Here is a 57,671-nt window from a genome sequence, read left to right on the forward strand (position 1 = left end):
ACGTGAGGAGAGGAACGAAATGAACAAAACAACAAAAATACTATCAACTTTAGCACTTGCAGCTGGAATGACTGCTGCTTCTACAGGGGGCGCAAACACGATCCATGCACAACAGCCAGAAACAACGGTAAGCATTGATGATTTATACAGTTATCCGATTGATTCTTATTTGGTGTCAGCAGAGGCGTTACATGTCAGAACGAAGGCTTCCGCATCAAGCCAGAAAGCCGATACGCTGCACTTGGGCGACAGCTTAAAACTGATTTCCTTCGCAAACGCTGACTGGGCAAAGGTTCATTATAAAAACGGCAAAACAGGCTTTGTCTCCACTCATTACATTGTAAAAGCAGCTACAACAGTAAAAACCAAAACAAAAACGAAAGTATATACATCCGCTGAAGGAAAAAGCATCAAGACTCTTCCAGCAGAGACAAGCGTTTCTTTTTTAGGCTGGAGTAAAACGAAAAAAGGCGGTTTTGATTTTGATCGGGTATTCGTTGATTACGGCGGTGCGACAGGTTATATGAAAACAAAGGACTTACACATGACAAAATAACTGAAAGGGATTCCGTGTTTATGCGGAATCCCTTTTATCGTGGATTGAATTGTCACATCCCCGCGATATTTCTCAGGAAATATTGTCGTATGCCGTGTCGAAACCATACATGATCATCGACATTTTTGTTCACGTTAAAAATGGAGGTGTAAATATGGATCAATTCGAAGCAGCATATGAATCGTATAAAGCCAGGCAAACAACTGCCGATCAGGAGGATGTTCCATCTGGAAAAGAAGAAATTATTGCAGTCAGAAGAAATGAGGAAGACAATATTATCGCAGTAAAAACGAACACAGGAAGAGAGCTCGACTATCCCACTGCGCTGTCAGAAGCAAAAGCAGGAAAGCTCGCTCATGTTGATGTCTTCCATAAATACGGGCGTGACATTTTACGAAGTGAACCGGACGGTTTAAAGGAAAATAACCTGTCCGAGCTGCCGGACTTTTAATCATGAAAAAGCCCTGCCGCATGCCGGACAGGGCTTTCTTTTAAGCGAAAGGCTTCTGGATGTATTCGGCTAACCGTTTTGCACTGAGAGAGATATCCTCTGCAGTTGCATCATTCACGCCATAGAACACATATGGTGGCAGGTATTTCATGCCGATCAGATTACTCGTGGCCTGAAATGGTTTCAAAAGCTCACTGATCGAGTAATGATTTGCTCCGCCCGCCTGATATTTTTCCGCTTCGCTCCCTGTTGATACAGCCAGCATCAGCTCCTTGCCGTGCAAGGCGTTTCCTTCTGAACCAAAGGCCCAGCCGTAAGTCAGCACAAGATCCTGCCATTTTTTTAAGAGCGGCGGAGAGCTGTACCAATAAAACGGAAATTGGAAGACAATCCGGTCGTATTGCTCGCACAGCTGCTGCTCCTTCGCAACATCTATCGCTTCATTCGGGTATTCTTTATAAAGCTCCCGTACTGTGATATTGTCATGTTGACTCAATTCCTCTGTCCATGCCTTATTCACAACTGAGGTTTCCATATGAGGATGAACTGCCAAAACCAATATTTTCATCAGACCACACCTTTACCCTTTTGACGTTATTTTATCTAAAATCAGGAAAAGAGCCAAATAAAAAGAAAGCCCTGCACAAAAGGGCTTTCTTTTGTTCTTTATTCAGGGCTTCCTTCAGTTGTTTCGATATCTTTAGCAAAATCAGGATTATCCAAATTCGCATTAAAGAAATCCGCTGTATTCGGAAGTCTGAGATTCATGTTCATTTTTTGAGAAATCGTAACCGTGCAATCCTCAAGCACATAGTCAAAAACGTGTCCGCCTGAATTGCGTCCTTCGTCAATAAAGTGCAGGTGATAACCAGAAACGGCGATTCCGTTTGCATAAGCTGGTGTTAAGAAACCTACGATCGTTCCTCTCACGTTGTCGAAGTTGAAAATCGGCTGCGTTTTGACCGCTTCAACCATCGGCACGTAAGGTTTTTCTTGCAGTTCTACCGTTCTTGTCTGCACTTTTTTAAACAATCCGTCAATGCGGATAGCGTAAAATAAGTTTTTGCTTGGCAGAATGCTGTTGATCTCTTTTTCAAACTCTTCACGTGTCATTTTCGCATCAATTTTGTGCGTCATGTCCGGTGTAAAGAATGTAAATGAACAGAACGGAGAAAGGTCCCCGTTTTGGACCGGTGTCGCAGTTCCATCTGAACGAAGACGGTAAAATTCGCCGTCAAACCCAATCAGCTCTCCGTCAAGCTTGTTAAAGGTTCCGATACCGAAGTCTCCGTATTTTGGGATCTCTGACAGTTCAAAATCCCCGTCATATACCCCGTCTAATAGAGAAGTCATTGTTGATACTTGATAAATCTGGCTCACAGGCTGATCTTTTTGGCCGCGGCTGAGCACTTGAATGTTGCTTTCGCGTTTCATAATTCCCTTCACTCCTTTTGTTTAGTGCTGTTCATCAAACAGTGTCGTGATGCGCAGAGTGCTAGAGAGCTTTCGTTTTCATAAGTTCCCCGAATTCTTTCGGAAGCTTGTCACTTGCTAAATTAACGTTATCACTGTAGTCAACCGGGACATCAATGATGACAGGCCCCTCAGCGTTCATGCCTTGACGCAGAACATCTGCCAGCTGGTCTGGTGATTCTACGCGTAAGCCAGTTGCTCCGAAGCTTTCCGCGTATTTCACGATATCGATATTTCCGAAATCGACCGCAGATGTACGATTATATTTTTTCAATTGCTGGAATGCAACCATGTCATATGTGCTGTCGTTCCATACAATGTGTACAATTGGTGCTTTTAAACGAACTGCTGTCTCTAATTCCATAGCTGAGAATAAGAAACCGCCATCACCGGAGACTGATACTACTTTTTCTCCCGGTTTCACCAATGAAGCGCCGATTGCCCAAGGAAGCGCAACGCCGAGTGTTTGCATACCGTTACTAATCATTAATGTTAACGGCTCGTAGCTGCGGAAATAACGTGACATCCAAATCGCGTGTGAACCGATATCGCAAGTCACTGTAACATGATCATCGACTGCGTTTCGCAATTCTTTAACGATTTCAAGAGGATGCACTCTGTCTGATTTCCAATCTGCAGGCACCTGCTCACCCTCATGCATATATTGTTTTAAATCAGAAAGGATCTTCTGCTCACGTTCCGCAAAGTCTACTTTCACAGCATCGTGTTCGATATGATTGATCGTAGATGGAATATCACCGATCAGTTCAAGATCCGGCTGGTAAGCATGATCAATGTCAGCCAGAATCTCGTCTAAATGGATGATCGTCCGGTCTCCATTGACATTCCAGAATTTCGGATCATATTCAATTGGGTCATAGCCGATTGTCAGAACAACATCAGCCTGCTCAAGCAGCAGATCGCCAGGCTGGTTGCGGAATAAACCGATCCGGCCAAAATACTGATCCTCTAAATCTCTCGTAAGAGTACCGGCAGCTTGATATGTTTCAACGAATGGAAGCTGCACTTTTTTCAATAGCTTGCGAACCGCTTTAATCGCTTCCGGTCTTCCGCCCTTCATGCCGACTAAAACGACAGGAAGTTTTGCTGTTTGAATTTTTGCAATGGCCATACTGATTGCGTCATCTGCTGCGGGACCAAGTTTTGGCGCTGCGACAGCACGTACGTTTTTTGTATTTGTGACTTCATTCACAACATCTTGCGGAAAACTCACAAAAGCGGCCCCAGCCTGCCCTGCTGACGCTATCCTAAACGCATTTGTAACAGCTTCCGGTATATTTTTTACATCTTGAACTTCTACACTGTATTTTGTAATCGGCTGGAATAGCGCCGCATTATCCAAAGATTGATGTGTCCGTTTTAAACGATCTGCACGGATCACGTTCCCAGCAAGCGCAACGACAGGGTCACCTTCAGTGTTTGCTGTCAGCAGTCCTGTTGCCAAGTTCGAAGCACCTGGTCCTGATGTGACTAACACGACTCCCGGTTTTCCAGTTAAACGGCCGACTGCTTGCGCCATAAATGCTGCATTTTGTTCATGCCGGGCAACGATAATTTCAGGCCCTTTATCTTGTAAAGCGTCAAATACCGCATCAATTTTTGCACCTGGAATGCCAAATACATGTGTGACACCTTGCTCCGCTAAGCAATCAACAACAAGCTCCGCCCCTCTGCTTTTCACAAGGGATTTTTGTTCTTTTGTTGCTTTTGTCAACACCCTCACTCCTTATTATGCATTTTAAACATAAAATTTTAAATATTTCTTGTGATATGTTTCACTATACACTCTTTGGAAATTGACCTCCAATATCGATTCGCCTTATGATTAATATGTATTACGAATTATTAACCTATGGAAAGGAATGCATATTGAATGGAGCTTCGCCATCTTCAATACTTTATCGCAGTAGCCGAAGAGCTTCATTTCGGAAAAGCTGCGCGGCGGCTGAACATGACACAGCCTCCTCTCAGCCAGCAGATCAAACAGCTGGAAGAAGAAGTCGGGGTGACGCTTCTGAAGAGGACAAAACGATTTGTCGAGCTAACGGCGGCCGGCGAAATCTTTTTAAATCACTGCCGATCAGCTTTGATGCAAATTGGCCAAGGAATTGAACTCGCCCAGCGGACGGCTCGCGGCGAACATGGCCATCTTGTTATAGGTTTTGTCGGATCAGCTACATATGAATTTCTGCCGCCGATCATCCGGGAATACCGTAAAAAATTCCCCTCTGTGAAAATTGAACTGAAAGAAATCGCTTCTTACCGGCAGCAGGAGGAATTGCTCAAGGGAAATATCGATATCGGCATTCTCCATCCGCCGTTAGAGCATCCAGAGCTGCAAATAGAGACAACCCAGAGCAGTCCATGCATCCTCGCATTGCCGAAACAGCATCCGCTTGCCTTAAAAGAATCTATTGACATTACAGATTTGGAAAAGGAACCGATCATCACCCTATCCAAAGAAGCGTGGCCTACGCTATATACCGACTTTATTCAACTCTGTGAAGACGCAGGTTTTGTGCCGAATATCGTTCAAGAAGCGACAGAATATCAAATGGTGATCGGGCTGGTGACAGCGGGCATCGGCATTACCATTGTCCCATCCTCTGCAAGACGGCTGTTTAACCTGGATGTCACATATCGCAGCGTTGATCATTTTCAACTCAAAGCAGAATGGATCATCGCATATCGAAAAGACAGCCAAAACCCTGTACTGAGGCAATTTGTGGATATATCCAAATCGTTAAATGAACGGAAATAAAAAAGGCGCTCCGTTCTCCGGAATCCGCCCGTTTATCGTCAGGATAAAAGATAAAGCTCACTTTTGAGGTAATCAGCTCTTTTTATTATATATTCGCAAATCACATCCGGCTCACGGTCAAAACGCTCAATATCGTTCTTTTTATATGGGTCCATCAGGACAAACGGTCTAATCTGCTCATATATCGCCATTATTTTCGGTTTCATATATTCTATTGTAAAAAGAGATTGGAGCGTTTTTTCTAACAGTTGCTTGTAAGACTTGCGAAAATCGGGTTCATCCAAAATCCGGGCGGTTAGTGTATTAAATCCTTGAATTCTTACATAATCGGCAGCCATCCGCTCCCCATGGATATCCCTGCCCCAAGTCGCATCATAATCCCAAGGAATCACCTCAAATAATCCGGTTTCACTGCTTCTGTACAACGAGTAGTTGTGGACAAATCCGTCATAGTTTGAGGTGAATACAATGCCGGCGAGCCAGCGCAAATACTTATCGACATCCACATGCTTTGTCACTTCAGATTTAAACTGGGCTTTAGGGACAGTATTAATTTTAAAAATCATATCCTGTAAATAAAAATCGTCTTCCTCAGTCCCAGTCTTCTTTTCATATCCAAGCTCAAGCGACGTCTTCGTTTCCCTTTCCAAATCGCTCATCAGAGAGAAATTAGCATCATCATCAACCGCGTAAAAAACCGCCCCGTCCGCCAACTTCTTTTTCGCTAAATAAAATTCATCGACGGATTCAAGTTCAAGATAAACCCCTTCATTCTTCCCATTCACCTTTAAAAACACAAACTCTGCCTTTGGAGACAGCGTCCCAAGCTCTGAGAAAAAATCCAATGACAATTTGTTTCTCATCATGGAAGGATCTTTATATTCTGCATTCAGGTGAACCTCGCGGGCGCCGCGGAATGTTTTCGGCTGATAAAAGGAAATATGGTATGACTTCTTTTTGAAGTCTCTAATATGTGATCCCCGGTAAGCAATATCAATATCCAGCCTTTTTTGATTTACCTTCATGACAGCCGGCACCGGATCATCGTCCCATATATCTTTTTTTAATTCACGCAAATCTTTTGGATGAACAAACAGCTGATAAAGCGGCAAATTGGATTGATTCTTCATCCATATTCCCCCTCACAAATTTTAGGCTTTTATTTTTGTGTGATCTCAGCGGAACACTTATACACTTTTTAAAACTGCGCGTACTATGAGGGTAATAAGGATCTTCGTCCTTAAAATCACTTTTAAAAGGAGGATTTCAAATTGGGCCACTATTCCCATTCTGACATCAAAGAAGCGGTGAAATCCGCAAAAAAAGAAGGTTTAAAAGATTATTTATACCAAGAGCCTCATGGAAAAAAACGCAGCCATAAAAAGTCGCACCGCTCTCACAAAAAATCTCGCAGCCACAAAAAATCATACTGCTCTCACAAAAAATCTCGCAGCCACAAAAAATCATACTGCTCTCACAAAAAATCTCGCAGCTACAAAAAGTCATACTGCTCTCACAAAAAATCTCGCAGCTACAAAAAATCATATTGCTCTCACAAGAAATCTCGCAGCTACAAAAAGTCATACTGTTCTCACAAAAAATCTCGCAGCTACAAAAAATCATACTGTTCTCACAAAAAATCTCGCAGCTACAAAAAATCTTACCGTTCTTACAAAAAATATCGCAGCTATAAGAAATCATGCCGCACACACAAAAAATCATATTGTTCCCATAAGAAAAAATCCCATAAAAAGTACTACAAAAAACCGCATCACCACCATCACTACAAAAAAGAGGATGATTATCACAGCAAAAAAGAATTCTGGAAAGACGGCAATTGCTGGGTAGTCAAAAAGAAATACAAATAATCTAAGATTTCATTTTCAATAGGCTGCCGGCAGATGTACGGAAGCCTATTTTTACATTTCCCCTGTATTAGATATATGTCATGACATAACATATGCAACCCACATCATTTGGTTTCCTTGAAACCATTTCGTTATAATCAAGGTATCCTACGATAAAGGCGGTTGTTGCTATGTACATATTTCAAGCGGATCAGCTTAGTGCCAAGGACACATACAAGCTATTGTCGGGTGCTGTCATCCCCCGTCCCATTGCATTTGTAACCACCCTTTCGTCAAGCGGAGCGGTAAATGCAGCGCCTTTCAGTTTTTATAACGTTGTCAGCTCAGATCCTCCGCTTCTCAGTGTTTCTGTTAACAGGGCTGGAGGACGCCAAAAAGATACAGCCCGAAACGCAGTGGAGAACGGAGAATTTGTCGTTCATGTCAGTGATGAAGCCATCATTGAAGACATCAATGAAACGGCGGCAAGCTTAGATCCTGACGAAAGCGAGCTCACACGTACCTCGCTTCATCCCATCGAAAGCAAAACTGTTTCAGTTCCCGGCATTAAAGAAGCACGCATCCGCTTTGAATGTACATTAGAGCGGCATATGACGTTCGACAATGACCAAGGCGTCACTACAGCGGATCTGCTTATCGGGAGAGTCGTCTGCTTCCACCTCGATGAAAAGGTGTATGATGCAGAAAAAGGCTATGTTTTGACAGATGAATTAAAGCCTGCCTCAAGATTGGCGGGTAACCACTATGCGAAGCTCGGTGAAGAATTTACGCTGATTCGTCCCAGCTGAACAGAAGGACTATTTAAATAGAAGAAACTAGTCAAAAAGACCTTATAATCACAAAAAATCATGAAGAAAAATATAGTTAAAAGAACACCCGGAGAAAACCCGGGTGTTCTTTTATGAAACATTTTTCCTTTTCCCGCCGTATATAGATTAGGAGGGATTGGAATGACAAACTTTTGGATATTAATGCTGGTCGCTATTACCATCAGCACTGCTTCTCAATTTTATATAAAGAAAAAATTTGGTATTGATAAATCCGGCTGGCGGTATAAGCATGTCAGCAATACACACAAATGGACCGAAATCATTTTACTTATTGTATTTGTGTTTTCACTCTCCTTTTTCCCAGTTGAATATATGCTTCTATTATTTTTTATTGTGATTGACTTACTTCGTATTTTTATGGAATGGAATTATAGACCTGAAGATAAACAGTATATGTACCATATGATAGAGGTCTCCCTCATGTCTGCCCTTTTGATTTATATTTGTCTCCTCTAGTTATTCAAACCCCCACTGCCGCTCCGTCTCCCCGCGGGTCGGCTCCGCCTTGGAGAAAGCCTTCCTCATCAACTTTGATTGCTGCTGCGTGTCCCATCAGCGGATCATAGTCACCGACAACCTCCACGAGATGTCCGCTGTCTTTCAGCTTTTCAATGGTTTCCTTTGTGAATCTGCCCTCGACTCTAAGACCTTCATATTCCTCTCCCCACGTTCTGCCCCATACCCAGCGCGGTTCACTGATTGCTTGCTGAGGATGCATTCCGTAGTCCAGCATTCGGGTAATCATGGCCGTCTGGGTCTGCGGCTGGCCTTCGCCGCCTTGTGTGCCGTAGAGGACTTTCGGTTTTCCGTCTTTGCAGGCCATAGCCGGCATCAGCGTATGGAAGCTGCGCTTTCTCGGTTCAAGCGTATTGACATGATTTTTATCCAATGAGAAAAATGACCCCCGGTTTTGCAGTAATATGCCTGTATCACCAGCAGTGACTGCCGAGCCAAATTCAAAGTACAGGCTTTGAATGAAAGAAACTGCGTTGCCATCCGCATCGATGACGGCCGCATATGCAGTATCACTTCCTACTGGCCTGCTTTCCGCCGGTTCTGCCAAATAGCCGATTTCTTCCGCCAATTGTTTCGCATAACTTTTGTCCAAAAGCCTTTCAAGCGGGATGTCCGCAAATGCCGGATCAGTCAGGACGGCATTCCGATCTAGGAAACTCTTTTTCAATGCCTCCACAAGTACGTGATAATACTCAAATGAACCGTGTTCGATTTGGGTGAAATCATAGTTTTCCAGAATGTTCAATGTTAATAAACCAGTAAATCCCTGAGAATTTGGCGGCGCCTGGTACACACTGTACCCTCGGTAATCACTTGAGACAGGCTCCGCCCACTCGCCCCGATGTGCTTTAAAATCATCGAGTGTCATGTAGCTGCCGTTATGCTGTAAATACGAGACAATCCGCTGAGCAATATCTCCTTCATAGAATGCACTTCTTCCTTTTTCGGCAATCATGTTCAAACTCTCTGCAAGCTCTTTTTGCACAAACCGCTCGCCCGGGACAGGCGCTTTTCCGCATCTCGTGAAGATGTCGGCCGTGTAAGGCGTGGAGGCCAGCAGTTCAAGGTTCGTTTCTGTGTGACGGCACTGATCAGCTGATACTGGAAAACCATTTTCGGCATAGTCGCGAGCGGGCTCCAACACGTCTGCAAGGGACATACGTCCGTACTTCTTCAGTACCGCATCCCAGCTATCAACCATCCCCGGAACGGTAATGGCACTGTCGATTCCCCTTAGCGGAATCGCGCTTTTTCCCTTATATACATCTCTCGTTACATTTTTTCCTGAACGGCCGCTGCCATTGTAGACTCTTACCGACTTTGTTTCCTGATGAAAGGTCAGCCAAAAGGAATCCCCGCCAAGCCCCGTCATATGCGGATACACAACTGCCAGACAAGCACTCACAGCAACGGCGGCGTCAAACGCGTTTCCTCCCTTGTCCAGTATTCGGTTTCCGGCTTGAGAAGCAAGATAATGCGGACTGACGACCATTTGTTTTGTACCGATGATAGATTTGTTCATTACAAGTCCCCTTTATCAAGAGATTTTCTTCAGTATAGAGAGCTTGATTTTTCACATCTACTCACTCGACAGAAAAGCTGACGAACTTTCTCCATTTCGCAAACAGAAAAACACTTTTTTATTCATTTTGAAAGCAACTGAAAAAATTATCATTCGAAACGTAACTTTTATGATAAAATGAAGTCTAAAAGGCTTACGAAAGCAGGTGGAGCAAATGAGCAACGAATACCAAATCCCCAACCTTGTACTTGATGAGATCGACAAACAAATCCTCACCATTTTGCATGAAGAAGGAAGAATTTCTTATACGGATCTTGGCAAGAGAGTCGATTTATCAAGGGTTGCCGTCCAAGCTCGGATCAATCAGCTCATTGAAGCAGGCGTCATTGAAAAATTCACAGCGGTCATCAATCCCGCTAAAATCGGCAACCATGTATCCGTGTTTTTCAATGTCGAGGTAGAGCCGCAATTTTTAGAAGAGGTCGCTCTCAAGCTTGAGGAAGAGGCTGCGGTCACCAGCCTTTATCACATGACAGGCCCGAGCAAGCTGCATATGCATGGGATCTTTGCCAACGATCAAGAAATGGAAGAGTTTTTAACAAAACGGCTGTATCCGCTTCGAGGCGTCGTCAGTGTTGATTGCCAGATGCTGATCAAACGATACAAAAGCCGTATGGGAATGAAGCTGTAAAGGAGAGAAACGAATGAAAAACCATCCTTATCGGGATATGACGGCTGCAATGGTGCGCACCGGCATACTAGGGTTCGGCGGCGGACCTTCCGTGATTCCGCTGATCCGCCATGAAGCGGTCAATAAATATAAATGGATTGATGATGATGAATTCGGAGAAATATTAGCGATCGCTAATGCGCTTCCCGGACCGATTGCTACAAAAATGGCTGCGTATCTAGGCTTCAAGCTAAAAGGCACGTTAGGCGCAATCGTGGCGACACTCGCCCATATTCTGCCTACATGTCTTGCGATGGTGGGCTTGTTTGCGGCTGTAAATGTCTTAAGCCATTCAGCAGTTGTTGCCGGGATGATTGGTGCCGTAACGCCAGTGATTGCGGTAATGCTTGGCATTATGGCGTACGAGTTTGGCCAAAAAGCACTTAAAGGTTTCGGCTGGGTCACCGGTATCCTGTTTTTTATTATCGCTTTTATCGGCCTGCAAACGTTACAGATCAATCCCGGGCTTGTCATTATCATTTTCTTAGCGTACGGCGCGTTTCATTTTAAACTGAAAGACAAAATCACAAATAAACATTCAAAAGATAAAGGAATGTCAGCCTCATGATATCGATCTATTTATTTATGGCGTTTTTTATCGCAAACCTACTCGGATATGGCGGCGGACCTGCGTCTATCCCGCTGATGTTTGAAGAAGTCGTAAACAGATACAACTGGCTCTCAAACGACCAATTCTCAAACATGCTCGCACTTGCGAACGCATTGCCGGGCCCGATCGCAACCAAAATCGCCGCGTATGTCGGCTACAGCGCAGGCGGGTGGCCCGGCTTCCTGATAGCGCTGATCGCAACCGTCGTACCATCGGCGCTTGCATTGATCGTTCTGCTGCGCATCATTCAGCGCTTCCGCCAATCACCCGTCATCAAAGGCATGACGTTGTCCGTTCAGCCTGTCATCGCTGTCATGATGCTCATTCTTACCTGGCAAATCGGCGCAGACGGCATCAATGCCATCGGGTGGGTCCAATCTATAGTGATTGCGGGGATTTCACTCCTAGCCATGACTAAATTCAAGATGCATCCGGCATTTCTGATTATCGCGGCATTTTTATATGGCGGCCTTGTCATTCCTCATTTATAGAAAAAAGCACCTGGACAGGTGCTTTTTTATTTTGGACCCGAAATACCGTTCGATATGGCCATTGTTTCTTTGCCTGCATCATCCTTGATGATGTGCTTGATTTGCAGCGTACTTCCTGCCATTCTTACAGATTGCTTAACCTGAGGCGAATTCGTTTCAATCTGTAGCCAATCAGAAGGCTGGACCTTCCAAAATAAAAAGAATGCAAGAATCAACATGCCAGCAATGACCGACAGCAAAAACTTCATATAACATTGCTTCTTTTCAGTAAGCGGCTCGCAGCGGACAGCGCCTGATGATCACGAAGAATATCGCCGGGACGATTGCCTTCTCCCAGCACATAGCCTTTAAAGGGCAGTCCCATAAAATCAAAAATATGTTCAAATTGCTGAATTAGCGGCAGCCCCTTTATTTTTGGATTATCTCCGCCCACTGCTGTCACATATGCCTGCTTCGCTGAGATTTGCTGTTTAAAATTAGGAAAACGGGGATCTCTCAACGTCTGTGACCAGCGATCAATAAATAGCTTTAACGTTCCTGACATGCCGAACCAATAAATTGGAGTAGCGAATAGGAGAATATCGCAGGGCAATATCCGCTCAATGATAGAATCGTAGTCATCATGAACAGGGCTGAAGCCGTCTTGAGTGTGACGATGATCTTCAATTGGCTGGATCTGATATTTACGCAAATGAATGTGTTCCGCATCGAATCCCTGAACAGCCTTCTCCGCGATAATATCCGTATTTCCGCCAGACCGCGTTCCGCCGTTAATAACCACAATTTTCATAATACATCTGCTCCTTTGTTTACGAATGATTTTCTTCATCATATAATGGATTCACCAATCAATACAGATGATTATTTCGATTAATTCTATCGGTAAAACCGATTTAGAAAGGAAGAGAACAGGTGGAATTGAAGCAGCTGATCACCTTTATTACGGCGGCAGAACATGTAAACTTCACCCTTACCGCCAAGATTCTTAATTATGCACAATCAAGCGTTACCTCCCAGATCAAATCACTTGAAGAAGAAATCGGGACTCCTTTATTTGAACGGCTCGGCAAGCGGCTTTTCCTGACAGAAGCCGGCAAAACATTCAAATCCTATGCAGAGAAGATTATTATTTTAACAGAAGAGGCAAAAATGGCCACAAATCAAGTAAGAGAAACAACAGGAACTTTGAAAATCGGGGCGACGGAAAGCCAGTGCACCTACCGACTTCCGCCTATCATAAAAGAATTTAAACAGGCTTTTCCCCAAGTAAAGCTCATATTCAAACCGTATATCTCAAACGAGCAAGCGAAAGAACAGCTCTTACAGGGCCAGCTTGATATCACCTTCATCTTGGATGTAAACCGGCCGGACGACGCTTTGCACGTTGAATCGTTGATTCAGGATGAGATCAAAATGGTGGCTGCTAAAGACCATCCTTTTCCGGCAGATTTACCAGTAACATTGAAGGATCTTCAAAACGAAACCCTTCTGCTGACAGAAGACGGTTGCTCGTACCGCACGCTCTTTGAGAACACTTTACATGACTCCGGTGTCTATCCTAACAAATTAGAATTTGTCAGCATAGAAGCCATCAAACAATGCGTGATGGCCGGACTTGGTATTGGAATCTTGCCTGACATGACAGTAAAAGATGATATTGCAGCAGGCCGGATGAAAGAACTCAATTGGCAGAACGGTTGCCCCGTTTTTACTCAATTAGCATGGCATAAGGACAAGTGGATGTCTGCGCCATTAAAGGCTTTTATCGATTTGACGCGAAAAACATTCAAATAAAAAACTTGCGGCCCATGGGTCGCAAGTTTTTGAGTGAACAAACAATGCATATCGATGCATTCAATGTAAAACCATTTTTTCCTTAATCATCCTTACCCCAAACACTCCGCCGGCTGCTGTTCCCTCACTGGATTTGAACGTGACAGTTACTCTCTCTTTTCCTTTCGTATATGCAACTGGAATGTCATAACATACATCAAAAAGCCTTCCTGGGTGATGTGCCTTTAGCTGCTGTCTGGCCAGTAGTTGATCATCTATCATGATCTCAAAATTTCTTTCGTACGTTTGTTCCTCCGATTGAAAGGTATCATCACTTCCAAAATAAGTGACCAGCAAATACATGGGTTGGCTCGGCTCTGTTTTCATCTCATAACTGAAAAAACCATCTCCTCTGCTGTCTCGCCAGCCTCTATGAACGATACTTGCGTAACCGGAGTAAGAGTTTTCTTTTTTCAGGTGATGTTCTATCTCCTGCTGTTGTTCATTCGGCTGAACGGCATCAACGGTTATTCGCCTGATAATTTCCTGCTTTTCTTTTTCTTCATCTGTAAAATCAAGATATTCCTTTTCAGTCATCACATACCAGTAAACGGAATACCGCTGATGATGCACATTGTAGAACGGCATGAATGTGATTTCTTTATTCCCAGGCTGGCCAATCGGTTTCGTTTGAAAAACGAGTGATGTTTTATCTATACACTTCACCCACTGATCCAACTGACCCTGATCCGCAACCAACACAGGGACATCAATTAACGGATGGTTATTAAGGGCGAGATGATCAGCAAGTATATCTGTTTCAGGGAAGTCCTCTCTCCCTAGTGCTCCTGCCAATACAACCGGCCCATACATCAGAACGCTTTTTTTAGGATCATCCTTCGCTTGATAGATGTGGAGTTTCATCGGCAGATCAATCTCAATACAATCTCCTGTGTTCCAATGTTTGTGAATAGCAAGGTACCCATTTTTCTCAACCGATTGAACTCGTTTTCCATTAACCACAGCTTTAAGGCTGCCATTCGTCCAATAAGGAATACGAATTTGGAGTGTCATAGGCACGCCGTCTGCTTTTTTCACAACCAGTTTGGTTTTATTCGCTGCTGGAAAAGAGGTTTCCTGTGTGATGATCATTTGTTTTTCGCGTACGTTTATTTGTGAAGGAATAAATAAATTCACATACAGATCGTCTTGGTCTAAATGGTAAATATTCTGCGTATAGCGCGCGGGGTTTTCCATTCCGGTGCCGGTACAGCACCAAAAAGAATCTTCCGGTGAACAATACACCTTGAAATGCCCCGGCTGTGTGGAAACAAAATAGGTTTTCATGCCTGATTCGGGATCTTGGGAAGAAAGAATGTGATTATAAAGCGCATTCTCATAGTAATCCGTAAATCTCGCTTCGTGAAACCACCGGAATAAATGCCCAGTCAACTTCAGCATGTTATACGTATTGCACGTTTCTGCGGTCGTCACCCCTAACTCCTCGCTGCCTTCCGCTCCGAAATGCTCTCCAATACTGTTGCCGCCAATTGCGTAGGAACGCTGATATACAACCTGTTCCCAAAAGAAGAGCGCGGGATTTCTATATGCTTCATTACCAGTAATATCGTACAGCTTGGCGGCTCCGATCACCTTTGGAATTTGGGTATTGGCATGCTTTCCTTCAAGCTCATCCTTCCCCTCTGCCAGAGGCTGAAGAATGGCACGATGACAGAAACGTTCTGCAAGGTCAAGGTATGATTTGTTTTTCGTCAATATATAAAGATCGGCCATCGCCTCATTCATTCCGCCATGTTCACATATCAGCATACGCTGAAATTGCTCGTCCGTCAGACGATCCAGTCCCTTTTTTGCCCAATCAGCCAGCTTGACGACGACTCGTAAAGCCGTCTGATTGCCGGTTAGCCGATACGTATCTATTAATCCCGCAAACAGTTTATGGAGGCTGTACCACGGCACCCAAGAACCTCCCAGACTAAAGTGGTCCACCCGAAAATCACCGCTGAACACCTCATCAAAACACGCCCTGGAGAAACCGCTTATATATCCCTCTTCATCAAATTGTTGGATATGACTCAGCTCATTCACTGCGTACTCTGCTTTCCTTTTCAGCTTTTCATCTCCGGAAGCCTGGTACATGGCTGATGCAGCGGACAGCCAATGACCGATCGAATGCCCGGCAATCTCCTTTGCCTCCCACCCGCCGTAGCGTGGTTTTTTAGGCGTCTGTGATACAGCCTCATAACAAGGAGCCAAAAGACGGTCTACATCCAAAAAAAGCAAATATTCCTTCCCTTTCATCTGAGAATCATAAAACATGCCTTTTAATAATGTTACATCTTTCATTTTTTGATCTCCCCCTATCACGTTTCATCATTCGTGGTGATGCTTTCATTATCCAAATGATGATATGGGATGTGAATTCAATATTTATCAAAAACATATCCTTTTTTTAGATTGAACCGTTACACTGGAGATAAGAATAGCGAAAGATGGTGAAGCCATGTATAAAGTAAAACTCCAAGCCAATCATCTCCCTAAGATCCGTGAGGCCGGACATATGAAGGATACAAAAGGGACTTTACGTCATCCTGACAGGACGATGGATAGAATCAGCGTATTTTTTTACGTAAAACAAGGTGCAATCCATGTATTTGAGAACGAAAACGAGTACCGCATTCAGGCGGGGGGATATCTTTTTCTTAAGAACAATACACCGCATTGGGGAGGCGATTTTTATACACCCGGCACCGAATGGTACTATATTCATTTTTATGCCGAACCTTCCTTGAATGAGGAGGAGGAGTTTTCTCCATTTCACAATTCACCAATCCTTCTCGACAGTATCTATTCATCGCAATTAACCTTTCCGAAAAGCGGTTCTGTCTCTCAGCGTGAGTACACAGAAAAACAGCTGAGCAGCATTATTCATGCCTTTGAATCACCAAGTGCTTTCAGGGCGCTCCAAGCGTGTTCTCTCACCTATCAATTCTTCATTGATCTGTATAGCAATGCGATAAACAGTCAGGCCGGCACAAGCTCGTCAAGGGTTATCAGCCGAATCATTGAATTTCTGCACCGTAACAAGCATGCAAAGCTGGTCAGCAGAGATTTTGAGGATGCTTTAGAAATGAATTATGCCTACCTTTCCTCCCTCTTCAAAAAGCAAACCGGGAAAAGCATAACAGCTTATAAAAATGAACTGCTGATTGCACAGGCAATTGATCTATTCAAAACTAGCAACTTAAACGTAACCGAAGTCAGCAGCGCATTAGGCTTTTCTAATCCTTATTATTTCAGCAGAGTGTTCAAACGAGTGACCGGAGTGTCCCCGTCTGTATATATAAGTGAAATATACAGGAATCAATAAAAAAACACTTGCAGTTCCGGGCCTGCAAGTGTTATGCGTGATTTTTCTGATAGAACGTTCGCAAGACATGTGTTTCTAGGTCAGCAAGACGGACAGGGATCGGCAGCCTGCTTTCTTGATTGATCAGGCTCATCGTAATCTGATAGCTGCTTTCTAAATCAATATGATTTCCGCAAGACAAGAAGATAGGCTTCACGTCCCGCCGCGTCCGCAGTGCCCGTCCATATACCTCGCCGTCAATGATAATATCGGTATATGCTCCAACTTTATTTTCAGGCATCACGAAATCACAGCCTTTGATTTTGAGATAGGTTTTCGCAATCCCAATTGTCGGCTTACCGAGAAAAAAAGCCGCATGGGTGGCAACGCCCATATGGTTGTAATGCAGATACCCGTTGCCATCAAACAAAAACAGATCCGGCTCCGTTTCCAGCTTTTTGGCCGCCTCAATGATCAGCGGCAACTCACGAAACGCAAGGAATCCGGCCACATACGGCACGCTGATTTTCCCCATGCTGTGCACTTTTTCAATGACTTGTTTCGTATCGGCGTCAATCACGATAATGCTGCACACCCCATACGGCTCGCCGTCCTGCTCCCAATAAGCGAGGTCGACGCCTGCGCAGGTGTTGATGGAGTCTGGAGTGATGGAGGGTGATAGGTTGATTTTATGTTTAAGGGATTGTTGTGTTTGAACAAAATCCGATTCATCTTTTAGATGAAAATCGTGAATTTGATGTACTTTCATTTCACTAGTTTTCCTCTCTTTACTTCCTAAAATAGTTTTCTCTGTTCAGATGTTCTTTATGGCTTTGAATCTATTTTCAAGGCGATAAAACTTCCATTAGGATAATCTCCATACCATCCACATGGAAAATAGCCCGCTTTATAAATTTCAAAAAGCTTTTCAAAAAAATTGTGTGTGTTCCCATTTACCGCTCTATTGATTGCACAATTATTCAGGTCTGCTACAACATCTTCATAATAAATATTAAATTCAACGGAAACCCTTCTGACATTTACAGAAAAAACTTCTAGTAATACGTCTAAGTCTTGTGGTTTTTGATCATCGTTTAATTCGTAAATTTCGCCCCATACTTCACTCATTTCATTTTCTTTTATATCTTTCCACGTATATTCATCTTCACCAAATACTTCTTCATATGCATGGTATTTAGCTTTTTCTTTGTCATTAATTATTTTAGTAAAATAACAGATATCATTTGATGTTATAGGTTTAAATGTTTTTGAAAAATCAATAACTTCTTCTACTAAATGATAATTCCGAAGTTTCATTACTTATGATACGCCCTTCCCAAAAGATTAACTGTAACTCATACTGGCTATTTCTACTGTACTTCACTTGTTAAATGTGCTTTCATCATTCTAAAAAACCTATCGATGACAACAAGGTAAGGTTAAACTATAGCAATTCTAATACATCAGTAAACAAGGTATCTCCTAATGTTAATCTTCTGTTGAAAGGCAAGTATTACTACCTGCAGTTATTAGTATTCATTTTTCATTTCTCTCATAAAAATATGATCCAATTGTGCAATTAATTCTTTAAGCTCCGTACACATAATTTCTTCTAATGGATTTTCCCAATCTTCGTTTTTTATAAGTTCAATGCCATAATTACCGGTTGGATCCCCTTCTGGGTACCACCCTACATCAAGCAACAAGTTTTTAGCCTTATGAGAAATTTGCAGGAGATCCTGATTAAAGTCAAATAACCAAGCATCATCACTTGCCTCTAATGTTTTAGGGTCAGTATCTTTTAATGTAATATAATCGACAGTCCAACCAGCCGGTATCTTTAGCCTTAAGAAATCGGGAACCTGTTGGGTTAGCGGCTGCAAATCTTCTAAAACCCCGCTTCCCACACTCCAGATTTGATATTCTAACTCTTCTAATACATGTTCTATTTTATCAAAAGATTCTACGTCATAAATCTTATCTATTTTTAAGCCAACCACTTTGATATGGTATTGATCATCTTGATGTAGTACCTTAATAATGGCATTACGTTTTTCATTTTGCAGTATTAGTAGTTCATATTCTTCCTCCGTTCTTTTTTCTGAATTTAAATTGTTCAGTACTACAGACCAGCCATCACAGATTTTTAATGGCTGCAATTGAGAAATATGATCTCTGCTCATCTCGCTTCTCCTTGTACTCCACATTGTTATCCTATCTATAAAAAAACTTGCCGATGACAACACGGCAAGTTTCTAACTATAGCAATTCTAATACATCAGTAAACAAGGCATCTCCTAATGTTAATCTTCTGTTGAAAGGCTGTATATGTGGCAATTCACTCCACTCATACACAGTATCGTAGTAATCATACAAATAACTGAGTTCGATAAACCCTTTCTCTTGCATTATTTTATTGATATAGTTCGTTCCCTGAATGAATTCTAAAGATTCAGCGGTCCCTACAATATCATAAGCGCCATCAATTAAATCGTGTCTTAGGGAATAACTATAATCTAGTACATAAACAGGAACCAATTTAGATACTTTCATATTGATTTGTTGTTCTAAATGAAATCCATTTTCTCCAGAAAGATCAAGTAGTTGAATAGTTATGTCCCCAGATGGATTATTCAAATCTCTAACTTCAATTTTTTTCAGGTGTTTTATTTGATTAAATTCTCGAGGAACTTGTATTTTTTCCGCACTTTTGTTTTTGTACCATTCGTCTAATTCCCTCTTCACTAAAAGACGATGCAGCAATTCACCTATCTCCAGGTTTTCAACAGTAAATCTTATTCCATGTTCCATGATTTAACCACAATCCGTTCCTATCAAAGGCCTTTTCAACATCTGTACATTGATCGAATGCGATATTCTCTTGCTTTCGCAAATTATAATAGAACTATAAAAGCAGATAGTTTACCGCACCTGCTTTTACGATTAAATTTTATGATCACAGTTAATTTCTATTACTAGGATAGCTTCGTTTCCGTACTCTTCTTCAATATCCTCCTTTAGGAAATTTCTCATTTAAATGATGCTCCCAGCCATCCATAACCTGAGGACGTAAATTAAAATCTCTTCATCGGACAAATCACTGTAGTCTAAATAATCGTTTATGCAGAGCTTATTACAGGATGCTTCATCCCCTGTTTTGTCACCATACATTTTCAAAGTTCTATTCCAATTTATAGTTGGACTATCAGTTAACTCATACTCTAGGTCCAGAATTAAGCAATCGTCTACTTTAACTATATTGGGAGAAATAACATCCGTTAAATTAGATATGTCGACCTTTTGTATTGGTCAGATCTATAAGTCGTTCTTTTAGTCTTCATTTTAAAGGGGCCTTTAACAGGCATCAGCCTATAAAGGTAATAATTCTCTTCCTTATTCATATAAATTTTCTATTTCAATATCCCAAAAGCTTCCTTCTTTTATACAATTTGAGTCTACTCTTTTAAGTTCTTCTTTCAACCACTCTATTACATATTCCGGAATGTCATTATCAATAAAGGCATCCTCACCATTTATTTGTACAGCCTTGTCAATCATTTCTGAGAAAAGTAATATACATTCTGCAAATTGATTTATTGAAGAGTTAATAAATACTTCTTTATATTCATCACCATTATTTAGATAAACGATTCTCTCGTTATTTTCAATAATACATATTGGATCTCCAGAACCAGTGGATCCTAACAACCAATATTTTCGAAATGCTTCAGACATATCAAAGATACTCGTAATTGGTTTAAATGATGATTGAGAGGAAGTAAAATCTAAATAAGGTGGAGGTGTTTCAGGTAAGCCACCTAAAGATAAAAATCGTTTAAATTCCTCCGAAAAAGGAGTCTCTATTAGATCATCATATAAAAACTTTAATAATGGACCATTTTTATTAACATCCCAGTTTCTATTAAATTCTTCTGGTAATAACATCTTGTCACCTTCCTGATTCTTTTCTGAATGTTTCTAGTCTATTCGCAATTTGATCATCTACTCCGGTAATTCCCCATTCTTTTTCAACATTATGAATACCACCATATCCAGGATGCAAGCTTTTAGGTAAAGCTGCTGCTTGACCTCCTTCTCCAATATGATGATGTCTCATAGGATCTTTTAAGTAATCTGCATACTGTGGAAAATGTTTTATAAATTGCTCATCAACAACTGGAACTCTTCCTCTTTTAATCTTAGCAGTATTTTCAGCACTCCAAAACTCAGGATTACTTTTAAGTAACGTGTTAAAAAATTTTTTCGCATTTCTTTCCCAGCCAGCTGCATTTGTTCCAGGTTTGCCTTTCCCCTTAAAATTCATCTCTACTACAAGCCTAGGATCGATTAAATACTTATTATCGTATTTTGAAAGATCTCTACCTGTATATCCTCTAATCCGATCATATTCGCCACCATTACTCCATTTCCCCATCATCTTCACAATCCCAAGATCTTTAACAGATTTCGTTCCCACATCTACACGGACTGTCGGGAATCCGAACGTGAGGCCGTCAGGAGTTACTGGGCGTTCTGCGTATACGCGGACGTTTGTTGGGACTTTGAATTGTTTTACTTTTTCTAGTGTCTTGTTAGCTTTTTGGACTTTTGAATGGGTTGCAAGCGGGATGCCTTTATTAATGTGTTTCGCCAATGCACCTGCGCCAACTAAGCTTAAAGCCGCTTCCAGTGCCCCCTGCTTCCGCTTCTCCTCAGACACTTTGTTTCCAAACATGTCTCTGCCTGTCACGGCTTCTGAGAATCCATTTGAAGCAACAAGGCCGTATGCGCCCATTTCTGACATTTTGAGAATGTCTAAGGATTTGCCTGTTTTGTAGGCGTCTAAAGCGTGATCGGCCGCGATAGCCGCTTTTCCGGTTTTGTAGATGGCTTTTCCGCCTTTAAAAGCGCGGCCTGCCCAGCCGACGACCGGTATAAAACCAGCTGCTGCCATAGCTCCTGCTGTCACACGTTCTGCAGTGGAGAGTTTTTCTCCGGTAACCGGATCAACACCTTCGGTTGCTCTTTTATAATCATAATAGCCAGTGACTTCTCCAGTAAAGTTGCAAACTCCATCCCATGTTTTCTCGTACCATGGTTTATTTGCTTCTTCTTCAGCCTTTTCCTGAAGCCGTCTGGCTTCGGCTTGCTGGGCTTTTGCATCGATATAGGTCGTTCCTTGCTTTTCTACTTCAATGACGCTTTTGTAGACTTCATTGCTGTGGAAGGCTTTTTTGTCATAATACATAGGGGATGCGCTTTTCCCGTTGCTGGTGGCCTGCATGAGAACAGAATATTTGGTGAGCACTGCGTTGTCCAGAGATTCTAAATTTTGATACTCAGTGGTCAGGGATTCATCAAGCTTATCGACTGCTGTGATTGTGTCACGTCTGATTTTTTGGGCATCGCCCATCTTATCGGCATAGTCGTCAAGCGTGTACATGTCGAGATCAATAATATCGCTGATGCCTGACAAAATGGAGTCGATTTCTTCTTTATGAGCGGAGACAATTTCTGAGGCTTTCAAGTCTCCATTGGGCAGCTCATGATCCAAAAAAGAAGTTTCCACATATGAATCATTCAGTTCTTGATCTTTAATGTCTCCTGAAATGCCATTTAAAAACGCAATTTGAGCAGAGACAAGTGTCAGCCAGCTTTCGACGATTTCCGCCTGTCCCTGAAAGAAATCTTTAATATTGTCCGCGCCTTTTCCTTTAAAATTGTCGCCTAAATCCGCCACTTCCTGAAACGCTTTTTTCAGCGTATTCAGCTGCTCCTCAAGCGTCTCATATTGCTTTTTTCTGCTCTTCGCTTCTTCGATTAAAGATTTAGATTCAAATACTTTGCTCATCGCACTGCCCTTTCTTTTCTATTTTACAGCTATCGCCTCGTCCTGCTCTTTGAGTGAATCTACGTTATCCTTTGTATCCTCGATATTTTTCTGTACTGCTTTTTTATAGTCTCCGAGCATGGTTTTGATGTTCTCCTCACGTTCATGATATTTTTTCGTATAATCGAGGCTGTTTTTTCCATTTGATCCTGCTGCGCCGATTGATACGTCAGCCAGCGCGTCTTTGACAGAATCCAATGTTTTGATGACTGTATCGTACTTCAGCTTAATTTCTGACATAAAAAAAGATCACCACCATTTTAGTTTACTAATTTGTCTTCCTGCTTCTTCTACGAAATCTTCTCCTTTAGCAAGAAGGTCGCCTGCGGCATTCGCTGCGCTTTTAGTCAAATTCAGCTCAAATTTCTCTGTTTCAAGCCAAAATATTTTGCTTTGAATCGAAGCCATATACTCGTTATATTTATCATTCACAATCTTGGATGCTTCCGATTTTGCGTTTTCTCTGCCCTTGTCAAAATCATCCGCTTTTGTTCCCGTCCAGTGCTTGCCTAATTCCGGTTTCACAATGTCTTTGATTTCAGTAATTGCCTCTACTTGCAGTGTGTCTATGTCCTTTTTTGCTTTTTTCAGCTTTTCGATCTTGTCTTCTACGTCGGAAATTTTTCCGTTGAGCGAACTTTTGATATCCGCTAACATACTTTCATAACCCATCTGATTCACCTCTTAATACTCAAAAAGTCGTATGGAGGGGCTGATGAAGATAGACTTTTCCATACTTTATTTCCATATATTATATTTTAAAATAGCCAGAAGACGGCTTAAATAGGGTAAATGACTTAATTTAGGTGTATCATGCTCACAATATGTAGGTCTATGATCTTGTTTTTGTTCGTTATACAGCCGATGAAAGCGTTTTATAAGATAGAAGAGCCTAAAGTCGTAGTTATAAAGACGCTTGAAAGAGACAGATGTTGATGATCTGTCTCTTGTCGTAAGAGCATATTCTGTTTTTGTTGTTTTTTTCGCTTTAGCCTTAGTCAAATAGAAAAAAACTGGCTTCCAGCCAGTTTTCTCTTTTCCAACTATTGAATTGCACCTGACGGAACAACCGCCTTCCGTCCCACAGAGTAATACTCCACCCCTGCCGCAGCTGCTTCATCCAATGTGTAGCAGTTTCTGCCGTCAAAGATGAGCGGCGTTTTCATCAAGTTCTGATAGGCCGCTAACGGGAATTGTTTAATGTCGGCCCAGTCGGTTAAGATCATGACCGCATCGGAGCCTTTGACAGCTTCCTCGATCGTCTCTTTATATTCAACAGCTTGCGGGAGAACATGCTTCGCATGGCCGGCGGCAATGGGATCGTAGGCTGTAATATGGGCGTCGAGCGCAGCGAGACGGTCTGCAATGACAATCGACGGCGCTTCCCTCATATCATCCGTATTCGGTTTAAATGACAGCCCTAAAAGGGCAATCGTTTTTCCCGTCACCCCGCCGAGCCTGTTCAGCGCTTTATCAACCAGCATCGCCTGCTGATTATTGTTGACTTTAATGACCGATTTCAGCAGTTCAAAATCATGCTCGACATTGCCGGCAATTTGCACGAGAGCGTTTGTGTCCTTTGGAAAACAAGAGCCGCCGTAGCCTATGCCGGCTTTTAAGAACTGGCTCCCAATCCGCTTATCCTGTCCCATGCCGTACGCGACTGCTTCAATATCGGCGCCGACCTTTTCACATATATTCGAAATTTCATTTATAAAACTGATCTTAGTGGCCAGAAAAGCATTTGAGGCATATTTGATCATCTCGGCGCTTCTGATATCCGTTTGATAAATCGGGATTTGAAACGGACGGAAAACCTCCTCAAGCGTCTTGGCTGTTTTCTGATCCGCCGTTCCGATCACGATTCTGTCGCCATGAAACGTGTCATAGATCGCCGATCCTTCACGTAAAAATTCCGGATTGGATGCGACCGAAATGCTGACAGGCTCCGCAAGATGTTCAGTGATTAGCCCATCAATCAAATCATTTGTTCCGACGGGCACTGTGCTTTTCGTTACCACGATGGTATCCCGTTTGACATGCCGGGCGATGCGTTTGGCCGCATCTGTAATATGCTCCAGATTCGCGTGCCCGTCGCTTTTCTGCGGTGTGCCGACCGCTATAAAAATAATGTCTGCCTGTGCCAAACCGTTCTCATAGCTCGTTTCAAAGTTCAGCCGTCCATCAGCTGTGTTTTTTCTCATCAGCTCTTCAAGACCCGGTTCAAATATGGGGGAAATGCCTTTTCTCATTTCATCAATCTTGTGAGCGTCAATATCAATGCAGGTTACATGATGTCCAATCTCAGAAAGAGAAACACCTGTCACAAGACCGACATAGCCTGTTCCGATGACTGTTATATTCATTGTTTCCCTCCAACAGTTAAATTGCTGCTTTGCAGCTTTCGTATTATCGTATGAGAACATCCTATCATGAATGCGGATGATCTCCCGCATAGCCTGTCGGGTACAGCCTGTACAGATTTCTGAAATGTGATTCAATCATACAATATACTATTATATCGCTCTCAGAAAGAAAGTGGTGAAATGAGAACCGGCTGTTTAAAAGAGCCCAAATAATTTTCTTCTTTTGACCGGCTGCGGAGGCTGCCTGTAGATCGTCTGATTCTGAAGGAGAAGCTCGGCGTTTTCCGTCAGCATATAAGGAAATTCCGGACCAAATTCTTTCTTAAGAACATGGAGGGCTTCCTGGTATTGAAAATCTCTCGTTTTCAGATTATGAGCATCTGATGCTACGAAATGAATCAAATTGGCTTCAGCCAGCCGGAGAGAAAATGCTTTCATCTGTTTTCCGAAAGTACCCGCAAGACTTCCTGAAGTTATTTGAGATGCCGCTCCTTTTTCCACAAGATGATACAGCAAAGACGGGTTTTCGCGAATTTCCCTGTTGCGTTCAGGATGGGCGATAACCGGAATATATCCTTTCAGCTGCAACTCATAAAAAAGCTGCTCCGCATATCGTGGAACCTGATCAAACGGAAACTCAATCAGGATGTATTTCGTATCGTTCAGCGTAAGCAGCTGCTGTTCAGCAATGTCCCGTTCCAAATCGCCATAGATTCTGATTTCCTGCCCCGGAAGCACGGTTAAAGGGATGTCTTCTTTGATTAAACGTTTGTTTAACTGATCTGCCGCTTCTCTGACTGCGGCTTGATCGTTTTCATACACACCGTTCTTGTGATGCGGTGTCGCAATGATGGTCCGGATTCCCTGATAAACAGCAGCCCTTGCCATTTCTATACTGTCGGCTGAATCGCTTGCCCCGTCATCCATTGCCGGAAGAATGTGACAGTGAATATCTATCATGTCTTAGCCTCCTTTTTTTCGCAAAAATAAATAACGGGCAAGCTGCACGTTATTTATTTTGTATGAAATTTTCCTTGTTTCCGTAATATCCGTATTCAGAGTGCTTCGAAAGCTTTTTGCCGTTCATAATCGCCCCAAGGAGCTTGCTTTTGCACGATTCAAGTGCCTCTTTCGCTTTTGCGGCTTGTTCCTTTTCTGTTTTCCCGCTTGAAATAACCAAAACAGAACCGTCTGCCACGTTGCCTAAAATCTGCGCATCCGCTACAGCAAGAATAGGCGGCGTATCAAAAATGACCATATCATATGCCGCACACGCTTCGTCTGCAAGCTCCTTCATCCACTTCGAGGAGAGAAGCTCAGCCGGATTTGGCGGGATCGGACCGCTCGTCAGCACATCAAGATATTTTTCATTTGAGGCTTGTACAGCCTGCTCCAATGAGCTTTTCTTTAATAAAACTGTTGTTAAGCCAATCATGTTTTCAAGATGAAAGGCCGTATGTACTGTTGGTTTTCGCAAATCGGCATCAATCAGGAGCACCTTTTTTCCCTGCTGGGCAAATACGACAGCCAAGTTAGCGGCCGTCGTTGATTTTCCTTCTCCAGGACAGGCCGATGTGATCATCACTGTTTTCATTTGGCGGTCCACTGAAGCAAATTCTATATTCGTACGAATCGTTCTATATTGTTCAGAGTTCAAGGATTTCGGCTCTGTCATCGCAATGACAGTCCTGCGCATCCAAGAGCCTCTGGTTTTTCTAAGCGCCAAAATGTCCACTCCCCGCTTTTTCAGATTGGATACCTTGTAGGCTCTTCGCTGTTTTCTGCTCATTCGCAATCGTGGAAACCGTCCCTAAAACCGGTATGTCCAGCAAGGATTCGAGCTGCTCTTCCGATTTGATCGTATTATCCAAATGCTCAAGCAGGAAGGCCAGTCCGATGCTTCCCGCCAATCCCGCCGCAAACGCGATGGCAATGTTAAGAAGCGGCTTTGGCGATACAGGTGACGGATGTTCTGAAACCTCGGCTTTTGACAGAATGCTGACATTGTCAACATTCATAATGGATGTGATTTTGTCTTTAAAGACAGATGCGATGGTATTGGCAATATGAGCCGCTGTTTCCGCGCTTTCATCCTTGACTGATATGTTGACCACTTGGGAGTCCTGTTCGCTGGATACGGTAATTTTGTCATTCAGCTCTTGCGATGTCATCGACAGGCCCATTTCTTTAATGACTTCGTCTAAGATGGCAGGGCTCTTAATGATGACGTTGTACGTATTGATTAACTGAAGATTGGTTTGGACATCGTTAAATTGGACTTCTTTTCGGTCGTTTTTCGATTGATTGACAAGAATCTGAGTTGAATTTTCATAGATGGGTGTAAGTGCGAAGAAACTGATGAGTCCGCCGGCAGCAGTGGCAGCTGCGGTTACAATCATAATCAAAAGTATGCGTTTTGTTAACGTTGATAATATCTCTTTTAAGCTAGTAGATTCTCCCATGATACCTCCAAATCTCTTATAACATCCTTTTCCATCTACGATTATACAACGTAGAAACCGCATTTCTCCAGCTTTTCACGTGACATAATTCGACATATTTTTACAAAACGTTATGTGGCGATTCTTTATGTAAGCGCTCTATTCGCTGTTTTGACAAAGCTTCCTCTTTTTCTCCTATTCAGGCAGTCACGTATTCACGCATTAAAAAAATCCCGCAAAAGGCGCGCGGGATTCTTATGTTGCATATCCATTTTTAATATGAGAAATCAAATTTTCAAGCATTTCCTTCGTCGTCATTTCAGATGACCGCTCACCAATTTCATGTGCATGCATCAAAATTTTCAGAAATTCTTCTTGATTCAATTTCTTTTCACTCATCTTTTTATTCCTTTCAGCTTCCATTAAGTTGAAAACACGATTATTATATGATGCCGGTTATCAATTTGCAATCTCTAATACATCATTCGACACATCCCATTTTTTATGTCCTTTTTTAGGAAAAACTTTTTCAGGCCGACGTGTTGCGATATAATAGAGAAATTGGATCTTTTTATTACGTGACTCGGTTAGGAGCGATAATCATGCTTCAGAATATGATTTCTAAAGACGATGTGCTGGCATCTGCTGAACAGTTGAAAGAACTCCTTCCTTACAATGAGGAAAATGTTCAGCTGATCAAAAAAGCCCTTATTTTATATCGGCAGGATTCAGTCTATCGTTTACAAGCAGTGAGTCCGACGGAAGTTACGGCTTACGTGCAGGATGTTGTGCCTGTGCGGGTCACATTGAACTTGTTTGTCATAGTCAAAAGCGGCTGTTCATGTCCGTCCGGAAGAATCTGCCGCCATATGCTGGCTGTTTTTTTATATGTATATGCAATGTTCGAGCGTGTGGGTACGTTTACAGAGTATTGGCTTGATAGGGAAAAGCTTGAGGAAAGCAAAGAGCTCGTCCGACGCCAGTTTCAGGAAAAGGTGCTGCCTAATGAAGAATCGCTTTCAAGCTGGCTCTCTTTTTTTGATTCAGAGTTCTCTCTCTGGCAGGCGCGGACGCCGGAAAGCAGCCAAAACATGCAGGGCCTCTATTACGGCTACCTGTCCGCATTAAAAAAGCATGCGCCGAACAAGCCGGAGCTGAAAAGCCTGTACCAGATTCATTCCGCGATTGCGGTTTGGCTTCGGATGTTCACATTAATTGAAGCGGGCAAGCTGAACCCCGAGCAAGACTTTTATTCCCTCAATCCGTATGTTGAACAGCTGATGGATACAATCTACAGCTCTATTGATAAATTAAAAACATACGCGCTGTCATTTGCGCTTGATCCGTTTTTGGAAAAAACACCGGAAGTTATCCGACATTTGCTGTTGAAAGAAGATATTTTTCAATATGAGCGCATCCGCATCTTCGGTGAAATTTGGAGCGCGCTGCTGTCGCGGCCAAAGTGGGTGGCGCGCGAACAGGAGATTTTAAAAAAAGAAGCCGGACGGCGTTTTTCTCCTGAATTGCAATTCGGGCGCCTTCACTTGGAATTCTTGCAGAAGAATGATGACGTTATTTTTGCGGAAGCTGATGAATTCCCGCCGGAAGCGCTGCCGTATACGTTTCAGTGGCTGAGTGAAATCACTGCCAAGAAGGATTGGAAACGGCTGAAAACATGGTACCAGCGGATTGAACCGATTGCGATGGGTTATACGAAACTGGATAAGCCGTTTAAAGAGATTCGCGACGTGATCAGCGAATTGTTTCTTCTGCTGAATGTCTATGTGAAGCAAACCAATGACCAAGCGCTGTTTGAACGCTATGCTGCAGGCTGTCTGCCGTTTACGTTCACAGAATACAGCCATCATTTATATGAGAAAAAACGATATGCCGAGTGGATCGAAATTCACAGCCTTGTCGGCTTTTCCATCTATGAAATGGATAAAATGATGCTGAAGGAAATTGCAGCGAGCGATCCGGAGGCGCTTATCCCGGCTTACCACAGAGAAGTGGCCTTTTTTATCGATCAGAAGAACCGCAGCTCGTACAAGGAAGCCGCCCGTTATTTGAAAAAACTGCGCACCCTGTACAGAAAAGCGAAGAAACTGAAGGTGTGGGAGCGGTATATTCAGCAGCTGAGCACGCATTACAAGCGCCTGCGCGCGCTTCAAGAAGAACTGCAGAAAGGAAAGTTGATTGATGGCGAGTCTTAAAGAAATTCTCATCCACGTAGAACAAATGGAAGATGGGTCATTTACGCTCTCAGCCTTTGATGAGAATGAGCAGCCCCTTCCCTACAGCCATATGAAAAGGCATTTGTTCCAATGGCATGAATCCTCATTTTACGGAACCTTTCTTGAGGATGTCAGCTTCATCGGGACAACCGCTGTTTTGCTTTCTCCATGGATGACTGTAGAGCTTCTCGGCAAAAACTCGTTCAACTCATTCAGCTCCGTGCAGCTTACAGAAGAAACGGAGCCGCTGATCGAGGCGGCATCGACCATCTATGAATTTATTGCAGACGGAGATTTTCTGCCTGACTATGAAGCATGGACAAACGGTGTTTTTCGCTGGAAGGACCGCGACAATATACTAGATGGCTTTACTGCGGATTGGTTTTCCGCTGCAGTGCAGGACTACATTCAATACGACGATGACCTGCGGGAGAAATGGGAACACATTAAGGAGAAATCGCCTGCGGTCACGACATTCCGCGGACATTTTCTCGATGAAGAGGATTTTCTTGAAGGGATCGGCTGGATTGACGATCTATCTCCATTTACAGTCGGCCTGCGCTTAAATGAGCCAGACTTTGACGGAGACGATTGGAAAATCGAGATGTTTTTACGCGATAAAAGGAGCGGCGCTGTTGAATTCTTTGACGGGCTAAAGAGCCTTAAGAAATCGTGGCAGGCGTACAGCGATAAAATTGCACGTGAGCAGGACCGCTTTCACAGAACGGTTCCGTGGCTGTCATTTGATTCCGGGACAACGCTGATTTCAGAGGAAGAAGCCTGGATCTTCCTGTCAGAAGCGAGTGAGACGCTTGTCGATATGGGCGTGGAAATTCTCCTCCCATCATGGTGGCAGATAGTCAGAGACAGTAACATGATGCTGAAGGCAAAGGTGTCGTCCGCCCCGCGCGGCGAATCATTTGTCGGCATGAATGCGCTGCTTGATTTCAACTGGCGGTTTGCAACAAATGGAATTGAGCTGACTGAGGCTGAATTTAATGAGCTTGTCGCCAGCAACAGACGCCTCGTTAATATACGCGGGCAATGGGTAAAAATCGATCCGCAGTTTATCAAACAAATGAAACGCCTGATGGAAAAAGCGGAATCGGAAGGACTCCACATGTCTGATATTCTGGCGCGCGAACTAATGGATCAGGGGGAAGGCGGGCTTGAGGATTCAGATCTGATTGATACATCCGCTTTTGCCGGCATTCAATTTGATCTGTCCAAACAGCTCAGGTCACTGATTCGGAAGCTTACGGCCGCGGAAAACCTGCCGGAGCACGAAGTCAGTCCTTCTTTCCAAGGAACTCTCCGCCCCTATCAGAAATACGGCATGAACTGGCTGCTGTTTCTCAGAGAAAGCGGTTTTGGCGCCTGTCTGGCTGACGATATGGGGCTTGGGAAAACGATTCAAATGATCGCCTATTTCCTACACGTGAAGGAAAGCGGCCGGCAAAAAACGCCGAATTTGATTATCGCGCCGACATCCGTACTCGGCAACTGGCAGCGGGAGCTTCAAACCTTTTCTCCTGACCTGTCTGTCGCGCTCCATTATGGGCCGCGCCGTCCAAAAGGTGATGATTTCGCCGCGCATTACGAAAACGCAGATGTGGTACTCACTTCATACGGATTGTCGCACGCCGATTCGGAAGAGCTGTCTTCTGTGACATGGAACACAATCTGCCTTGATGAAGCGCAAAATATCAAAAACGCGCATACGAAGCAATCACGTGCAATCAGAAAACTGAAAGGGCTTCACCATATCGCGCTAAGCGGCACGCCAATGGAAAATCGCTTAACTGAACTATGGTCCATTTTTGACTTCATGAATAAAGGCTACCTCGGCAGTCTGACGGGGTTCCATAAACGTTATGTGCTGCCGATTGAAAAAGACCGGGACGAAAAGAGAATCGGACAGCTACAGCAGTTAATCCGCCCATTCCTTCTCCGGCGGACGAAACGGGATGAGGAGGTAGCCCTTAATCTTCCCGAGAAGCTGGAAGAAAAAGAATTTATCCCGCTGTCAGCCGAACAGGCATCACTTTATGAGCAGCTTGTCAAAGACACATTTGACCATATGACGTCACTGACCGGCATGCAGCGAAAAGCGTTGATCCTCAGCATGCTCGGGCGTCTCAAGCAAATATGCGATCACCCCGCGCTCTATTTAAAAGAGGATCAAACCGAGCTGCTGGCCGGCAGATCAGTCAAGCTCGAAAAATTGCTGGAACTCATGACAGCGATACGCGCCCAAAACGAAAGCTGCCTCATTTTCACGCAATACATTCAGATGGGGAACATGATGAAAAGGCTGCTTGAAAAAACGTTCGGCGAACCTGTGCAATTTTTAAATGGGAGTCTCTCCAAGCAAGAGCGGGATACACTCGTTGAGAAATTTCAGAAGAAAGAATACCCGACACTCATTCTTTCACTCAAAGCTGGAGGCACCGGGCTTAATTTAACCGCAGCCAATCACGTCATCCATTATGACAGATGGTGGAACCCGGCGGTTGAAAATCAAGCGACTGACCGGGCATACCGCATAGGCCAGGAGCGCTTTGTCCACGTTCATAAAATGATTACGACGGGAACAATCGAAGAAAAAATTGATGTCATGCTCGAATCGAAGCAAACGCTGAACGACCAAATTATCCAAAGTGAGAACTGGATTACCGAGCTTTCCACACAGGAACTCGAAGAATTGTTTACATTAAGCGCCTCAGCACGATGATCATGACCATAAAAAAGCTGGCTCCTGAAAGAGCCAGCTTTTTTCCGTTCATAGCCGTCACGCCGAATTTCCAAAGAATCCGTTACGCCGGTTATCAACAGGATGCACTTTTGGTGCAGCATATAAACCTACAGCAAATTTTTAATCATATGTGCTACGCCGTGTTCGTCATTGGTCAAGGTGACGGCGTCTGCCATCGATTTGATATCTTCCCGGGCATTGCCCATCGCTACACCTTTTCCAGCCGCCTCTAGCATCGATTTGTCATTTAAGCTGTCACCGACAGCCGCGGTTTCTTCGATCGGGATATTCAGCCGTTCCGCAAGCCTCACCAGCGCCTGTCCCTTGGAAGCTTTGCGGGCAGAAAGCTCAAAGTTATGCTCAGCCGAACTGACAAGCGTCAAATCTTCAGCATGCGCATATCTTTTCCAGCCTGCCTCAAGCTTCTCTTTGAAGAAAGAAAAACCGAGAATATTGTAAAAGTCGATCTGCTGGTCAGACTCAAACAGCTCTTGAAACGAGCCAATGTAAACGAAGCCGGATTGGCTGTATTGCACCTCGGCTGCCTGCATGAGGACAGAAAGATCCGCTTTCGGATTCGCGCTTCTGAATCGGTCCAGCTCAACCTCAAGAAGCTCCCTGCCGTTTAGTGGCGTATATATGGCTGAACCTGTGAATACCTCGTAATAATAGTTTTCAGACTCAAGCCATGAGAGAATGTCATACGCCCGCTGTTTATCAATGGTTTCCTGATGATAAAGCCTGCCGTCAGGATCGTGAATGACGGCGCCGTTTGCGCTGATGACCCACGTTTTGATCCCGAGCGGCTTAAAGATCGACATGACGTCAAAATGAGCGCGCCCAGTTGACACCACCACTTCTATGCCATCCCGCTGCGCCTGCCGCAGCGCGTTTTCATTTTCCAAGCTTACCTGATGCTTGCTGTTGAGTAAGGTTCCATCTAAGTCAATCGCAATCAATTTCACGTTTGTCAGCCCTTTCCTTCATCCTGCTCTGTCACGAGAAGTTCCACACCATTGCGATCAAGCAAGTCACAAAACGCCTGATTCGGCAGCCTGTCTGTGATCAAGAGATCGATTTCACTCAGCTCCGCATACTGATAAAAACTGGTGCTCCCCAGCTTCGAATGATCTGCAAGCGCGATCACCTGCTTTGCCTGCTGAATCATTTTTCGCTTCACCATGCCATCCTCTTCATGCGCAATCGTAATGCCATGTTCGGAAATGCCGACCACACCGATCAGCGCTTTATCGACGTGGTAGCTTGAAAGCTTTTCAATCACAGAGGCGCCGTACAGAAAGCGGTGCTCCTTTTCCAGCTTGCCTCCGAGCAGATAGATTTCAATTCCCTCTTTATCGGACAGTACTTCCGCGAGATTAATCGAGTTGGTGATCACCGTACAATCATCCGCATTCAAATGCTTTGCACATGCCTGAACGGTTGTAGATGCGTCTAAAATCACCCGGTCACCATCATGAATGAGCGATGCGGCAAGCCTGCCGATCTTGTTTTTTTCCTCGGACACTGTTTTCAGGCGTCCGGAATAACTTTGGATTTTCTGATGAACAGTCGGCAAAATGGCACCGCCCCTTGTACGGATGATGGCATTCTGTTCCTCCAGCTTCACAAGATCCCGTCTCGCTGTATCCCTTGACACCTGAAGGAGCGTACAGATCTGCTCCGTTGTAATTCGGTTATGCTGTTTTAAAAAATCCAAAATCGCGACTAATCTTTCTTCTTGGTACACGCCCTCATTCCTTTTCTTATCAATCATCTTTAAGTAATTATAAGTTTTTATTCAATATCATTCAACATTATTAAGTGAATTTAAGCAAAAATGCATCATAAGAACCAATTTTTCCTAAATAAAACAAAAGAAAGAACCAGTCTGGTCGACTGGTCACTTTTGAGGGGATGATGCGGAGATCCGGAACATATGAATGGATAGAAAACGGGAGGATCAGGGGGATGTCAATCGGCAGCTTTTTCCCGGGGTTTAGGGTCCATAAAACGAACAGTGTCAGCCAACACTTCCGTTACATAGACGGGAACGCCTTCTGCGTTTTCATAGCTTCTTGTCTGAATCCGTCCGCTTACGCCGACGAGAGAACCTTTTTGGCAATATAACGCCGTGTTTTCAGCTGTTTTTCTCCAAAGTGTGCAATTGACGTAATCGGCCTCGATTTCACCTGAAGCATTTTTGAAGCTGCGGTTTACCGCGAGCGTAACGTGTGCGACTGCCGCACCGGCGGAAGTGTAGCGAAGCTCAGGATCTTTTGTAAGACGTCCGACAAGCATGACCTGATTGAACATGCGATTCCTCCTCTCCTTGAGGTTATATGTATTGTAGATGATGCAATGAGAAAAGAAAAACACGTAAAAGTGACTTTCAGCCTCTGTTTTTATCTTTCGTTTTCATTTTTCCTTCAGCTAAAAACATCTTTTGTTTTTTCCCTTTAAAGAAATATGTACTTTTTAAAAACCGGAAAAATATTTGCTTTGTCAGCCAATTTTGCGTATTCATACACACATAGGAAGAACCATCCCATGCAAACCACTGAAAGCTCAGCTTTTTTTCCGGCAGTGACACCTTAATTTTATACTGCTCCATGCCGTCTTGCGTTTCGTATAAAAAACTTATCCTTCCTTTTTTGTTCAGATGAACCTCAAACACTTCTTTACGGCTTAACATATATGTTGCTTCCTTTTGAATCAAACAGTCCTCAGAAGGAGTGCCGTCAATATAAATTTCTTTTAAACGAAATTGATTCATACCACATCTCTCCGTAATCTATAGTCAGTTACAGTATAATGAAAAAATAGAAATTATTAAATGTTTCACCAATACAAAATTCTTTAGCCCCAGCATTGCAGCATTTTTTCCTCTAAAACGTTTATGTTATAATGAAAGGCAAGAAATCTTTGGAAGTAATCGGGGTGAGAAAACAAATGAAAACCTTTAAACTGGTTGACTTGAATGTGGAACGAGTGGACAAGGAAGAAAAATCCATTGAACAGTTTCCCCTTATTGACGGACTGATTATAAATAAAGAAGACGGTGAAAATCACTGGCTGATTGAAGCGCTTGTAGCGAAAGAACACCTGTCTTTTTTTGAACAGCTTCAAAACAGCCAAACTGAAGCCAAAGTATTTGTAACGATCACGAAAAAAAGCAATCGCCCCGCCCAGCTGACAGCAGCAGTGAAACATATCGCCAAGCTGGAAGAAAGCATACAGGTTTTAATCTACGGACAAATGGTCACAAGAAAACAGCAAGGCACTGAGACCATTCTCGAATCCCTTGTAAAAGAGGGCTATACAGGAACACAACTCATTGAGGCATTTAGGCAAAAAATATAAAAATGAGGGGATATGTCCCCTGAAGCCGGTACAGAAGCGAAGAGCGGCACAATAGACATTTTGAATAAATATGTTCTACATTAAAAAAGCTGCCGTTTTAGAACGGCAGCTTTTATTTTCGTGCTTGCATATTTAATTTGTATGGCCAAAAGAATCAACCAATTCCCCTTTAACAACGAGGCGCCCTTCGGTTTCGACCGCCTTGTCGCATGTGATTAACGTAATCTCCTTTTCGTTTGTCTCCTCAATCACATCTGCATCCATTTCCGACATGATTTTTTTGGATGTCACAGAATAAATATAGTCTTTTTTAAAATCAGTGATGACAATTTGAGCACCTGTTTTTATGTTTTCAAGAGGTCCGAACAGAAGACTCTTTTGCTTTAAATGATGGCCAGCCAACGGATAATTCCCCTCGCCCATTTTCTGATCCGGGCGCATTGTTGCCGCCCCGATCAAAAGGTTTTCGTTGGTTGTGCCTTTTACGATCGGAAGCTCCAGGTTAACACTTTTAATCGTTATCCGCCCAATAACCGCTTTTTGATCGTGATCAAAGCCAGCCTTTATTGCTTCCATCAAATCAGGCGGTTCGATTGAATCAAATTCAAATTCCGCTTCTCTCTCATTATTTTTTTTCAGCTGCTCCACAGTTAAGGCCGACTTACTCTGGCTTTTACTAAGATAGGCTATGATTCCTCCTTTCAAATAAGGAGAACAGATAAGCAGCAGTCCTAAAAGAATGAACATCGTAATGATCATTTTCTTGTACATGCAAAAAAATTCCTTTCTTATGCTTCATTCTAAAATGAGCTGTATACTTTTAAAAAAGCACCTGATCAATTCTTCAATGATCAGGTGCTTTCATATTTATCCCTTTCTTTGCTTCTTTCTTGAGGCAACAGCTAAGCCTCCGCCTGCCATTAACAGCAGGATACCGATCATGACCGTTAATGTGCTGTCCGCATCTCCGGTTTTTGGAAGGGATTTGTCTGTTTTCGAATCACCATCTGTACCATTGGTTTTCGAATGATGTCCATCTCCATTCACATTTCCATCCGGTGTAGGTTTATCCGGTTTGTCAGGCGTTGGTGTTTTCACTTTTTGATTAGAAACAACGAGCTCAACAGCTTTTGGCTGTCCTTTTTCTATTGTGAATTCAATTGGTGTTTCATCCAGTTTGTAACCTTCTGGTGCCTTTGTTTCAATGAATTGATAGCTTCCCGGCGCAAGGCCTTTTACTGTGAACTGCCCCTTTTTATCCGTTTTCCAGAGTTCAGGCAGCTCTTTGCCATAGCCGTCAGTTTTTACAGGCTTGCCGCTTGCGTCCAATAACTTGAATTCAGCGCCCTCCAAAACTGTCGTTTTATCGTCTTGATCCACTTTCGTTACTTTCACGTCACCCGGTGCCAATATGTTTTCCGCGGTGATTTTGACTGGCTTCGTGTCAGTATTTGTGATCTTGAATGATATAGGTGTTTGATCCAAATGATAATCCTTAGGCGCTTTTGTTTCGACAAACTGATATTCGCCAGCTTTGAGGCCGTGAACCGTAATCTGTCCTTTTTCATCGGTAGTCAAGCCGGATTTCAGCACTTTTCCGTTGGCGTCTGTCAGATTGAACTCCGCGCCTTGCAGAACTTTATTTTTATCATGCTGATCCACTTTGGTGAGAACGACAAGGTTCTTCGTATTAACCGCTGTCACTTTCACTTGTTCAGGTTTGCCGCCATATTCAGCTTTAATGGTGAATGACACTGGTTTTTCGGATAAAAGATATCCATCTGGCGCCTGTTTTTCAACAAATTGATAGCTTCCCGGCGCTAACCCGTCAACTTCAATTTTGCCGTCTTCTTTTGAGACTAGATCATCTCTCACTGTTTCCCCATTGGTGTCAGTGATTTTGAATACTGCACCTGCTAAGCCTTTTCCATCTTGATCTTCTTTCGTCAGCTGAACCGATCCTAGATAGTTCACGACGATCCCGGCTTCAGCGGGTTCTGGCTTTCCTGCTGCAGATTCAGAAATGGTAAACTCTTTTTTCTCCGTGTTTAACACATAGCCAGATGGCGCTTTCGTTTCAACAAAGGCATAGCGTCCCGGTGCAAGGCCCGAAGCCTTAACTTTTCCGTCTTTATCCGAAGTCAGCTCTTCTTGAACCGTGTTTCCTTCCTGGTCGACAATGTTGAACACTGCACCTTCAAGTTTCTGGCCTTCAGTATTTTCCTTCGTCAACTCAACAGAGCCTTTGTAGTTGATAGCGATCCCGGCATCCGCTGGGTCCGGCTTTCCTGCTGCGGAATCAGAAATCGCAAACTCTATTTTCTCCGTGTTTAACACATAGCCGGATGGCGCTTTCGTTTCAACAAAAGCATAGTGTCCCGGTGCAAGGCCTGAAGCTGTGACTCTCCCGTTTTCATCTGAGGTCAGCCCTTCTTGAACCGTATTTCCTTCCTTGTCAATAATCCTAAAGACGGCTCCTTCAAGCTTCTGGCCATCGGCTTCTTCCTTCGTCAGCTCAACAGAGCCTTTATCGTTAACGGCAATTCCGGCATCTGCGGCTTCAGGCTTTCCTGCTGCAGATTCTGAGATGGTAAATTCTTTTTTCTTTGTGTTCAGCACATAGCCGGATGGCGCTTTTGTTTCCACAAAGGCGTAACGGCCCGGCGTAAGGCCCGAAGCTTCAACTTTTCCGTCTTTATCCGAAGTCAGCTTTTCTTTGACGATATTTCCATCTTGATCGACAATGTTGAATACTGCGCCTTCAAGTTTCTGGCCTTCAGCATTTTCCTTCGTTAGAGAGACCTTCCCTTGGTAATTGGTCATTGCCCCTAAATTGACATCAGATACTTGATTCTTTTCATTCTTTGCGATTGAAAAGTGAATCGCTTTTGTATTCACGATAAAGCCAGCTGGAGCTTGTGTTTCTGTCAAGCGGTAGTAGCCCGCCGGCAAACCGTTCATTTCTACTTTGCCGTTTTTATCGGATTTTATATCTGTTCGTATGAGAGTATAGGTGCCGTCATTTGATTTTTTCTCTAGCTTGAAAACAGCACCCGCCAAAGGATTGTTGTGTTCATCTTGTTTGATAAGCGTCACCTTGTTCTGTTGATTTACGACTTTGTACAGCGCTCCTGTCTTGGAGGAATTGCTGTCTATCTTGACAGAGACTCCTTTTGCATAAGCATGACTGATGGTATATCCGTCAGGCGCTTTTATCTCTTTTAATACGTAGGAACCGTAGCGAATATTTCCGAATGTAAGCTTCCCGCCGGAATCTGTCGTACCTGTACGCAGAAGTTGCTTGGCGTCTTCAGACCATAATTGAAAGTCTGCGCCTTCTAGAGCATTATTGTCCTCACCTGTTTTAAAGATCGTCAGGCTTCCTTTTTCACCGGATCCCGAACCGTCTCCGCTTGAAATGGCAACAAAGATCGAGCTGCTGGTTTCTTGAGTCTGCTCCTTCACATTTGTTCCCGAAATGGACACTTTATTTTTAACGTGGCCGCTCGTGCCGGCTATGTTAATCAGAGACCGGTATTTGATCACATAGGCACGGTCAATTTGCTTATAGCTGCCTATGAATTCCAGAACAAACGATTGTTCACCCGTTGTATTGTCGGTTTTAATGTTTAACGTATAATCTTTGTCCTTTTGGAGCTCGACATCACCCGCGATAAGATTTCCGCTGCTGTCTTTGACCACTCCGTTTTCATCATATTTTGCTTGATATACTTTAAAAGAATCTGCATCTAAAATTTGATTTTCATCCGGCGTGTCTGTGACTTTTACATCATCCAGCGTTGATTGGCTGGAGTTGACATTGATGCTCCAGTCGATGTAGCTTCCATTTTGTTTTCCGCCTTTGAAAATCAGGCTTCCTCCGTCCACAACGGAGACAGAGCCCGTCAAGGTGCGGTCTGCATAACCGTCATTATGGTAGGTCGCTTTGTTTGTGTACTTATTCTGATCAATGACCTTTCCTTTGAGCGATGTCTTAAACTCAATCAGGTATGGCACAGAATCGCCCGTTTTAAGGTGGACCGTCAGAGTGCGTTCATTTTTTTCTGAAGGCTCTTCGACCTCATACTTGGAAGGATCAAGGGCGTTTCCTTCTGTGATGGAGCCGTTTTTATTAATCGTATAGCTCTTTATCACAACGGAACCCGGCACAAATTGTTGAGGATCTGTTATGGCATCTTTGATATAAGGATTTTTTGTGGGTTCACCATTATAATTGACGCCGATTTTCCACGTGATTTCCTTTGAAACTGCGTTGTATGATCCATTTTTGAATCCATTGTTTGTAGTCTGATGATTCGGCGTAAAGCCGCTTGATACCTTATTCGTGCGCTCATTGCCGTATTGATCAGTCCATGTCGACTGAGCTGTATTCTTAACGCTTTCGTTAGAATAATCGGCATTGAATGTTGTCGTATACGTGATCTTAAATTGACTGTCTGTTTTCGCGTAATCCCCGATCAATGCCAAAGTAAAGCCTTTATGTTCGGGCTTTTTTGTCAACGTGTAGTCTTTGTCTTTCTGCAACGTTTTGTTGTTCGTTGTGTCTTGAATTTTGAACGAGTCATCAATCAGAACCAATCCGCCGCTTTCGAATTGATCATCCAACGTCCAATTGTTCATCTCATAGTTGTTTTTATTAACTGTAATCGTCCAATCAGCCGTCTTCTTCTCATAATCAACATTTGAATACCCTTTGATAAGGTTCTGTTGAATGGCTATTCCAGAAGCTTCTTTTGAATCCCCTGTTCCGGTCACCACGCTGTTGGTGTATGTTGTCGATTTATCAATGATCACTCCGCTGTTGACCTTTGTTTGATATGTGATTTTGTAAGCGCTAGTAATGTTTTTATTAAATTTGACTTCAAATCCGCTTCCATTATCGATCAGCGTATAGTCCTCGCCTTCCTTTAAAGGCGTTCCCGCTTGCTCGCTGCCGTTCTGTCCAAAGGTAATAGGAATAACCTTCAAAGAATCTTTCACAAGATGCAAATCGCCAGTTCCAAAAGAATCTTTAATGCTGGCCTTGGATTGGTCGATCTGTTTCTCACCGTAGTTGTAGGAAAGAGCCCAGCTGAATGTTTGAGATTCTCCATCATAGCCGGTCGATGATTTTGCGATCATTTTTCCATATTTGGCTGCAACAGTGGCTTCGGCAGAAATGGGTTCCAGGTTGTCTCCGCTGAATGCTGCCTTGTTCGTCAACGTCATATTTCCGCCCTCGCTCGGCTTTGCACTATTGTCAATGTCGGTTTCGTACACAAGGCGGTAGGCTGAATCAATTGTCCCGTTAAATGTGACATTTCCTTTTGAATCAACGCTATAGCCGGAAGAAACTTCATTTCCTCTGCTGACAGAACCATCAATGTTCACATTGAGTTCATACACTTTAACTGAACGATAGATTAAGCCGTCCGGGAGGCTTTCTGTGAGTTTAGCATTCTTGACTTGATCTAATTTTTTATTGACATCGACCGTCCATGTTACTTTACCGGGGTTGATGCCTTTATCCAGTGCACCTGATTTATCAATGGTTTTACTCACATTTGGTTTAAAATAAACCGTTGTTTCAGGAGTATCGGAATTCACAGGGAATGGAATCTTTTGTGTTGTCGATCCCGTTATTTTTTTCTCATTGAACTGCGTATTGATAACCAATGTGCCTTTGACATTAGAACTGTCTTTTACCTCTCCGTTAAATGTCATCACCACATGTCCGTTCGTATCAATAGAAAATGTCCCGAATGTGGTGTCTCCGGCGCTTAATGGCAGGTTCACAATGTCATTATGCATAATAAATTCTTTAGGCAAATCAAATTCATACGTATCACCGGCATTGATTGTTTTTCCTAAATCGTCAGGAATGGCCCAATCAATTGAAATTTTCACCGGAGAATTCGTATCGGCGCGATTGCCCTTGTCATATGGTTTTCCGTTTTCGTCCGTCAATGTCACGCCGGTTAAAATAGTTTGCGTGATTTGTTTTTCTTCAGTTTGCAAGCTTTTGAAAGCTGATTGACTTGAGGATGACACTTTATTTGAATCATCACTCTTAGAAGAATCGCCACCCTTAGTGTCAGCTGATGCCTGTTGTTCTTCCTCTTTTTGCTCCTTGCTGACTGAAGGTGCAGATTTGTCATCTGTCCCTTCCTGATCACCCGCAGTTTCAGAAGAGTCGTTTTTCGGCTCTTCCGTCTCGGCATCTGGTGTCTCATCTTTCTTAACAGGGATGATCACCTGCTGGGTTTTGCCTCCCCCTAGTTGAAAAAGGGCTGCTACTGTATGTTCATCGTCTTTTACATCTGCAGTAAACGTGGCTGACAGTGTAATGGCTCCCTTGGCTTCAGGAGAATCCGCGGATGCAGTTGTTAATTTTACCGTCATGGTGTTGTCGCCCGCCGGCACTTGATAGCTGCCGATGACCTGGTCAGCAGATTTGATCTCACCTGCTGCACCTTTATCAAAGGTAAAGTTTTTAGGTATCTCCACATTGATATCCTGTTCGCTTTCTGTGTCTTTATCTTTTTTTAATGACCATTCATATGTCAGTGTCACTTCATCCCCCGGCTTTAATGCCGGTTCGTTTCCTTTTGCCCCGTCAACAACCTGGTCGTTGCCCTCCTTGATCGTCACCGAATCGAAAAATTGGCTATCACTTGACGTTACGTCCACAGCCTGTGCTGTAAGAGTATAGCTGGCGATCTGGCTGAAGAAGAAAAAGATGGCCAGGCTTATGATCATAACGATCCGCCCGCTTTTTTTCAGTCCTAAGGGAAAACTCCTCGTTCTCAACTTTTCATTCCTCCCTTTCATATCTATTTTTCACTTGCCGATTGATCCATGAGACCATAAAGTCATGTCTCATCCCCCAAAAATAACTGCTAATGCCGAATGAGTTTAAAAACTAAGATTTGCCACCCGAACCAAACTACATTGTATGAAATAAAACTATACAAATTCTGTACAACTAAAAACGGAATGAATTGGAGATTTGAAGTTTCAAGCGGAGACATATGGCGAGAGCCTTCCCTTTAGGTGACTTGTACAAAAAAAACCAGTGTGCATCGATAGGCAATCGACACACACTGGTTTAGAGAAGTTTTTTTGCTTCTTCAATTAATTTGATCTTTCATTTGTTTGTAACGCTGATATTCTTTTATCGCCTCTTCTACCCTCCCGTTTTTGTTGAATAGCTGCAGCTTATATTGCATAATTTTATGATCGCAAGGCTCAATTTTCTCGGCCTGCAGGCAAATATCCATTGCTTGATGATCGTTCATTTCACGAATGAGGAAATCGATCAGTTCATAAGCCTTTCCAAGCCAAAGCTGGGCGAGACGCGTCTTTTCCGGTTCTGCCCACAAATAGCCGTGCTCTAACAGGTAATGATTTTGATAGGCCATGAAAATTTCCATGTGCAGATGTAATGTAGCTGTAATGAGCGGAGGAGCTTCTTTTAGTGACTTTTCCCATTCAGCAACATCAATTTTTGCATCTGAAAGCCGAAGAATATATCCTGTATCGGTCTTCTCGATTGTTTGGCTGAAAGGGATCTGGCTGAGTAATTTCCGTATCTGATAAATGGTTGAGTAGAGCTGGGTGCTTGCTTTTGTCACATCATAATCGCTCCAAAAAAGATCGATTAGCATGTCTTTACTGACTACGCGGCCTAGGTTGTGAAGTAAAAATAAGTAGATTTCGCGTGCTTTCGACGTTCTCCACTTGACTGGAATGTTTGTTTTGACACCCTTTAAGGTTTGATAAAACTGCAGGTTTCCAAAACATTGGATGGAAAAATGCGCCTCAGTATTTTCTGCAGATGCTCTGAGCATATGATTCGTTCTAATTCGTTCAACAGTTGTCTCTAGCCGCTTATAATTTACAGGCTTCAGCAAATAATCAATGGCATTCAGCTCAAACGCTTTGATAGCGAACTCATTATAGGCCGTGATGAAAACGACTTGGATGTTTTCATTCATTGATTGAATCGCTTCAGCAAGCTCAATGCCGTTAACTCCCGGCATTTCAATATCAAGAAACACTGCATCTACAGCAGAAATCTCTGGATGCTCCAGAACTTCAATCGGATCTTGATACGCCATAATAGATTGAAATGCGTTTGTCCGTTCAAGCATATTTTTTAAGTGAAGCAATGCCAGGTGCTCATCATCAACAATTAACGCTTTCACAAAACATCACACCCTATATGTAAAATCGAGATATCAGTAAATATCTTCTATTATATCATGCCAAATTGTCCCTTTATCTGGATTCTTTTTCTTTCTATCTATGAAAGTTTACACTTACAATATTTATAAAAATAGGAATTTAAAATGATCCTATAGGATAAAGGAGCACTGATATGAAAGAAAAAATCATTTTCATTTCGATTATTTTCGGTTATGCCGCATTCTTTATGGCTTTTATAGCCATTGACCATTTTTCTGGTTCAACACTTCCTGCTGCAAAGCATGGGATCATGGACTTGGAAAACTGGGATTTTCAGAAGGATGGAAATGTACAGCTGAATGGAAAGTGGACATTATATCCCAATCAGCTGCTGTCGCCAAAAGAGATCGTTTCAGCAAAAGGAAAAGATCCCCTCTTCGTTGATGTCCCCAGCAATGTGAAGCTGGCCAAGCAGGGTATTAACGTAGAGTACGGAACGTACAAGCTGACGATCAGATCAAAGCAAGACAATCAGGTTTTCGGGATCAGCACGTCGTTTATTTACAGTGCAAATCGCATCTATTTTAATGGCCAATTAATAGGACAAAGCGGAAGCCCTTCAAATAAACCTGATTTTATAGCGCAAAACAGACCATATACGAGCTTTTTTACGCTTCACAAGGGTGACAATGAACTTGTGGTACAATTTTCAAACTTCGGAAAAACGCCGGGGTGGGGAATCGCAAAGCCGATTACTTTTGGAACGCAGGATAACATATTGCGAGAGAACAAAATTTCCTTTCTTAATGATTCAATCATGATTACGGCTTTTTTCATTACCGGATTATATTTTCTGGGCTTTTTCCTGCAAAGAAAAAAAGATAAACATTTGTTGTTTTTTTCTGTTATGTGTCTTCTGTTTTCGTTCATTATTCTGATGATCGGAAAAGAGCGGATTATATTTCTTCTCAACCCGTCAATTTCATTTTCAATGCTAAATTCAATGAGGGCAATCTCTACAGTGTTTGTCAGCATTGCGGTTTTTCTCTATCTCTATTTTGCTTACCGGAAGATTGTTTCAAAACGTTTTATTCTTATAGCCACTGTTTCTTCCGGGCTGGTCTTGATCACAGATTTTTTAACCGTGGGTTTTATCGGCCATGCCTCATACATATTACATTCTGTGCTAGCCGTTTCGACCCTGGTTTATATCACATATATTTTCACAATTGCCGCGATCCGCAAAATGGAAGGAAGCCTGTATCTTACCATCGCTTCTATTTCAATGAGTGCTTTTGTTATTTTAACGACCATATCAGCTTACAGTGGGAAGTCGGCTTTTTCATTTAATTCGATTTACTCATTGCCAACAGTCATCGCTTTGCTGGCAATCGTTCTTCTGATGGCACAGCAATTCGCCGGCGCTTTCCGCGAAAATGAGGTCTTGACGCGGAAATTGCTCAATATTGATAGGCTAAAGGACGAGTTCATTGCCAAAACGTCGCATGAATTTAAAACGCCGCTGAACAGTATTATTAATATATGCCAGACCCTGCTGGCCGGAAGAAGAAAAAGAACGATAGAAGAAGAGAAAGATAATATGCAGCTTGTCATCCGCATGGGCTACAGGCTGTCCAATCTGGTGAATGACATCCTGGATTTAGAAAAAATAAAACAAGGCATGCTTCAGATTCACCCAGTTCCTGTTGATATTTACACTTTAATCAGTTCGGAAATGAATTTCTATCATCTTTTGTCCAGGCATAAAAACTTGAACATTATGAACCATATTCCATCCGGCCTTCCTTTGGTGCTTGCAGATGAAAACCGCTTTCGGCAAATTGTAACCAATCTAGTAGACAATGCAATCAAGTATACAGCGGAGGGCCAAATCACACTTTCTGCTTCAAAACTGAACGATAACATGATCAAGGTGACAGTAACGGATACCGGTAGCGGCATTTCCGAAGCTGATCGCCAAACCATCTTCGAGTCTTTTCAGCAAGCCGAAACGAATAAAGACGACGGAGCCGGTCTTGGCCTAAGCATTGTCAAACAGCTGGTTGAGCTCCAAAACGGTGAAATTTGGGTTGAATCGGAAGAGGGAAAAGGTTCGGCATTCCATTTCACATTGCCAATTGCTCAAAATGAAGCTGTACCTGAAACAAAGAAGGGTCATCCTGATTTACAATCCGGGGTGAATTTTTCAGATATCTCTTTGAGCACGCCTTATTACTCTGAGAAAATTGACGCTCCAACCATTCTGATTGTCGATGATAACATTGACAGTTTAAAAATTTTAGGCGATATGCTTGAAGGTGTACCCTACAATGTAATTGCTGCAAAAAACGGAAAGGAAGCACTAGAAGTCATCTCTTGCACGAAGCTTGATTTGGTTATTTTGGACTTGATGATGCCGGATATGACTGGTTTCGAAGTCTGTACGAAAATTCGCGAACGATTCAGCATGGTTGATCTCCCCGTTCTGATGATTACAGCAGCCATTATCGGCCATGACAAATACAAGGCTTTTCATGCCGGAGCGAATGACATTTTGCAAAAACCTTATCATTACTCTGAATTTATGGCCCGTATGAAAAACTTGATTATGATGAAGCATACAGCAAATCAAGCCACAAGAATGGAAATGGCATTTTTACAATCGCAAATCAAACCTCATTTTCTTTATAATGTCTTAAACACGATTATTTCTCTCACTCATTTGGATATTGAAAAGGCGCGAGAGGTAACAGAGGAATTTACCAACTATTTAAGAATGAGTTTTGATTTCCAAAATACATCTGCCATCAGTTCATTCAAACATGAGCTTTCTATTATCAGTTCCTATCTTTCCATAGAAAAGACACGCTTCGGCGATCGGCTGGACATCCTTTTTGATATAGAAGAAGACATTGACTTTATCCTTCCGCCTTTAATGATTCAGCCTTTGGTGGAAAATGCCGTTCTTCACGGCGTCAGCAAGAAAAGAGGCGGAGGATGGATCAAGCTGACAGCTAAAAAACAAAGCGAGAATGGGTATTACATCAAAGTAGAAGATAACGGTGCCGGCATAGCTCCGGAAAAACGAAAAGATCTCTTATCTGCGGATTTCGATCGCAGCGTCGGATTGAAAAATATCAACCAGCGGCTGAAACATTTTTGCGGAAGCGAATTGAAGATCAGCAGCACTCCGGATGCCGGCACCTCTGTTTCAATGCTCATTCATCTCGCTGAAATAACGGAAAGCCCCACAGCATTAAGTGAAAGGAATTGAAAATAAAAAAAGACCGCCGTTTCAAAACGGCAGTCTTTTTTATTCCGGCGACTTTGTCTGCTGCTTCAGCAGATCTCTGATTTCCTTCAGCAGCTCCTCTTGCGCATCCGACGCTTCCTCCGCCGTCTCTTCTTCTGCTTCTTTTTTGCGTCTCAACCCATTCAAAGTCCGAATCACAATAAATATGGAGAACGATATGATTAAGAAGTTCACAATTGTCTGTATAAAGCTGCCGTACTTCACAACAGCATCGCCAAACGTAAACGATAAACCTGAAAAATCAAGCCCTCCTAGCAGCAAGCCCACCAAAGGCATGATGATATCATTGACTAGAGATGTGACGATCTTCCCGAACGCGCCGCCTATTACAACACCAATCGCGAGGTCAATGATGTTCCCGCGCATGGCAAAAGCCTTAAATTCATTCCACATACAATCACCTGCTTTTCTCATGTTTTTAAAGAAAAAAAGACAAATGTGCCGCTGCCCATCTGCCTTTTTTTTCATTTATTCTCCGAGGGCAAAAGTCAGTTCGACTTCGCAAACGACTTCCCCATCAACTGTGGCAACGCCTTTTCCGCGTCCGATTGTGCCGCGCGCACGAATGATTTCAACCTCAAGGTGAAGCTGATCACCAGGCTTGACTTGTTTTTTAAACCGGCAATTATCAATACCCGCAAAGAACGCCAGTCTGCCGCGATTTTCTTCTTTAATCAGCATCGCAACAGCTCCGACTTGAGCAAGCGCTTCTACAATTAATACGCCGGGCATTACCGGATACTGAGGAAAATGCCCGTTAAAGAACTCTTCATTTGCGGTTACATTTTTATAGCCTTTTGCCCGTTTGCCCTCTTCAACTTCCGTAATCCGGTCTACAAGCAAAAACGGATAACGGTGAGGAATAATTTCTTTAATTTGCTGAGTATCAAGCATTCTCTTGACATCTCCTTCATCTGCATTAGTATGTATAGCAATCATTAAAGATCCAATCTGTACATTTGAAAAGTATATTATGAATTAATCTCTTTTTCAACTGCGCTAAAATGTAACCTACTGTCAATGAGAGCCGTCAAAACTTATGATATGATAATTATAGATTTTACCAATAGCAAAGAGGTAGGAAAATGATTTCGAAGTTTATTGAAAAAAGGATGCAAAACATGTTAGACGAGTGGTATTCCGCAATAAGCAAACGCAAAATGAATCACGTTTGCACACTGAAAGAGAAAATTGACCAGCACCTTCCGAAGATCAAAAAGAACACAAAACTTTGGATGCGTTATCAATTGTTTCAGGCCCGGCATCAGCTGCTTTTTGAAAACCAGAACGGACTTGATTCATTATTCGATGATCTATACGGCCTGGAAGACAAAATGGATGATGAATTGAAATATTATCTGTATTTTTTCTCAGGATTATATGAAATGGTAAAAACAGCTCCGAAACATGCAGTGAATCATTTTAAAAAAGCTGAACAGTACCTGGCCGCCATTCAAAACACGTTTGAAGCCGCTGATTTATATTATCAAACCGCCGGCGCCTATTACTTGATGAAATCACCGCCGCTTTCCATCCAATACGTCAAAAAAGCATTACACATTTATTTACACCAATTCGGCTATATCAAAAAGGTGATCACCTGCAAGCTTTTGCTCGCCGTTAATTATATTGATCAAGAACGCTATGAAAAAGCTGAACAGCTTTTTAAAGAAATCATTAGGAAAACCCAGCAATTACATGACGATAACCTGCTATGCCACGCTTATTATAACCTTGGCTTTTTAAAAGCAACCGAAAAAAAAGACCAGGAAGCGCTTCTTTACTTTAAAAAAGTATTAAGGAATCAAGAATTTGAAACGAATTCGCCCGTCTCGTATCTGCACTGTGTGTACGAATCTGTCAGAGCGCTTTTTAAAACAGGAAAGGTCACAGAAGCGAAAGCCGTCCTGCAAAAAGGGAAAGAATTATCTGAAAAGGTAGACATTCAAACCATTTATCTAAAATTAAAAACGCTTGAAGCGCTCTACACATCAGTTGAAGACCCCTATGATCAGCTGCTCGAATATGTGCTTGAATTAGAAAAAATTGAAGCGTGGGTGGATTTAGAGGTGCTTTTAGAAGATATCACGGAATACTACAAAAAAAAGGACGATTTCGAAAAAGCCGCTTTTTTTATCATGCGCGGCTGATTGAAAACGCCCATTTCTTATTATCTGACTGAATTGATTAAACCGAGCATTTGATCTCCCATTGTAATCGTTCTGCTGTTCAGCTGATATGAACGTTGGGATGTGATCAAATCTGTCATTTGTTCTGAAATATCGACATTGGACATCTCAAGCGAACCCTGCTCTATGCCGATGTTTTGTCTATTAGCGCCATTCAGCTGTTCAAAAGCTGCCGCATTATCAATAGAGAACAGGTTATTTCCTTCCGATTTCAGCTCTTGAGGGTTATTCACTTGGACAACTCCGAGATTAAACCGCTGGACTGCGCTTCCGTCAGATGCGGTTAACGTGCCGTTTTTATTGATGGTGATATTCTTCATTGAGCTGTCGATGTTCACTGTATTGCCGTTTTCATCAAGCACCGGATTTCCATTTCCAGTAACGAGCTGAAGCTGGTTGGCATTCGCAACTGAAGGCGTGAGATACAGCGCTCCGTCCCTCGTGTACTGGCGGTTTCCATTCACGTTAACCTGAAGATATTGGTATGGAGACGTAAACGCGATATCCAGATCGCGATCCGTCTTCTGAATGCTTCCTTGATCAGATACAAGGCGTGAATTCATCATCGCTCCGACGCCAAGGCGCAAGCCGGGCGGCGTTTTTCGGGCTTTTGCCACTTCCTCATTTTTTTCATCAACCTGATCGAATTGCTGTCTGACTAGCTCAGAAAAATTCGTATCTTTTGCCTTATAGCCGGTTGTGTTGCTGTTTGAAAGGTTGCTGCTGATTGTGTCAATCTGCTGCTGCAGCTGGTTTAAGGTTGTTGATGCCGTTAGCATTGACCTGAGCATAGTTGATGTCCCCCGTTTTTTTCTTCCGTTATCTTAGATTTTTCCGATTTCATTGGCTGCTTTATCCATACTTTTATCGTAAGCCTGAATAACCTTCTGATTGGCCTCAAACGATCTGTACGCTTCAGTCATCTCTGTATAGGCGCTTGTCACATCCACGTTTGAAAGCTCCGAGACGCCTTGCTTTAATGAATAGGATACCTGGTTATTGCCAGCTGCGCTTGGCAGATCATTGCCGTCCGCCGTGCTGTACAGATCATTGCCGTCCCGTTTCAGGTTGCGGACATCCTCCGCCATTCTGACATCAATCTGGCCGGCTGTCCGTCCGTTCATTGTCACAGTACCGTTTTCAGACACAGTGAAGTTCTCATTATCAACAGTAATCGGCTGGCCATCCGTCGATAAAATAGGACGCCCGTTGATCGTCAGCTGATTATTCTCATTTAATGAAAAAGTGCTGCTTTTTGAATAACGGATTCCGTCCGCTGTCTGAACCGGATAAAAAAGAGCCGCGTTTTCATTGGTTTCCGTATTAACCGGAACTTGATTTTCGACCAATGTGATGTCTGTAGGCTGATCTGTGGACTTCAAGCTCCCCTGTGTGAAAAGAGGCTTAAGTTCCTGCATATACACACCGGTATTGACGGAACCGATTTCCGTCCTTGATGTTCCGGCCGGAGATTTTGATTCTATTCTGCTGAGCAGCATCTCAGGGAACGCGCGCATTGACCCTTGATCTGCTTTATATCCGGATGTATTGGCGTTTGCAATGTTATTTGAAAGCATTTCCGTTCTTCGCTGCTGGGCAATCATTGCGGAAGTTGCTGTATATAATCCTTTTAACAAATTTCCCACCTCTAAAATGGCATTTTTTCCAATTGTCATACAGGAACATTCGTTCTATAATAAAAACTCAGTATTTTATCCTATTATCGTCATTTATCATTCATTCGTGAAGGCTTTTTCATAAAAAAACCCCATTCTTTTTCAGAATGAGGTTTGTGAAATCAGCTTAGTTTGCGTTTAGGAAGCTTGTCCATATTATCAAGCATGACACCTGTGCCAATGGCTACGCAATCCATAGGATTTTCAGCGACGAGGACCGGTACCTTCAGCTCTTCAGCAAGCAGCTGGTCAAGGCCGTTTAAAAGCGCGCCTCCGCCCGTAATAATAACGCCGCGGTCAATAATATCAGCGGAAAGTTCAGGTGGTGTTCTTTCTAGCACTTGTTTCGCAGCCTGCACAATAACAGCGACAGATTCACGAAGGGCTTCTTCAACTTCTTTACTGTTTACTGTAATTGTTCTTGGAAGACCGGAAACCATGTCCCGTCCGCGAATGGAAATTTCCTCGTGACGTGCGTCTGGGAAAACCGTTGCGACTTTAACCTTAATATCTTCTGCAGTACGTTCGCCGATCAGCAGCTTGTACTCGCGTTTGATGTAATTTAAGATTTCCATGTCAAACTTGTCCCCAGCCATTTTAATAGAAGAGGAGGTGACAATATCGCCCATTGAAATAACCGCGATATCCGTCGTCCCGCCTCCGATGTCTACAACCATGTTACCGCTTGGCTGGAATATTTCCATACCCGCGCCGATAGCGGCAACTTTAGGTTCTTCTTCAAGGTACACATGTTTACCGCCGCTTTTTTCTGCGGCTTCTTTGATTGCTTTTTGCTCAACGGATGTAATATTCGTCGGGCAGCAAATGAGCATGCGCGGTTTTGAGAACAAGCCTTTTACATTCAGCTTGTTAATAAAATGCTTCAGCATTGCTTCTGTTACTTCAAAGTCAGCAATAACTCCGTCTTTCAGCGGGCGAATCGCAACAATATTCCCAGGTGTACGTCCAACCATTCGTCTTGCCTCTTCGCCAACCGCCAGCACTTTGCCGCTGTTTTTATCAAGTGCAACTACGGAAGGTTCATTCAGAACAATTCCTTTACCTTTAACATGGATCAGTACATTTGCAGTACCGAGGTCAATACCAATATCCCTTGCAAACATCTATTTATATCCTCCTTGAAAATCTGTTTCACAGTAAATATCCACATTGTGTCCTAATTATATATATTATCATAAAATATAGAAAAAAAGTTGGAAGCGCATTAAGTTCTTTACAAATTTTTGCGGATGTTTTATGAACGATTTCAAGAAGACAATGCCAACGGATAACAGCTGGTAATTACGATTGCTGAACAGGCTCTCCTTCGAGAATTTCATCTTTTTTATATTTGAGTTTTGTCGCTTCTCCTCCTCTTAAATGCCTGATGGATTTATGATAATCGAGTATTTCTTTCACTTCGTTTGCCAGGTCAGGATTAATTTCAGGCAGACGCTCTGTTAAATCCTTGTGTACTGTACTTTTGGAAACACCAAATTCCTTCGCAATCACACGAACGGTTTTCTTTGTCTCCACGATGTACTTCCCTATCTTGATTGTTCGCTCTTTGATGTAATCGTGCACACCACTCGACCTCCCTAAAATGGATGTGAGAAGTGTGAAATGAGATCCGTATTCTGTAAAGAGTCGTTCATTATGCCGCTTCTTCGTTGTATGGTTTTAAAAGTAAGTTTGTGAAATATGCCCACGATCCCTCACCTCAAACACTCTCTTTGTTAGGTTTGTAACAGTGTATTAGCATTCTTTTGGGAATATGCTAAAAACTCAATAAGGACAAGGGGTGAAACGAACTTTTTCAGCTTCAGCAAATTATTTCGCGTCACTAAATTTTATCTTTACATCTATTCACCGCTCCTGTAAAATGAAAAAAGCAATTAGTTACTTAGGTAAGTTTTTTAGAAGGAGACCGAAATGACCTACGTCAATAGACACCTCATTCATCAAATCAACCAAAGCGCCCGCCTGATTGCCAAGAAAGCCAATGAACAGCTGGAGCCATTCGGCCTTTATTCATCTCAATGGTCAGTTTTATATTGTTTGCGTACGATCGGACCAATGACTCAAAAAGAGATTTGGTCCTATTTAAATGTGGAAGCGCCGACTGTGACACGGACGATCAAACGCCTGGAGGAAAACGGCTGGGTACAAAGACGGCAAGGTGAAGACAAACGGGAAAAACTGGTTGTCCTCACAACAGAAGCCGAGAAAAAATACGAAGAAATCAATGTGAAAATGCTGAAATTCGAGGAAGAGCTGCTTGCAGATTTCCGAGATGAAGATAAGGAAGCTTTTTCTCATTTATTTCGCATGTTTTTACAACAATGAAAATAAGGAAGTGACATACATTTGAAAAAAACGGATGCCATATGGACCAAGGATTTTATTATGGTCCTGCTTGTCAATTTATTTGTGTTTGTGTTCTTTTATACATTTTTAACTGTACTGCCGATCTATACGCTTCAAGAGCTTGGCGGCACAGAATCACAAGGCGGGCTTTTAATCAGCCTGTTCCTTCTGTCAGCGATCATTACACGGCCTTTTTCCGGAGCCATCGTTGAGCGTTTCGGGAAGAAAAGAATGGCGATTGTCTCAATGGCGTTATTCGCCCTTTCTTCTTTTCTGTATATGCCGATTCATAACTTTTACCTGCTGCTTGGCTTGCGGTTCTTCCAAGGGATTTGGTTCAGCATTTTAACAACTGTTACAGGTGCAATCGCAGCGGACATCATTCCGGCCAAACGCCGCGGTGAAGGGCTTGGATACTTTGCGATGTCTATGAACCTCGCCATGGCAATCGGGCCTTTCCTCGGACTGAATTTGATGAAGGTCGTAAGCTTCTCTGTATTCTTTACAGCCTTTGCGCTGTTTATGGTTGCAGGCTTGCTTGTTTCGTTCTTGATAAAGGTGCCCCAAAACCGAGACAGCGGCACGACTGTATTCCGTTTTTCATTCTCGGATATGTTTGAAAAAGGCGCACTTAAGATTGCGACGGTCGGTTTATTTATTTCTTTCTGCTATTCAACTGTCACAGCGTATTTGTCTGTATTCGCCAAATCAGTTGATCTCTCGGATATCAGCGGATATTTCTTTGTTTGCTTCGCGGTGACAATGATGATTGCGCGCCCGTTCACAGGGAAATTATTCGACAAAGTCGGACCGGGCATTGTCATTTACCCATCAATCTTGATTTTCTCAGTGGGACTCTGCATGCTGTCCTTTACACATAGCGGCTTCATGCTTCTGCTTTCAGGAGCGGTTATCGGGCTCGGATACGGGTCAATCGTTCCTTGCATGCAAACATTAGCGATCCAGAAATCTCCGGCACACCGCTCAGGTTTTGCGACGGCAACGTTCTTTACCTTCTTTGACAGCGGAATTGCTGTAGGATCATATGTATTCGGATTGTTTGTAGCATCTGCCGGCTTCTCTGTCATTTATTTATCAGCCGGGCTGTTCGTTCTGATTGCTCTGCTTCTTTACGCGTGGAGCCAGAAAAAACCTGCTGAGGCTGAGGGAAAAGTGTCTATTGCAGAATAAAGTTCAGGCTGCCGGGATTTGCCGGCAGCCTTTTTTTGCATATAAAAAACGGCGTCCTGCTCCGTTGAATGAAAGAGAACGCCGCTTATGGCATATTATTCAATGACCGGCCGTGCAGGTGAATCTGGATCTAATGTAAAGTCATAGGACTCTTCATCACGATACATTGGATCGGCATAAATGGATTGCTGATCGTTATTTGTTGCTTTTCGATACGACGAAAATGAATCGTATTCATTCTTTTTCCACATCCATATGCCGTCTTGATCCGCTTCCTTATGATACACGTTATGATTGACCGTATTGCCTTCATTTGCCGTAAAATCGTTTCCGATAAATAATCTGGAATCACTGGCCGTCAATATATTCTTTTCAATTGTGTTGTTTTTCGCATCGTACTGCAGCAGCAGCTGTCCGCCATACAGTCCCTTTGTGTCATTCCGGTACATAATATTGCGGGCAATCAGAGAATTGCTGGTGCCGCCCCGCTTTTTGTCATATCCCCCGATTGAAATACCGGTGTATGCATTGTTGTACACTTTGTTGTCTGTTATTTGAATAGCAGTTGCATATTTCCCTTTGTGTTCAGACGTTGCTTCAATTCCAATATCGTTATCGTAAACTGTGTTTTTCTTAATCTCGATGCTGTGTCCGCCATCAACATATATCCCGCCCGCTGAGTAATCATCTCCATAAGCAGGGTTCCCGTAAGTTGAGTTTTGATAAACCGTATTGTTTTCTACGACTCCGTTTCGAACGTAATCGTTTTTGTCTGCGGTTCCCTCATAACCAATAAGATCAATCCCGATGTTGTTATTGTTGCGGACCACATTGCCAGAAATAGTGAAGCCGTCAATATTTCCGTTCAGCACAACCGCTTCACTCGCTCCAAGCGTCAGCTTCTCAACTGTATTGTCCTCGATTTGAATGTCTTTCATGCTGCCAGACCCATAGACTGCGATTCCGTGGGCATTTCCTTCATCCGCTGTTGTCTTAATATCCCGGACATGATTGTTCTTAATCGCAATATGACTGCTGGATCCTGATACATAGATCCCCATAGCAGTTGCTTCCTCAGATGAAACAGAAAGATCTTGAATCGTTAAACCGCTGATGGCAATGTCGTGTTTATCGTGAATATGAATGAGCGGCGTTTCATATTTTGCGTCCGCAATGGATTCTCCGCTAATCACGACTTTTTCATTTTCATAGTTTCGGAATGTGATAGGCTTTCCGTCCGCGCCGCTGTGTTTTACAACAAGTGTTTCATGATACGTTCCTCCCCGAATCATAACGGTTGTGCCGGGGCCAGCCTCATCTGAAGCGTGTGCCAGTGTGCGAAACGGCTTTTCTTTTGTCCCTTCACTTTGATCACTGCCATGTGGCGAAACATATAGGTAATCTCCAGACCCTTCCTCATTCGCTTTTGTCTTATCAAAAACGAAAGCGAGGATAACAGACGTTAAAGCACCTGCCAAAAGAATAAAATACCATTTTCTCATATTCGATTCCCATTTCGTTTTAGAATAGATTTCTAAAACAATTATAAATGTTCTATTTATGGAAAACCATTTCAAAAATATGAATATATACCGTGAAATATAGATCTTATTCAGCTTGGCGAACCTGCCCAGTTTCAAACGTTTCAACCGCCGATGATGCCGGCGGATGAACACGCATCAGAACAATATAGAAAAGAAATGAAATCAGCACACCTACAAACCAAGAAATGTCGTATAAGCTTTTTAATGCAGGAACATACATACCAATTAGCGAGATAAGCGCACCCAAAATCGTGGCTGCAAACGCACGGTAATTGTAGCCTTTACAATATACATACCGCCCTGTTTCAGAATACAGGTCATCTACCGAGAGCTCACGTTTGCGAACGATAAAGTAATCAGCCATCATCACGCCTGCCACCGGACCAAGCATGCCGCCTATTAAGCCGAGAAACGCATATACGCTTGTCGCACTCTCCATCAGCTTCCACGGAACAGTAAATAAAGCAAGCAACGCAGTGATAAAACTGCCGCGTTTGAAATTAATATATTTCGGCAGGGCATTCGCTATATCATAAGCGGGCGATACGATGTTCGCCGCGACATTTACAGAGATCGTGGCGATGCAGAGCGTAATCACGGACAATACGATGACATAAGGGTTATCAAACCTCGCCAAAATATCGACAACGTCCCAAATCGGTTCGCCGAAAGCAACCTGCGAACCGGAGGTCACAGTAATACTGGCAAACGCAAACAGCGCAAAGGTACCCGGCAAACCGTAAAATTGCCCTTTGATTTGCTCTTTTTGCGTTTCTGCAAACCGCGTGAAATCAGGAATATTTAAGATCAATGTCGCCCAGATGCCGATGATGCCGGTAACTCCGGCAGCAAACGGCCAGAACGTTTCTGAAAACGTATGAAACTTTCCTGGCTGAGAATAGATCGGCCCCAGTCCTCCGGCAATATCAACGGCCCACCATACCATGCCGCCAAATACCAGATACACTAAAGGGCCTGCCCATACCTCAAAGCGCTTAATCGATTCCATGCCATGATGCAATACGAGTAAATGAATAGCCCAAAAGAAGACAAAAGAAAGCAAACCAGACAAGTGAATGCCAAGGATGTTCCACTCGCCGCCAATTTCTCCCCAGCCCGGCCACATATTCAAAAGCAAAATGTTCAGTGCCGTGCTTCCTGCAAAGGTCTGAATACCAAGCCACAT

General features: G+C 43.0%; 55 protein-coding genes and 1 pseudogene (1 of these 56 running past the window's edge). 19 read left to right on the forward strand and 37 right to left on the reverse strand.

What is annotated here, in order from left to right; translation table 11 throughout:
• The first annotated feature begins 19 nt into the window (after nt 1-19).
• Nucleotides 20-556 (forward strand): SH3 domain-containing protein, encoded by a 537-nt coding sequence (locus Q5C82_RS01085; protein WP_003219576.1) that lies wholly within the window; start codon nt 20-22, stop codon nt 554-556.
• Between the two features lie 154 nt (nt 557-710).
• Nucleotides 711-1,007: a DUF3892 domain-containing protein gene (locus Q5C82_RS01090; protein WP_003219574.1), complete on the forward strand. Its 297-nt coding sequence runs from the start codon at nt 711-713 to the stop codon at nt 1,005-1,007.
• A 40-nt stretch (nt 1,008-1,047) separates the two neighbouring features.
• On the opposite strand, the gene Q5C82_RS01095 is transcribed toward Q5C82_RS01090, so the two are convergent.
• The 3 genes from Q5C82_RS01095 to alsS all read right to left on the reverse strand — a co-directional run bounded on the left by Q5C82_RS01095 (nt 1,048) and on the right by alsS (nt 4,215).
• A complete protein-coding gene (locus tag Q5C82_RS01095; RefSeq protein ID WP_003219573.1) occupies nt 1,048-1,575 on the reverse strand; it encodes an NAD(P)H-dependent oxidoreductase in 528 nt (175 codons plus the stop codon).
• Between the two features lie 98 nt (nt 1,576-1,673).
• Nucleotides 1,674-2,441 (reverse strand): acetolactate decarboxylase, encoded by a 768-nt coding sequence (gene budA, locus Q5C82_RS01100; RefSeq protein ID WP_003219571.1) that lies wholly within the window; start codon nt 2,439-2,441, stop codon nt 1,674-1,676.
• Between the two features lie 61 nt (nt 2,442-2,502).
• Nucleotides 2,503-4,215, reverse strand: a complete 1,713-nt coding sequence (gene alsS / locus Q5C82_RS01105) for an acetolactate synthase AlsS (protein WP_003219569.1) — start codon at nt 4,213-4,215, stop codon at nt 2,503-2,505.
• Nucleotides 4,216-4,374: 159 nt separating this feature from the next.
• Between alsS and alsR the strand changes: the two genes are divergently transcribed.
• Nucleotides 4,375-5,262: an acetoin biosynthesis transcriptional regulator AlsR gene (alsR, locus tag Q5C82_RS01110; RefSeq protein ID WP_003219567.1), complete on the forward strand. Its 888-nt coding sequence runs from the start codon at nt 4,375-4,377 to the stop codon at nt 5,260-5,262.
• Nucleotides 5,263-5,300: 38 nt separating this feature from the next.
• Here alsR and cotH read toward each other — a convergent pair whose 3' ends face one another.
• Nucleotides 5,301-6,392 carry a spore coat protein CotH gene (gene cotH / locus Q5C82_RS01115; RefSeq protein WP_003219565.1) on the reverse strand — a complete coding sequence of 364 codons (1,092 nt, stop codon included), beginning with the start codon at nt 6,390-6,392 and terminating at the stop codon, nt 5,301-5,303.
• 141 nt (nt 6,393-6,533) lie between these two features.
• On the opposite strand from cotH, the gene Q5C82_RS01120 reads away from it, so the two are divergent.
• The 3 genes from Q5C82_RS01120 to Q5C82_RS01130 all read left to right on the forward strand — a co-directional run bounded on the left by Q5C82_RS01120 (nt 6,534) and on the right by Q5C82_RS01130 (nt 8,416).
• Nucleotides 6,534-7,130: a hypothetical protein gene (locus tag Q5C82_RS01120; RefSeq protein ID WP_013308061.1), complete on the forward strand. Its 597-nt coding sequence runs from the start codon at nt 6,534-6,536 to the stop codon at nt 7,128-7,130.
• A gap of 170 nt (nt 7,131-7,300) precedes the next feature.
• Nucleotides 7,301-7,918 (forward strand): flavin reductase family protein, encoded by a 618-nt coding sequence (locus Q5C82_RS01125; protein WP_003221723.1) that lies wholly within the window; start codon nt 7,301-7,303, stop codon nt 7,916-7,918.
• A 162-nt stretch (nt 7,919-8,080) separates the two neighbouring features.
• Nucleotides 8,081-8,416 carry a DUF4181 domain-containing protein gene (locus Q5C82_RS01130; RefSeq protein WP_003221724.1) on the forward strand — a complete coding sequence of 112 codons (336 nt, stop codon included), beginning with the start codon at nt 8,081-8,083 and terminating at the stop codon, nt 8,414-8,416.
• 4 nt (nt 8,417-8,420) lie between these two features.
• On the opposite strand, the gene ggt is transcribed toward Q5C82_RS01130, so the two are convergent.
• Nucleotides 8,421-9,998 carry a gamma-glutamyltransferase gene (gene ggt, locus Q5C82_RS01135; RefSeq protein WP_003221729.1) on the reverse strand — a complete coding sequence of 526 codons (1,578 nt, stop codon included), beginning with the start codon at nt 9,996-9,998 and terminating at the stop codon, nt 8,421-8,423.
• 214 nt (nt 9,999-10,212) lie between these two features.
• Between ggt and chrS the strand changes: the two genes are divergently transcribed.
• From chrS to chrA, 3 genes are read left to right on the forward strand one after another with little or no spacing between them, the layout of a single operon-like run.
• Nucleotides 10,213-10,689: a chromate efflux transcriptional regulator ChrS gene (gene chrS, locus Q5C82_RS01140; RefSeq protein ID WP_003221731.1), complete on the forward strand. Its 477-nt coding sequence runs from the start codon at nt 10,213-10,215 to the stop codon at nt 10,687-10,689.
• Nucleotides 10,690-10,702: 13 nt separating this feature from the next.
• A complete protein-coding gene (gene chrB / locus Q5C82_RS01145) occupies nt 10,703-11,296 on the forward strand; it encodes a chromate efflux transporter subunit ChrB (RefSeq protein ID WP_003221733.1) in 594 nt (197 codons plus the stop codon).
• A complete protein-coding gene (gene chrA, locus Q5C82_RS01150) occupies nt 11,293-11,829 on the forward strand; it encodes a chromate resistance efflux protein ChrA (RefSeq protein WP_003221734.1) in 537 nt (178 codons plus the stop codon). The genes chrB and chrA overlap by 4 nt, the downstream gene beginning before the upstream one ends.
• A 26-nt stretch (nt 11,830-11,855) precedes the next feature.
• Here chrA and Q5C82_RS01155 read toward each other — a convergent pair whose 3' ends face one another.
• A complete protein-coding gene (locus Q5C82_RS01155) occupies nt 11,856-12,077 on the reverse strand; it encodes a hypothetical protein (RefSeq protein ID WP_003221736.1) in 222 nt (73 codons plus the stop codon).
• A complete protein-coding gene (locus Q5C82_RS01160) occupies nt 12,074-12,619 on the reverse strand; it encodes a flavodoxin family protein (RefSeq protein ID WP_003221738.1) in 546 nt (181 codons plus the stop codon). Before Q5C82_RS01160 ends, Q5C82_RS01155 begins: the two co-directional genes overlap by 4 nt.
• A 122-nt stretch (nt 12,620-12,741) precedes the next feature.
• Between Q5C82_RS01160 and Q5C82_RS01165 the strand changes: the two genes are divergently transcribed.
• Nucleotides 12,742-13,623, forward strand: coding sequence for a LysR family transcriptional regulator (locus Q5C82_RS01165; protein WP_003221741.1), 882 nt, complete (start codon nt 12,742-12,744; stop codon nt 13,621-13,623).
• A 60-nt stretch (nt 13,624-13,683) separates the two neighbouring features.
• Here the strand turns inward: Q5C82_RS01165 and Q5C82_RS01170 are convergent, their stop codons facing one another.
• The gene (locus tag Q5C82_RS01170; RefSeq protein ID WP_003221743.1) at nt 13,684-15,969 is read right to left on the reverse strand and encodes a beta-L-arabinofuranosidase domain-containing protein; all 2,286 of its coding nucleotides are present in this window, start codon (nt 15,967-15,969) and stop codon (nt 13,684-13,686) included.
• 157 nt (nt 15,970-16,126) lie between these two features.
• On the opposite strand from Q5C82_RS01170, the gene Q5C82_RS01175 reads away from it, so the two are divergent.
• Entirely contained in the window at nt 16,127-16,993 is an 867-nt protein-coding gene (locus Q5C82_RS01175; protein ID WP_003221744.1) for an AraC family transcriptional regulator, read from the forward strand.
• A 31-nt stretch (nt 16,994-17,024) separates the two neighbouring features.
• On the opposite strand, the gene Q5C82_RS01180 is transcribed toward Q5C82_RS01175, so the two are convergent.
• From Q5C82_RS01180 to Q5C82_RS01240, 13 genes are all read right to left on the reverse strand, one after another.
• Entirely contained in the window at nt 17,025-17,741 is a 717-nt protein-coding gene (locus Q5C82_RS01180) for an endonuclease V (protein WP_003221746.1), read from the reverse strand.
• A 56-nt stretch (nt 17,742-17,797) separates the two neighbouring features.
• Entirely contained in the window at nt 17,798-18,289 is a 492-nt protein-coding gene (locus tag Q5C82_RS01185) for a hypothetical protein (RefSeq protein WP_003221748.1), read from the reverse strand.
• Nucleotides 18,290-18,501: 212 nt separating this feature from the next.
• Nucleotides 18,502-19,155 (reverse strand): hypothetical protein, encoded by a 654-nt coding sequence (locus tag Q5C82_RS01190; protein ID WP_003221750.1) that lies wholly within the window; start codon nt 19,153-19,155, stop codon nt 18,502-18,504.
• Nucleotides 19,156-19,231: 76 nt separating this feature from the next.
• Nucleotides 19,232-19,783 (reverse strand): hypothetical protein, encoded by a 552-nt coding sequence (locus Q5C82_RS01195; protein ID WP_003221752.1) that lies wholly within the window; start codon nt 19,781-19,783, stop codon nt 19,232-19,234.
• Between the two features lie 582 nt (nt 19,784-20,365).
• On the reverse strand, nt 20,366-20,917 hold the full coding sequence (locus Q5C82_RS01200) for an SUKH-4 family immunity protein (protein WP_003221754.1): 552 nt from the start codon (nt 20,915-20,917) through the stop codon (nt 20,366-20,368).
• Between the two features lie 4 nt (nt 20,918-20,921).
• Nucleotides 20,922-22,823, reverse strand: coding sequence for a T7SS effector LXG polymorphic toxin (locus tag Q5C82_RS01205; protein WP_003221755.1), 1,902 nt, complete (start codon nt 22,821-22,823; stop codon nt 20,922-20,924).
• A gap of 18 nt (nt 22,824-22,841) precedes the next feature.
• The gene (locus Q5C82_RS01210) at nt 22,842-23,102 is read right to left on the reverse strand and encodes a YwqI/YxiC family protein (RefSeq protein WP_003221757.1); all 261 of its coding nucleotides are present in this window, start codon (nt 23,100-23,102) and stop codon (nt 22,842-22,844) included.
• Nucleotides 23,103-23,111: 9 nt separating this feature from the next.
• Complete coding sequence (locus Q5C82_RS01215; protein WP_003221759.1) at nt 23,112-23,534, reverse strand: DUF5082 family protein; 423 nt, start codon at nt 23,532-23,534, stop codon at nt 23,112-23,114.
• Between the two features lie 371 nt (nt 23,535-23,905).
• On the reverse strand, nt 23,906-25,228 hold the full coding sequence (gene uglF, locus Q5C82_RS01220) for a UDP-glucose 6-dehydrogenase UglF (protein ID WP_003221760.1): 1,323 nt from the start codon (nt 25,226-25,228) through the stop codon (nt 23,906-23,908).
• 195 nt (nt 25,229-25,423) lie between these two features.
• The gene (locus Q5C82_RS01225; RefSeq protein ID WP_003221763.1) at nt 25,424-26,188 is read right to left on the reverse strand and encodes a tyrosine-protein phosphatase; all 765 of its coding nucleotides are present in this window, start codon (nt 26,186-26,188) and stop codon (nt 25,424-25,426) included.
• A gap of 49 nt (nt 26,189-26,237) precedes the next feature.
• Nucleotides 26,238-26,954 carry a CpsD/CapB family tyrosine-protein kinase gene (locus Q5C82_RS01230; protein ID WP_003221765.1) on the reverse strand — a complete coding sequence of 239 codons (717 nt, stop codon included), beginning with the start codon at nt 26,952-26,954 and terminating at the stop codon, nt 26,238-26,240.
• Entirely contained in the window at nt 26,944-27,690 is a 747-nt protein-coding gene (tkmA, locus tag Q5C82_RS01235) for a protein-tyrosine kinase activator TkmA (RefSeq protein ID WP_003221767.1), read from the reverse strand. The genes Q5C82_RS01230 and tkmA overlap by 11 nt, the downstream gene beginning before the upstream one ends.
• A gap of 234 nt (nt 27,691-27,924) precedes the next feature.
• Complete coding sequence (locus tag Q5C82_RS01240) at nt 27,925-28,068, reverse strand: hypothetical protein (RefSeq protein ID WP_003221769.1); 144 nt, start codon at nt 28,066-28,068, stop codon at nt 27,925-27,927.
• Between the two features lie 203 nt (nt 28,069-28,271).
• Between Q5C82_RS01240 and Q5C82_RS01245 the strand changes: the two genes are divergently transcribed.
• Nucleotides 28,272-29,882, forward strand: a complete 1,611-nt coding sequence (locus Q5C82_RS01245; RefSeq protein ID WP_003221771.1) for an SWIM zinc finger family protein — start codon at nt 28,272-28,274, stop codon at nt 29,880-29,882.
• The gene (locus Q5C82_RS01250; RefSeq protein ID WP_003221774.1) at nt 29,869-32,637 is read left to right on the forward strand and encodes a DEAD/DEAH box helicase; all 2,769 of its coding nucleotides are present in this window, start codon (nt 29,869-29,871) and stop codon (nt 32,635-32,637) included. Before Q5C82_RS01245 ends, Q5C82_RS01250 begins: the two co-directional genes overlap by 14 nt.
• Nucleotides 32,638-32,765: 128 nt before the next feature.
• Here the strand turns inward: Q5C82_RS01250 and Q5C82_RS01255 are convergent, their stop codons facing one another.
• From Q5C82_RS01255 to ywpG, 4 genes are all read right to left on the reverse strand, one after another.
• The gene (locus Q5C82_RS01255) at nt 32,766-33,623 is read right to left on the reverse strand and encodes a Cof-type HAD-IIB family hydrolase (protein WP_003221776.1); all 858 of its coding nucleotides are present in this window, start codon (nt 33,621-33,623) and stop codon (nt 32,766-32,768) included.
• A 5-nt stretch (nt 33,624-33,628) separates the two neighbouring features.
• A complete protein-coding gene (gene glcR, locus Q5C82_RS01260) occupies nt 33,629-34,405 on the reverse strand; it encodes a transcriptional regulator GlcR (RefSeq protein WP_003221778.1) in 777 nt (258 codons plus the stop codon).
• A 224-nt stretch (nt 34,406-34,629) separates the two neighbouring features.
• Entirely contained in the window at nt 34,630-34,971 is a 342-nt protein-coding gene (gene ssbB / locus Q5C82_RS01265; RefSeq protein WP_003221780.1) for a single-stranded DNA-binding protein SsbB, read from the reverse strand.
• A 76-nt stretch (nt 34,972-35,047) separates the two neighbouring features.
• Nucleotides 35,048-35,431, reverse strand: coding sequence for a DynA interaction protein YwpG (gene ywpG / locus Q5C82_RS01270; RefSeq protein ID WP_003221783.1), 384 nt, complete (start codon nt 35,429-35,431; stop codon nt 35,048-35,050).
• 176 nt (nt 35,432-35,607) lie between these two features.
• Here ywpG and Q5C82_RS01275 point away from each other — a divergent pair, with 176 nt between their 5' ends.
• Nucleotides 35,608-36,018 carry a YwpF-like family protein gene (locus tag Q5C82_RS01275; RefSeq protein ID WP_003221785.1) on the forward strand — a complete coding sequence of 137 codons (411 nt, stop codon included), beginning with the start codon at nt 35,608-35,610 and terminating at the stop codon, nt 36,016-36,018.
• Nucleotides 36,019-36,150: 132 nt separating this feature from the next.
• On the opposite strand, the gene Q5C82_RS01280 is transcribed toward Q5C82_RS01275, so the two are convergent.
• From Q5C82_RS01280 to Q5C82_RS01290, 3 genes are all read right to left on the reverse strand, one after another.
• Complete coding sequence (locus tag Q5C82_RS01280) at nt 36,151-36,789, reverse strand: class A sortase (RefSeq protein ID WP_003221786.1); 639 nt, start codon at nt 36,787-36,789, stop codon at nt 36,151-36,153.
• 96 nt (nt 36,790-36,885) lie between these two features.
• Nucleotides 36,886-42,828, reverse strand: a complete 5,943-nt coding sequence (locus Q5C82_RS01285; protein WP_003221788.1) for a SpaA isopeptide-forming pilin-related protein — start codon at nt 42,826-42,828, stop codon at nt 36,886-36,888.
• Nucleotides 42,829-43,148: 320 nt separating this feature from the next.
• Nucleotides 43,149-44,225, reverse strand: a complete 1,077-nt coding sequence (locus tag Q5C82_RS01290) for a response regulator (RefSeq protein WP_003221789.1) — start codon at nt 44,223-44,225, stop codon at nt 43,149-43,151.
• Between the two features lie 797 nt (nt 44,226-45,022).
• Between Q5C82_RS01290 and Q5C82_RS01295 the strand changes: the two are divergent.
• Nucleotides 45,023-46,336: pseudogene (locus Q5C82_RS01295) on the forward strand (ATP-binding protein); the annotation flags it as partial.
• 177 nt (nt 46,337-46,513) lie between these two features.
• Nucleotides 46,514-47,479, forward strand: coding sequence for a histidine kinase (locus Q5C82_RS01300; RefSeq protein WP_230939514.1), 966 nt, complete (start codon nt 46,514-46,516; stop codon nt 47,477-47,479).
• Between the two features lie 39 nt (nt 47,480-47,518).
• Here the strand turns inward: Q5C82_RS01300 and mscL are convergent, their stop codons facing one another.
• Together mscL and fabZ are read right to left on the reverse strand one after the other, a co-directional pair.
• Nucleotides 47,519-47,911: a large conductance mechanosensitive channel protein MscL gene (mscL, locus tag Q5C82_RS01305; RefSeq protein ID WP_032727384.1), complete on the reverse strand. Its 393-nt coding sequence runs from the start codon at nt 47,909-47,911 to the stop codon at nt 47,519-47,521.
• Between the two features lie 75 nt (nt 47,912-47,986).
• A complete protein-coding gene (fabZ, locus tag Q5C82_RS01310) occupies nt 47,987-48,412 on the reverse strand; it encodes a 3-hydroxyacyl-ACP dehydratase FabZ (protein WP_003221796.1) in 426 nt (141 codons plus the stop codon).
• Between the two features lie 191 nt (nt 48,413-48,603).
• On the opposite strand from fabZ, the gene rapD reads away from it, so the two are divergent.
• Entirely contained in the window at nt 48,604-49,668 is a 1,065-nt protein-coding gene (rapD, locus tag Q5C82_RS01315) for an aspartate phosphatase RapD (RefSeq protein ID WP_013308065.1), read from the forward strand.
• A gap of 20 nt (nt 49,669-49,688) precedes the next feature.
• Here the strand turns inward: rapD and flhP are convergent, their stop codons facing one another.
• The 5 genes from flhP to Q5C82_RS01340 all read right to left on the reverse strand — a co-directional run bounded on the left by flhP (nt 49,689) and on the right by Q5C82_RS01340 (nt 53,092).
• Nucleotides 49,689-50,498 carry a flagellar hook-basal body complex protein FlhP gene (gene flhP, locus Q5C82_RS01320; protein ID WP_003221799.1) on the reverse strand — a complete coding sequence of 270 codons (810 nt, stop codon included), beginning with the start codon at nt 50,496-50,498 and terminating at the stop codon, nt 49,689-49,691.
• A gap of 33 nt (nt 50,499-50,531) precedes the next feature.
• On the reverse strand, nt 50,532-51,344 hold the full coding sequence (flhO, locus tag Q5C82_RS01325; RefSeq protein ID WP_003221801.1) for a flagellar hook-basal body complex protein FlhO: 813 nt from the start codon (nt 51,342-51,344) through the stop codon (nt 50,532-50,534).
• A 161-nt stretch (nt 51,345-51,505) separates the two neighbouring features.
• A complete protein-coding gene (gene mbl / locus Q5C82_RS01330; protein ID WP_003221803.1) occupies nt 51,506-52,507 on the reverse strand; it encodes a cell shape-determining protein Mbl in 1,002 nt (333 codons plus the stop codon).
• A 178-nt stretch (nt 52,508-52,685) separates the two neighbouring features.
• Nucleotides 52,686-52,967 carry a sporulation transcriptional regulator SpoIIID gene (gene spoIIID, locus Q5C82_RS01335; protein ID WP_003221804.1) on the reverse strand — a complete coding sequence of 94 codons (282 nt, stop codon included), beginning with the start codon at nt 52,965-52,967 and terminating at the stop codon, nt 52,686-52,688.
• 14 nt (nt 52,968-52,981) lie between these two features.
• Nucleotides 52,982-53,092 carry a protein usd gene (locus tag Q5C82_RS01340; RefSeq protein ID WP_010886628.1) on the reverse strand — a complete coding sequence of 37 codons (111 nt, stop codon included), beginning with the start codon at nt 53,090-53,092 and terminating at the stop codon, nt 52,982-52,984.
• 223 nt (nt 53,093-53,315) lie between these two features.
• On the opposite strand from Q5C82_RS01340, the gene Q5C82_RS01345 reads away from it, so the two are divergent.
• Nucleotides 53,316-53,729, forward strand: a complete 414-nt coding sequence (locus Q5C82_RS01345) for a MarR family winged helix-turn-helix transcriptional regulator (protein WP_003221814.1) — start codon at nt 53,316-53,318, stop codon at nt 53,727-53,729.
• 21 nt (nt 53,730-53,750) lie between these two features.
• Complete coding sequence (locus Q5C82_RS01350) at nt 53,751-54,941, forward strand: MFS transporter (protein WP_003221816.1); 1,191 nt, start codon at nt 53,751-53,753, stop codon at nt 54,939-54,941.
• 95 nt (nt 54,942-55,036) lie between these two features.
• On the opposite strand, the gene Q5C82_RS01355 is transcribed toward Q5C82_RS01350, so the two are convergent.
• Nucleotides 55,037-56,443: a nitrous oxide reductase family maturation protein NosD gene (locus Q5C82_RS01355; protein ID WP_032727382.1), complete on the reverse strand. Its 1,407-nt coding sequence runs from the start codon at nt 56,441-56,443 to the stop codon at nt 55,037-55,039.
• Nucleotides 56,444-56,549: 106 nt separating this feature from the next.
• Nucleotides 56,550-57,671, reverse strand: the 3' portion of a protein-coding gene (pucI, locus tag Q5C82_RS01360) for an allantoin permease (protein ID WP_003221821.1). Its footprint extends 345 nt past the window's final position; only the last 1,122 of its 1,467 coding nucleotides appear in the window; its start codon lies off the right edge, out of view; the stop codon is at nt 56,550-56,552.

Source organism: uncultured Bacillus sp. (assembly GCF_958411575.1).
GTDB lineage: Bacteria > Bacillota > Bacilli > Bacillales > Bacillaceae > Bacillus > Bacillus spizizenii.

Excerpts from the sequence above, each read along its gene's own strand:
- Q5C82_RS01195 (WP_003221752.1), bottom strand. The coding sequence starts at position 19,783 with ATGGAACATGGAATAAGATTTACTGTTGAAAACCTGGAGATAGGTGAA.
- alsR (WP_003219567.1), top strand. The coding sequence starts at position 4,375 with ATGGAGCTTCGCCATCTTCAATACTTTATCGCAGTAGCCGAAGAGCTT.
- fabZ (WP_003221796.1), bottom strand. The coding sequence starts at position 48,412 with ATGCTTGATACTCAGCAAATTAAAGAAATTATTCCTCACCGTTATCCG.
- Q5C82_RS01345 (WP_003221814.1), top strand. The coding sequence starts at position 53,316 with ATGACCTACGTCAATAGACACCTCATTCATCAAATCAACCAAAGCGCC.
- cotH (WP_003219565.1), bottom strand. The coding sequence starts at position 6,392 with ATGAAGAATCAATCCAATTTGCCGCTTTATCAGCTGTTTGTTCATCCA.
- Q5C82_RS01095 (WP_003219573.1), bottom strand. The coding sequence starts at position 1,575 with ATGAAAATATTGGTTTTGGCAGTTCATCCTCATATGGAAACCTCAGTT.
- ssbB (WP_003221780.1), bottom strand. The coding sequence starts at position 34,971 with ATGTTCAATCAGGTCATGCTTGTCGGACGTCTTACAAAAGATCCTGAG.
- chrB (WP_003221733.1), top strand. The coding sequence starts at position 10,703 with ATGAAAAACCATCCTTATCGGGATATGACGGCTGCAATGGTGCGCACC.
- mbl (WP_003221803.1), bottom strand. The coding sequence starts at position 52,507 with ATGTTTGCAAGGGATATTGGTATTGACCTCGGTACTGCAAATGTACTG.
- flhP (WP_003221799.1), bottom strand. The coding sequence starts at position 50,498 with ATGCTCAGGTCAATGCTAACGGCATCAACAACCTTAAACCAGCTGCAG.
- Q5C82_RS01275 (WP_003221785.1), top strand. The coding sequence starts at position 35,608 with ATGAAAACCTTTAAACTGGTTGACTTGAATGTGGAACGAGTGGACAAG.
- Q5C82_RS01130 (WP_003221724.1), top strand. The coding sequence starts at position 8,081 with ATGACAAACTTTTGGATATTAATGCTGGTCGCTATTACCATCAGCACT.
- Q5C82_RS01185 (WP_003221748.1), bottom strand. The coding sequence starts at position 18,289 with ATGAAACTTCGGAATTATCATTTAGTAGAAGAAGTTATTGATTTTTCA.
- Q5C82_RS01280 (WP_003221786.1), bottom strand. The coding sequence starts at position 36,789 with ATGTACAAGAAAATGATCATTACGATGTTCATTCTTTTAGGACTGCTG.
- Q5C82_RS01205 (WP_003221755.1), bottom strand. The coding sequence starts at position 22,823 with ATGAGCAAAGTATTTGAATCTAAATCTTTAATCGAAGAAGCGAAGAGC.
- Q5C82_RS01225 (WP_003221763.1), bottom strand. The coding sequence starts at position 26,188 with ATGATAGATATTCACTGTCACATTCTTCCGGCAATGGATGACGGGGCA.
- Q5C82_RS01240 (WP_003221769.1), bottom strand. The coding sequence starts at position 28,068 with ATGAGTGAAAAGAAATTGAATCAAGAAGAATTTCTGAAAATTTTGATG.
- budA (WP_003219571.1), bottom strand. The coding sequence starts at position 2,441 with ATGAAACGCGAAAGCAACATTCAAGTGCTCAGCCGCGGCCAAAAAGAT.
- Q5C82_RS01215 (WP_003221759.1), bottom strand. The coding sequence starts at position 23,534 with ATGGGTTATGAAAGTATGTTAGCGGATATCAAAAGTTCGCTCAACGGA.
- chrA (WP_003221734.1), top strand. The coding sequence starts at position 11,293 with ATGATATCGATCTATTTATTTATGGCGTTTTTTATCGCAAACCTACTC.
- Q5C82_RS01300 (WP_230939514.1), top strand. The coding sequence starts at position 46,514 with ATGCTTGAAGGTGTACCCTACAATGTAATTGCTGCAAAAAACGGAAAG.
- ggt (WP_003221729.1), bottom strand. The coding sequence starts at position 9,998 with ATGAACAAATCTATCATCGGTACAAAACAAATGGTCGTCAGTCCGCAT.
- Q5C82_RS01190 (WP_003221750.1), bottom strand. The coding sequence starts at position 19,155 with ATGAGCAGAGATCATATTTCTCAATTGCAGCCATTAAAAATCTGTGAT.
- tkmA (WP_003221767.1), bottom strand. The coding sequence starts at position 27,690 with ATGGGAGAATCTACTAGCTTAAAAGAGATATTATCAACGTTAACAAAA.
- uglF (WP_003221760.1), bottom strand. The coding sequence starts at position 25,228 with ATGAATATAACAGTCATCGGAACAGGCTATGTCGGTCTTGTGACAGGT.
- Q5C82_RS01090 (WP_003219574.1), top strand. The coding sequence starts at position 711 with ATGGATCAATTCGAAGCAGCATATGAATCGTATAAAGCCAGGCAAACA.
- mscL (WP_032727384.1), bottom strand. The coding sequence starts at position 47,911 with ATGTGGAATGAATTTAAGGCTTTTGCCATGCGCGGGAACATCATTGAC.
- ywpG (WP_003221783.1), bottom strand. The coding sequence starts at position 35,431 with ATGAATCAATTTCGTTTAAAAGAAATTTATATTGACGGCACTCCTTCT.
- Q5C82_RS01175 (WP_003221744.1), top strand. The coding sequence starts at position 16,127 with ATGTATAAAGTAAAACTCCAAGCCAATCATCTCCCTAAGATCCGTGAG.
- chrS (WP_003221731.1), top strand. The coding sequence starts at position 10,213 with ATGAGCAACGAATACCAAATCCCCAACCTTGTACTTGATGAGATCGAC.
- Q5C82_RS01250 (WP_003221774.1), top strand. The coding sequence starts at position 29,869 with ATGGCGAGTCTTAAAGAAATTCTCATCCACGTAGAACAAATGGAAGAT.
- Q5C82_RS01210 (WP_003221757.1), bottom strand. The coding sequence starts at position 23,102 with ATGTCAGAAATTAAGCTGAAGTACGATACAGTCATCAAAACATTGGAT.
- Q5C82_RS01155 (WP_003221736.1), bottom strand. The coding sequence starts at position 12,077 with ATGAAGTTTTTGCTGTCGGTCATTGCTGGCATGTTGATTCTTGCATTC.
- rapD (WP_013308065.1), top strand. The coding sequence starts at position 48,604 with ATGATTTCGAAGTTTATTGAAAAAAGGATGCAAAACATGTTAGACGAG.
- Q5C82_RS01200 (WP_003221754.1), bottom strand. The coding sequence starts at position 20,917 with ATGTTATTACCAGAAGAATTTAATAGAAACTGGGATGTTAATAAAAAT.
- Q5C82_RS01125 (WP_003221723.1), top strand. The coding sequence starts at position 7,301 with ATGTACATATTTCAAGCGGATCAGCTTAGTGCCAAGGACACATACAAG.
- Q5C82_RS01085 (WP_003219576.1), top strand. The coding sequence starts at position 20 with ATGAACAAAACAACAAAAATACTATCAACTTTAGCACTTGCAGCTGGA.
- Q5C82_RS01355 (WP_032727382.1), bottom strand. The coding sequence starts at position 56,443 with ATGAGAAAATGGTATTTTATTCTTTTGGCAGGTGCTTTAACGTCTGTT.
- Q5C82_RS01160 (WP_003221738.1), bottom strand. The coding sequence starts at position 12,619 with ATGAAAATTGTGGTTATTAACGGCGGAACGCGGTCTGGCGGAAATACG.
- Q5C82_RS01180 (WP_003221746.1), bottom strand. The coding sequence starts at position 17,741 with ATGAAAGTACATCAAATTCACGATTTTCATCTAAAAGATGAATCGGAT.
- Q5C82_RS01170 (WP_003221743.1), bottom strand. The coding sequence starts at position 15,969 with ATGAAAGATGTAACATTATTAAAAGGCATGTTTTATGATTCTCAGATG.
- Q5C82_RS01245 (WP_003221771.1), top strand. The coding sequence starts at position 28,272 with ATGCTTCAGAATATGATTTCTAAAGACGATGTGCTGGCATCTGCTGAA.